51 protein-coding genes and 1 pseudogene (1 of these 52 cut by a window edge) are annotated in these 57,671 nt (G+C 71.0%); 35 read left to right on the top strand and 17 right to left on the bottom strand.

The genetic code is table 11. The features are described from left to right. Positions 1-400: 400 nt before the first annotated feature. From ACFY3I_RS00510 to ACFY3I_RS00485, 6 genes are all read left to right on the top strand, one after another. Positions 401-1,090: a ferritin-like domain-containing protein gene (locus ACFY3I_RS00510; protein WP_390858692.1), complete on the top strand. Its 690-nt coding sequence runs from the start codon at positions 401-403 to the stop codon at positions 1,088-1,090. Continuing rightward, entirely contained in the window at positions 1,087-1,875 is a 789-nt protein-coding gene (locus ACFY3I_RS00505) for a ferritin-like domain-containing protein (RefSeq protein WP_390858691.1), read from the top strand. The genes ACFY3I_RS00510 and ACFY3I_RS00505 overlap by 4 nt, the downstream gene beginning before the upstream one ends. A 250-nt stretch (positions 1,876-2,125) precedes the next feature. After that, on the top strand, positions 2,126-2,467 hold the full coding sequence (locus tag ACFY3I_RS00500; protein ID WP_390858690.1) for a cupredoxin domain-containing protein: 342 nt from the start codon (positions 2,126-2,128) through the stop codon (positions 2,465-2,467). 177 nt (positions 2,468-2,644) lie between these two features. After that, positions 2,645-2,914, top strand: a complete 270-nt coding sequence (locus ACFY3I_RS00495; protein WP_390858689.1) for a chaplin — start codon at positions 2,645-2,647, stop codon at positions 2,912-2,914. A 228-nt stretch (positions 2,915-3,142) separates the two neighbouring features. Then, the gene (locus tag ACFY3I_RS00490; protein ID WP_390858688.1) at positions 3,143-4,750 is read left to right on the top strand and encodes a sulfite oxidase; all 1,608 of its coding nucleotides are present in this window, start codon (positions 3,143-3,145) and stop codon (positions 4,748-4,750) included. A 94-nt stretch (positions 4,751-4,844) separates the two neighbouring features. After that, a complete protein-coding gene (locus ACFY3I_RS00485; RefSeq protein WP_390858687.1) occupies positions 4,845-5,507 on the top strand; it encodes a fasciclin domain-containing protein in 663 nt (220 codons plus the stop codon). A 544-nt stretch (positions 5,508-6,051) separates the two neighbouring features. Here ACFY3I_RS00485 and ACFY3I_RS00480 read toward each other — a convergent pair. Next, positions 6,052-7,887: a glycoside hydrolase family 15 protein gene (locus ACFY3I_RS00480; RefSeq protein WP_390858686.1), complete on the bottom strand. Its 1,836-nt coding sequence runs from the start codon at positions 7,885-7,887 to the stop codon at positions 6,052-6,054. Between the two features lie 574 nt (positions 7,888-8,461). Between ACFY3I_RS00480 and ACFY3I_RS00475 the strand changes: the two genes are divergently transcribed. After that, positions 8,462-8,950, top strand: coding sequence for a methyltransferase domain-containing protein (locus tag ACFY3I_RS00475; RefSeq protein WP_390858685.1), 489 nt, complete (start codon positions 8,462-8,464; stop codon positions 8,948-8,950). Here ACFY3I_RS00475 and ACFY3I_RS00470 read toward each other — a convergent pair. Further along, the gene (locus ACFY3I_RS00470) at positions 8,920-9,450 is read right to left on the bottom strand and encodes a hypothetical protein (protein WP_390858684.1); all 531 of its coding nucleotides are present in this window, start codon (positions 9,448-9,450) and stop codon (positions 8,920-8,922) included. The two genes, ACFY3I_RS00475 and ACFY3I_RS00470, sit on opposite strands and share 31 nt — an antisense overlap. Beyond that, entirely contained in the window at positions 9,447-10,847 is a 1,401-nt protein-coding gene (locus ACFY3I_RS00465; protein WP_390858683.1) for a molybdopterin-dependent oxidoreductase, read from the bottom strand. The genes ACFY3I_RS00470 and ACFY3I_RS00465 overlap by 4 nt, the downstream gene beginning before the upstream one ends. Positions 10,848-11,709: 862 nt before the next feature. On the opposite strand from ACFY3I_RS00465, the pseudogene ACFY3I_RS00460 reads away from it, so the two are divergent. Continuing rightward, positions 11,710-12,206: pseudogene (locus ACFY3I_RS00460) on the top strand (cation:proton antiporter); the annotation flags it as partial. Continuing rightward, the gene (locus ACFY3I_RS00455) at positions 12,203-13,507 is read left to right on the top strand and encodes an SLC13 family permease (RefSeq protein WP_390858682.1); all 1,305 of its coding nucleotides are present in this window, start codon (positions 12,203-12,205) and stop codon (positions 13,505-13,507) included. The pseudogene ACFY3I_RS00460 and the gene ACFY3I_RS00455, both read left to right, overlap by 4 nt. Before the next feature lie 20 nt (positions 13,508-13,527). Here ACFY3I_RS00455 and ACFY3I_RS00450 read toward each other — a convergent pair whose 3' ends face one another. Continuing rightward, positions 13,528-14,010, bottom strand: a complete 483-nt coding sequence (locus tag ACFY3I_RS00450) for a CBS domain-containing protein (RefSeq protein ID WP_390858681.1) — start codon at positions 14,008-14,010, stop codon at positions 13,528-13,530. A 195-nt stretch (positions 14,011-14,205) separates the two neighbouring features. Between ACFY3I_RS00450 and ACFY3I_RS00445 the strand changes: the two genes are divergently transcribed. Further along, a complete protein-coding gene (locus ACFY3I_RS00445; RefSeq protein ID WP_390858680.1) occupies positions 14,206-14,832 on the top strand; it encodes a TerD family protein in 627 nt (208 codons plus the stop codon). A gap of 9 nt (positions 14,833-14,841) precedes the next feature. Here the strand turns inward: ACFY3I_RS00445 and ACFY3I_RS00440 are convergent, their stop codons facing one another. Next, complete coding sequence (locus ACFY3I_RS00440) at positions 14,842-15,180, bottom strand: STAS domain-containing protein (protein WP_390858679.1); 339 nt, start codon at positions 15,178-15,180, stop codon at positions 14,842-14,844. Between the two features lie 631 nt (positions 15,181-15,811). Here ACFY3I_RS00440 and ACFY3I_RS00435 point away from each other — a divergent pair. Further along, positions 15,812-16,003: a hypothetical protein gene (locus ACFY3I_RS00435; protein ID WP_390858678.1), complete on the top strand. Its 192-nt coding sequence runs from the start codon at positions 15,812-15,814 to the stop codon at positions 16,001-16,003. A gap of 142 nt (positions 16,004-16,145) precedes the next feature. Here ACFY3I_RS00435 and ACFY3I_RS00430 read toward each other — a convergent pair whose 3' ends face one another. From ACFY3I_RS00430 to ACFY3I_RS00410, 5 genes are all read right to left on the bottom strand, one after another. After that, positions 16,146-16,571: a hypothetical protein gene (locus ACFY3I_RS00430; RefSeq protein WP_390858677.1), complete on the bottom strand. Its 426-nt coding sequence runs from the start codon at positions 16,569-16,571 to the stop codon at positions 16,146-16,148. 250 nt (positions 16,572-16,821) lie between these two features. Further along, positions 16,822-16,998, bottom strand: coding sequence for a hypothetical protein (locus tag ACFY3I_RS00425; protein WP_390858676.1), 177 nt, complete (start codon positions 16,996-16,998; stop codon positions 16,822-16,824). A gap of 916 nt (positions 16,999-17,914) precedes the next feature. Next, positions 17,915-18,640: an anti-sigma factor domain-containing protein gene (locus ACFY3I_RS00420; protein ID WP_390858675.1), complete on the bottom strand. Its 726-nt coding sequence runs from the start codon at positions 18,638-18,640 to the stop codon at positions 17,915-17,917. Beyond that, positions 18,637-19,206: a sigma-70 family RNA polymerase sigma factor gene (locus ACFY3I_RS00415; protein ID WP_390858674.1), complete on the bottom strand. Its 570-nt coding sequence runs from the start codon at positions 19,204-19,206 to the stop codon at positions 18,637-18,639. Before ACFY3I_RS00415 ends, ACFY3I_RS00420 begins: the two co-directional genes overlap by 4 nt. Positions 19,207-19,428: 222 nt before the next feature. Beyond that, a complete protein-coding gene (locus ACFY3I_RS00410; protein ID WP_390858673.1) occupies positions 19,429-19,860 on the bottom strand; it encodes an ATP-binding protein in 432 nt (143 codons plus the stop codon). 423 nt (positions 19,861-20,283) lie between these two features. On the opposite strand from ACFY3I_RS00410, the gene ACFY3I_RS00405 reads away from it, so the two are divergent. The 5 genes from ACFY3I_RS00405 (at position 20,284) to ACFY3I_RS00385 (ending at position 23,491) form a co-directional block, all read left to right on the top strand. After that, positions 20,284-20,583 carry a hypothetical protein gene (locus tag ACFY3I_RS00405; protein WP_390858672.1) on the top strand — a complete coding sequence of 100 codons (300 nt, stop codon included), beginning with the start codon at positions 20,284-20,286 and terminating at the stop codon, positions 20,581-20,583. Positions 20,584-21,138: 555 nt separating this feature from the next. Beyond that, positions 21,139-21,684 carry an SMI1/KNR4 family protein gene (locus ACFY3I_RS00400; protein ID WP_390858671.1) on the top strand — a complete coding sequence of 182 codons (546 nt, stop codon included), beginning with the start codon at positions 21,139-21,141 and terminating at the stop codon, positions 21,682-21,684. 378 nt (positions 21,685-22,062) lie between these two features. Next, entirely contained in the window at positions 22,063-22,482 is a 420-nt protein-coding gene (panD, locus tag ACFY3I_RS00395) for an aspartate 1-decarboxylase (RefSeq protein WP_390858670.1), read from the top strand. Between the two features lie 21 nt (positions 22,483-22,503). Next, positions 22,504-22,848: a GNAT family N-acetyltransferase gene (locus ACFY3I_RS00390; RefSeq protein WP_390858669.1), complete on the top strand. Its 345-nt coding sequence runs from the start codon at positions 22,504-22,506 to the stop codon at positions 22,846-22,848. A 10-nt stretch (positions 22,849-22,858) separates the two neighbouring features. Next, positions 22,859-23,491, top strand: a complete 633-nt coding sequence (locus ACFY3I_RS00385) for an aspartate/glutamate racemase family protein (RefSeq protein WP_390858668.1) — start codon at positions 22,859-22,861, stop codon at positions 23,489-23,491. A 728-nt stretch (positions 23,492-24,219) separates the two neighbouring features. Here ACFY3I_RS00385 and gndA read toward each other — a convergent pair. Further along, the gene (gene gndA / locus ACFY3I_RS00380; protein WP_390858667.1) at positions 24,220-25,659 is read right to left on the bottom strand and encodes an NADP-dependent phosphogluconate dehydrogenase; all 1,440 of its coding nucleotides are present in this window, start codon (positions 25,657-25,659) and stop codon (positions 24,220-24,222) included. Positions 25,660-26,012: 353 nt separating this feature from the next. Between gndA and ACFY3I_RS00375 the strand changes: the two genes are divergently transcribed. After that, positions 26,013-27,203, top strand: coding sequence for a transglycosylase family protein (locus tag ACFY3I_RS00375; RefSeq protein ID WP_390858666.1), 1,191 nt, complete (start codon positions 26,013-26,015; stop codon positions 27,201-27,203). Here the strand turns inward: ACFY3I_RS00375 and ACFY3I_RS00370 are convergent. Beyond that, positions 27,193-28,584, bottom strand: coding sequence for a DMT family transporter (locus tag ACFY3I_RS00370; protein ID WP_390858665.1), 1,392 nt, complete (start codon positions 28,582-28,584; stop codon positions 27,193-27,195). The genes ACFY3I_RS00375 and ACFY3I_RS00370 overlap by 11 nt on opposite strands. A gap of 213 nt (positions 28,585-28,797) precedes the next feature. Between ACFY3I_RS00370 and ACFY3I_RS00365 the strand changes: the two genes are divergently transcribed. From ACFY3I_RS00365 to ACFY3I_RS00340, 6 genes are all read left to right on the top strand, one after another. Continuing rightward, positions 28,798-29,583, top strand: a complete 786-nt coding sequence (locus ACFY3I_RS00365) for a (2Fe-2S)-binding protein (RefSeq protein WP_390859400.1) — start codon at positions 28,798-28,800, stop codon at positions 29,581-29,583. Positions 29,584-29,621: 38 nt separating this feature from the next. Continuing rightward, positions 29,622-30,773: a glycogen synthase gene (gene glgA / locus ACFY3I_RS00360; RefSeq protein WP_390859399.1), complete on the top strand. Its 1,152-nt coding sequence runs from the start codon at positions 29,622-29,624 to the stop codon at positions 30,771-30,773. 115 nt (positions 30,774-30,888) lie between these two features. Continuing rightward, complete coding sequence (gene glgC / locus ACFY3I_RS00355; RefSeq protein ID WP_365286265.1) at positions 30,889-32,109, top strand: glucose-1-phosphate adenylyltransferase; 1,221 nt, start codon at positions 30,889-30,891, stop codon at positions 32,107-32,109. A gap of 175 nt (positions 32,110-32,284) precedes the next feature. Then, complete coding sequence (locus ACFY3I_RS00350) at positions 32,285-34,606, top strand: GH92 family glycosyl hydrolase (protein ID WP_390858664.1); 2,322 nt, start codon at positions 32,285-32,287, stop codon at positions 34,604-34,606. Positions 34,607-34,761: 155 nt separating this feature from the next. Next, the gene (locus ACFY3I_RS00345) at positions 34,762-36,087 is read left to right on the top strand and encodes a wax ester/triacylglycerol synthase family O-acyltransferase (protein WP_390859398.1); all 1,326 of its coding nucleotides are present in this window, start codon (positions 34,762-34,764) and stop codon (positions 36,085-36,087) included. Between the two features lie 103 nt (positions 36,088-36,190). After that, positions 36,191-37,684, top strand: a complete 1,494-nt coding sequence (locus ACFY3I_RS00340) for an SDR family NAD(P)-dependent oxidoreductase (RefSeq protein ID WP_390858663.1) — start codon at positions 36,191-36,193, stop codon at positions 37,682-37,684. Between the two features lie 147 nt (positions 37,685-37,831). Here the strand turns inward: ACFY3I_RS00340 and ACFY3I_RS00335 are convergent, their stop codons facing one another. Beyond that, complete coding sequence (locus ACFY3I_RS00335; protein WP_390858662.1) at positions 37,832-38,590, bottom strand: SDR family oxidoreductase; 759 nt, start codon at positions 38,588-38,590, stop codon at positions 37,832-37,834. Between the two features lie 25 nt (positions 38,591-38,615). After that, positions 38,616-38,993: a hypothetical protein gene (locus ACFY3I_RS00330; RefSeq protein WP_390858661.1), complete on the bottom strand. Its 378-nt coding sequence runs from the start codon at positions 38,991-38,993 to the stop codon at positions 38,616-38,618. 496 nt (positions 38,994-39,489) lie between these two features. On the opposite strand from ACFY3I_RS00330, the gene ACFY3I_RS00325 reads away from it, so the two are divergent. After that, positions 39,490-39,663, top strand: coding sequence for a hypothetical protein (locus tag ACFY3I_RS00325; RefSeq protein ID WP_365286255.1), 174 nt, complete (start codon positions 39,490-39,492; stop codon positions 39,661-39,663). A 54-nt stretch (positions 39,664-39,717) separates the two neighbouring features. Next, positions 39,718-40,200, top strand: a complete 483-nt coding sequence (locus ACFY3I_RS00320; protein WP_390858660.1) for a GNAT family N-acetyltransferase — start codon at positions 39,718-39,720, stop codon at positions 40,198-40,200. Positions 40,201-40,207: 7 nt separating this feature from the next. Here ACFY3I_RS00320 and ACFY3I_RS00315 read toward each other — a convergent pair whose 3' ends face one another. After that, on the bottom strand, positions 40,208-41,551 hold the full coding sequence (locus ACFY3I_RS00315; RefSeq protein ID WP_390858659.1) for an amidase: 1,344 nt from the start codon (positions 41,549-41,551) through the stop codon (positions 40,208-40,210). 264 nt (positions 41,552-41,815) lie between these two features. On the opposite strand from ACFY3I_RS00315, the gene ACFY3I_RS00310 reads away from it, so the two are divergent. Further along, positions 41,816-44,191, top strand: coding sequence for an alpha-L-fucosidase (locus ACFY3I_RS00310; protein ID WP_390859397.1), 2,376 nt, complete (start codon positions 41,816-41,818; stop codon positions 44,189-44,191). Positions 44,192-44,240: 49 nt separating this feature from the next. Here ACFY3I_RS00310 and ACFY3I_RS00305 read toward each other — a convergent pair whose 3' ends face one another. Continuing rightward, positions 44,241-45,251 (bottom strand): LacI family DNA-binding transcriptional regulator, encoded by a 1,011-nt coding sequence (locus tag ACFY3I_RS00305; protein WP_365286381.1) that lies wholly within the window; start codon positions 45,249-45,251, stop codon positions 44,241-44,243. A gap of 262 nt (positions 45,252-45,513) precedes the next feature. On the opposite strand from ACFY3I_RS00305, the gene ACFY3I_RS00300 reads away from it, so the two are divergent. The 5 genes from ACFY3I_RS00300 (at position 45,514) to ACFY3I_RS00280 (ending at position 52,984) form a co-directional block, all read left to right on the top strand. Beyond that, entirely contained in the window at positions 45,514-46,806 is a 1,293-nt protein-coding gene (locus ACFY3I_RS00300; RefSeq protein WP_390858658.1) for an ABC transporter substrate-binding protein, read from the top strand. Positions 46,807-46,816: 10 nt separating this feature from the next. Next, a complete protein-coding gene (locus ACFY3I_RS00295; protein ID WP_390858657.1) occupies positions 46,817-47,704 on the top strand; it encodes a carbohydrate ABC transporter permease in 888 nt (295 codons plus the stop codon). Then, the gene (locus ACFY3I_RS00290; protein WP_390858656.1) at positions 47,701-48,567 is read left to right on the top strand and encodes a carbohydrate ABC transporter permease; all 867 of its coding nucleotides are present in this window, start codon (positions 47,701-47,703) and stop codon (positions 48,565-48,567) included. Before ACFY3I_RS00295 ends, ACFY3I_RS00290 begins: the two co-directional genes overlap by 4 nt. A 25-nt stretch (positions 48,568-48,592) precedes the next feature. Next, positions 48,593-49,840 carry a glycosyl hydrolase gene (locus ACFY3I_RS00285; RefSeq protein ID WP_390858655.1) on the top strand — a complete coding sequence of 416 codons (1,248 nt, stop codon included), beginning with the start codon at positions 48,593-48,595 and terminating at the stop codon, positions 49,838-49,840. 129 nt (positions 49,841-49,969) lie between these two features. Further along, positions 49,970-52,984, top strand: coding sequence for an alpha-mannosidase (locus ACFY3I_RS00280; RefSeq protein ID WP_390858654.1), 3,015 nt, complete (start codon positions 49,970-49,972; stop codon positions 52,982-52,984). A gap of 54 nt (positions 52,985-53,038) precedes the next feature. On the opposite strand, the gene ACFY3I_RS00275 is transcribed toward ACFY3I_RS00280, so the two are convergent. After that, complete coding sequence (locus tag ACFY3I_RS00275; RefSeq protein ID WP_365286379.1) at positions 53,039-53,740, bottom strand: FadR/GntR family transcriptional regulator; 702 nt, start codon at positions 53,738-53,740, stop codon at positions 53,039-53,041. 178 nt (positions 53,741-53,918) lie between these two features. On the opposite strand from ACFY3I_RS00275, the gene ACFY3I_RS00270 reads away from it, so the two are divergent. The 4 genes in view from ACFY3I_RS00270 to ACFY3I_RS00255 are tightly spaced (at most 41 nt apart) and all read left to right on the top strand, a layout consistent with a single transcriptional unit that may run on beyond the window. Then, a complete protein-coding gene (locus ACFY3I_RS00270; RefSeq protein ID WP_390858653.1) occupies positions 53,919-54,989 on the top strand; it encodes a sugar ABC transporter substrate-binding protein in 1,071 nt (356 codons plus the stop codon). Then, the gene (locus ACFY3I_RS00265) at positions 54,986-56,518 is read left to right on the top strand and encodes a sugar ABC transporter ATP-binding protein (RefSeq protein WP_390858652.1); all 1,533 of its coding nucleotides are present in this window, start codon (positions 54,986-54,988) and stop codon (positions 56,516-56,518) included. The genes ACFY3I_RS00270 and ACFY3I_RS00265 overlap by 4 nt, the downstream gene beginning before the upstream one ends. Further along, positions 56,511-57,545 carry an ABC transporter permease gene (locus ACFY3I_RS00260; RefSeq protein ID WP_365286236.1) on the top strand — a complete coding sequence of 345 codons (1,035 nt, stop codon included), beginning with the start codon at positions 56,511-56,513 and terminating at the stop codon, positions 57,543-57,545. The genes ACFY3I_RS00265 and ACFY3I_RS00260 overlap by 8 nt, the downstream gene beginning before the upstream one ends. 41 nt (positions 57,546-57,586) lie before the next feature. Beyond that, on the top strand, positions 57,587-57,671 hold the 5' portion of the coding sequence (locus tag ACFY3I_RS00255) for an L-fuconate dehydratase (RefSeq protein ID WP_390858651.1). 1,295 nt of this gene lie beyond the right edge of the window; the window shows 85 of its 1,380 coding nt (coding positions 1-85); its start codon is at positions 57,587-57,589; its stop codon lies off the right edge, out of view.

Genomic DNA, 57,671 nt, shown 5'->3' with positions numbered 1-57,671 from the left:
GCCTCCGGCGTACAAGTCGGCCTTCCCGGCCGGCTCCCCCTGATGCGAGACCACCCGCCCCTCCGGATTGGTCGCGTATCCGCCCCTGCGCCGCGCAGGGCCAGGACCGAGCCGTCGTCAATGGCCCCATCGCCCGCCCGTCATCCCGTCAGGCGCAGCGCGGATGCCGCACACCGGTGTCCTGACCGCACGACGGTCGTCGACGGCCCCGTCACCGGATCGAGGAGCCTGGGCGAGCTGCCAAGAAGTGGAGACAGGAGTCAGGCGGGAGACATATCGTCACTCTTCAGGGTGAAGCATGCCGAACCCGCCAATCTGTCCGGCGGCCTGCTCCGGATCCCCCACTGAAAGGCGCCCGTGATCGAGCGTGGACGCCGTGACAGACGAGGAATGGGGCGTGATGGGCGTAAACCGAATCGATGAACGGCTGTTGAGGCAGCTGACCGAGGAGTCGCAGGACCTCAACAGCAGTGCCGTGGGTTTGGCCGGAACAGAATTCGGCCAGTTGGACGGGCGGACCTCGCGCAACGACATCATGGCGTTGCAGACGGCGGCGTCGCTGGAGAACCTGGCCGTCGACGTGTACCGCACGGCAGCGGGCCTGCCCTTCATCCGGCACGGCAACAAAACGGTGGCCGCCTTCATCGGCACCACCATCAGCCAGCACTCCGCGCACGCACGCGCGTTCAACGCGGCGGTCACACGGGCGGGCGGGCGGGCACAGCACTCGCCCGACCCCAGGTACGCCGCCGTCGTCCGGCAGGCACTGCCCAAGATCAAGGGTCCTGCCGATGTGGTCGCGCTGGCGATCACTCTGGAGGACGTCGCCGCGCAGACGTACACCAAGAACACCGGGCAGGTACGCGACGCCCGGCTGCGGACACTGTTCGCCTCGATCGCGCCGGTCGAAGCCCAGCACCGGGCGGTCCTGCTGGCCGTACAAGCGCTTCTCAAAGCCGGGAAGCCGCAGTTGGTCGCCCTGCCGACCCGCATCTCCGCGCTGCCCGCGGCAGCGGGCACGATCGGGTTCCCGAGCGCCTTCTACCCCGTCAAGAACGCATCTCCGATCACTGAGGGAGCCGTCAGGTGACCATCACCGAGCAGAGCTGGGAGCTGGGAATCAGCGAGGAGCAACTCGTGCGCCTCACCAGCGAAATGGAGGAAGCACACCAGGAGTCCATGCCCGCGATGCGCGCAGGCGTCGATGCGCTCACCGCGGAGGTGCGGGCCAATGACGTCGACCGCCGCCGTTTCCTCGCGGGCGCCGGAGCCGCCGTCGCCGTAGCGTCGGTTGCGGTCGCGGCGGGCGCCGGGGCAAGGCCCGCCTTCGCCGCCGAGGGGGCGTCCGCGCCGGCCGCGAAGGGCAGCCCCTACACCGGAGACCTGCGGGTCGTCGCTCTCGCCGTGGCCTTGGAGCACCAGGCGGTCGGAGCGTACGACTCGGCCCTGAAAGCGGCCCGGGCGGGCAGGCTCGGCGCGGTGCCCCCCGCAGTGGGCGCCTTCGCGACGGTAGCGATGAAACAGCACGCTGAGCATGCCAGGGCGTGGAACGCGGCGCTGACCGGCGCTGGGCGCCCCGCGGTGCAAGGAGTGCCGCTGTCCAACCAGCCCGCCACACTCAAAGCGCTCGGCCGGGCCAGGAACGTCGGCGAGGTCGCACGGCTCGCTCTCTCGCTGGAGGACCAGGCCGCACAGACCTATCTCTTCGCAGCCGGCCACGTCAGCAGCCACGCGGGGATCACTACCGCGGCGAGCATCGCCCCGGTCGAGGCCATGCACGCCGCCATCCTGCACTTCGTGCTCGGCCAGTATCCGGTCCCGGACGCGTTTCTTCAGACGGACCGCGCGGCGAAACCCGCACTGCTGACCGTGTGACATCTCGGCTGACCGGCCGCACCACTGCCTGATGCTCCGGTCATGGACGCCTGCCCGCCCGGCGGCCCGTGCTTCACGAAACTCGCGCTCTCGCCCATGAGCCTGACGCGACGAGCCGCCGGCGCGGGTGACCGCTGGACCGCGCAGATTCCGACTCAGCCGTCAAGCGAGCGCGACCGCCCGCCCCGCGCATCCCGAAAGGTCCACCATGCCTGTCTCCCGCTCCACCGAGTTCGCACCCTGGACAGCGATGACTCGTACCGCTCTGGCCGTACTGGTTCTCTCGGCGGCCTGCATGGCACCCACGAACGCATATTCGGCGTCGGCTTCGCGGGCGGGGACAGCCCGCATCGTGATCGAGGACTTCGGGTTCAGCCCGGACCCACTGAAGGTGACTGCCGGCGCAGTCGTCACCGTCGTCAACAAGGACACCGACCCCCACACGGTGACCGCGAGCGGCTCCGCCAGTTTCGACACCGGACGCATCGCCCCGGGCGGCACCACGCGCTTCACCGCGCCCCGTACTCACGGTGGCCACCCCTACCGGTGCGACTTCCACCAGTTCATGTCCGGTACCCTCACCGTCCGCTGACCGGCGATGAACTGCGCAGGCGCGACGGGTACGCCGCTGCGCGGTGCAGCCGATCGGGTGATCCGGGCCGTCTTGACCAGTCCGCGCCCACGGGGGCAGCGGATTGGGGATGTCCGGTCGCGAAATGCGGCCGGTCGGCGGCGGCTGCCGTCGCAACGCGGAAATCGGGAAGCGAACATGACGTATCTGCGATCTCAGGTGATGCGGAGCGCGGGTCCGGTCGCTGCCGCGGGCGCGGTGGTGCTCGGTGGCGCGGCGGTCGCGTCAGCCGACATCGGCGCGCAGGACGCGGCGGTCGGTTCGCCGGGCGTGCTGTCCGGCAACGTGGTTCAGATTCCGATCAACATCCCGGTCAACGCCTGCGGCAACACCGTGGACGTGATCGGCCTGCTGAACCCGGCCTTCGGCAACGTCTGCGTCAACGCGGGGGCACGCGCGGGTATGTGACCCCTCAGGCGTCACCGCAGCGGGCCTGTCCGCGGGCGTTTGGGCTGCTGGCCTGGCAGGCTCGGGCAGGCTGTCGCCCCGAACCCCGGTGCAGCAGAGACGGCGATGTCCGTCGGCGTGCAACCGGGTAATCCGTTGCGGAATGCATGGTGGATTGGTCCGAGATCTCTTTTCACCTGATCAGGGTCCAGGACCAATCCGGCCGCCGGGCAGAACCGGATTCCCTGCGTGAGGAACGAAGAGAAGGATCAGCGAGTACGGCCGGGTTGGCCCCGTCTGGCGCTGGGTGCGCTGAGCGGTGCGCTGGCCGGCTTCGCGGCGCTGTCGGTGGCCGAACTGGTCGCGGCGGCGGTGCGTCCGCAGTCCAGTCCGGTCATCGCGGTGGGCGGCGCGTCCATCGACGCGACGCCCGCTCCGGTCAAGGACTGGGCCATCCGTCACTTCGGCACCAACGACAAGCTCGTACTGCAGCTCGGCATCCTTGCCGTGCTCGCCGTGCTGGCCCTGGTGCTGGGTGCGCTGGCGGTGCGGTTCCGGCGGGTCGGAGCCGCCGGGGTTCTTCTCTTCGGGGTCGTCGGTGCAGCGGCCGCGGTCGCCCGCCCAGACTCGACCAGCCTCACCGACGCACTGCCATCCGTCGCCGGAGCCGTCGCAGGGGCTCTGCTTCTGTACTTCCTGGTGGGCCGCTTGACGGCGCCCCGCCTGGTGACCGAGGAAGCGGGAGCCGGGCAGCCGGCGTCCGAGGGATGGGACCGGCGGGGATTCGTCCTCGCGGCCGCGTCTGCCGCGGCGGCCTCGGCCGCGGCGGGCGCGGTCGGCCGGTCACTGAACGCCTCTCAGGGCAAGAACGCGATCGCCTCACGTGACAACGTCGTGCTGCCGACGCCCGGGTCGCCGGCGCGACCGGTACCGAAGAGGGCCGGACTGCGGATCGACGGGATCAGCCCCTTCGTCACCCCCAACAAGGACTTCTACCGGGTGGACACCGCGCTGGTGGTGCCCAAGGTGGACGCCACCACTTGGCGGCTGCGCATCCACGGCAAGGGTGTGCCCCGCCCGGCCAGTTACTCCTACGACGACCTGCTCCACAGGGAGCTGATCGAGCGGGACATCACTTTGACCTGCGTCTCCAATGAGGTCGGTGGTCCGTATGCGGGCAACGCCCGCTGGACCGGTGTGCGGCTGGCCGATCTGCTGGACGAGTGTGGTGTGAAGCCTCCGTCCCGAGGCGGCCGGTCGGACCAGTTGGTGTCCCGATCGGTGGATGGCATGACGATCGGCAGCCCGGTCGAGGACGTCATGGACGGCCGGGACGCGATGCTCGCGCTCGGTATGAACGGAGAGCCGCTTCCCTTCGAACACGGCTTCCCGGTCCGGATGGTCGTGCCGGGCTTGTATGGCTTCGTCTCTGCCTGCAAGTGGATCCAGGACATCGAGCTCACCACCTTCGATTCCTACGACCCGTACTGGGTCAAGCGCGGCTGGGCCCGCAGAGCTCCGATCAAGACCGAGTCCCGTATCGACACGCCCAAGCCGTTCGCCCGGCCCACGGCCGGCACGGTGATGGTCGCCGGCGTCGCCTGGGCCCAGCACCGCGGCATCGACAAGGTCGAAGTCCGTATCGACGACGGCCCGTGGCAGGAAGCCCACCTGGCCGGCGAGGACACCCGCGACACCTGGCGCCAGTGGTCGCTTCCCTGGCGGGCCACCAAGGGCGGCCACACGCTCACAGTCCGTGCCACCGACCGCACCGGCACCGTGCAGACCGACAGACGCACCCGCACGATCCCCGACGGCGCCGCCGGATGGCACTCCGTCGTCGTGACCGTCGACTGACCCCCTGACCAAGGGCCCTGTGCCCTTTGCGAACCACCTTTCCGAAGCACCCCCCGGACGCAGCGGTCCGCTGCGCGTCGAACAGGAGAACATGATGAACGCCCGTATCCGCCGCTCCGCCGGTCTCCTCGCCGCTGCTGCCGTGCTGCCCCTGGCCCTGACTGCCTGCTCCAGCGGCAGCAGCGACTCGAGCAAGTCCGACTCGTCCGACAAGGCGTCGGCTCCGGCCGCCAAGAGCAGCGACGACATGGGCGGCTCGGGCAGCAGCGCGAGCAGCATGGACCAACCCTTCGGCCCGGCTTGTTCGGCCGTGCCGCAGAACGGTGCCGGCTCCTTCGACGGCATGGCCAAGGATCCGGTGGCCACCGCCGCCTCCAACAACCCGGCCCTGTCCACACTCGTGACGGCGGTGAAGAAGGCCGGCCTGGTCGACACCCTCAACAGCGCCCAGAACATCACCGTGTTCGCGCCGACCAACGACGCCTTCGCGAAGATCCCGAAGGCGACCCTGGACAAGGTCCTCAACGACAAGGCGATGCTGACGAACATCCTCACCTACCACGTCGTCGGCCAGAAGCTGGCCCCGAAGGACCTGGCGAACGGCTCCTTCGACACGCTGGAGAAGTCCAAGGTGACCACCTCGGGCTCGGGCCAGTCCTACAGGGTCAACGGCTCCGCCAAGGTGGTCTGCGGCAACGTCAAGACCGCCAACGCCAACGTCTACATCATCGACACCGTCCTGATGCCGAAGAGCTGACACCTCCGCGGGCCGAGGACGCGCACCCCGTCCGGTTGCCATGACGGGAGCGACCGGCCGACGCGCGTCCTTCGAGCCGGGGCATCCGCCGGCGCCCGACCGGCAGGGCCTGCCGGATGCCCCTTCCGGAGGGCTGGTCCGCGGACCGCAACGCCTGCAGACCAGCCCTCCGCCGTTCACATTCGTCCGTCCGGGGGCGGAGCGGTGCATTCCGCGCTTCTGGTGTGCCGGCCGGCCGCTGTTGACGGGGTGGTGCGGAGCCGGACAACTCCTGCCGGGCGGCCCCGCCGACAGTGCCACTGTGGGAGCAGACCGCCGGGGGCGGTGGAGGATCGGTGAGGAGTCCGCCTTCGCAGGCGGCGCGGGTGCTCTTCGAAGGATGAGGGCCGGCTTGACGAGGTTGCGGGGGGTGGACAGGCCCCTCGTGGGGGACGGGTCCTTCGAGCCTCGACGGCCGCCGAGAGGGTGCCGAGGTGAGGCTCCACCCCGGACTTGCGGCCCGCTGGAGCTGACCTGTGCGGAGGCGACCTCGCAAAGGCAGGTGCTAGGGGAAGGTGTCTCGGGCCGGATGGGATGCGGTTTGCGCGTCTCGGATGGCGCGGGCCGCGTTGATGAGGCCGATGTGGCTGAAGGCTTGCGGAAAGTTCCCGAGGGCTTCGCCGGTGCGGGTGTCCACTTCTTCGGGGAGGAGGCCGACGTCGTTGGCGTGGCTGAGTGCGTTTTCGAAGACGTGGAGGGCGCGTGTGGTCTGGCCGGTCCGGGCGAGGGCCTGGGCGAGCCAGAAGGTGCAGAGCAGGAAGGTGCCCTCGTCGTTGTCGATGTCGTCCTGGAGGTAGCGCCGTACCAGGCCCCGGGAATCCGTCAGGTCTCGTGCGATCGCCTCGACGGTGGAGCGTACGCGGGGGTCCGTTGCCGGGAGGAATCCGACGAGGGGCACCATCAGCGCGGAGGCATCGAGCTGCGGGCTGCCGAATGCCTGGGTGAACGCGTCGGTCCGGTGGTCGAATCCCTGGTTCTCGATGGCCTCGCGGATCTGTTCGCGAATACGCTGCCAGTCGGTGACGTGGTCTTGGGCGTTCAGGGCGGGGGCCAGGTCGATGGCGCGGTCCAGCGCGACCCAGCACATGAGTTTGGAGTGCAGGAAGTGGCGGGCCGGTCCGCGCCCCTCCCAGATGCCCTGGTCGGGGTCGGCCCAGTGGTGAGCTGCTGCTTCGGCGCACTGGCGCAGGAAGGAGCGGACGGCCGGGTCGAGTGGTACCTCGTGCGGCAGGGTCTGGTGGGCCGCGTCCAGCAGTTCCCCGTAGACATCGAGTTGGCACTGGCGCCATGCGTCGTTGCCGACGCGCACCGGGGCGCTGCCGCGCCAGCCGGACAGGTGCGGCAGCGCGCGCTCGCTCAGGTCTCGCTCTCCTCCGATGCCGTACATGACCTGGAGGTCGCCACCCCCGTCGAGTCGTGTGGCGGCGGCTTGGGCGAGGAAGGCGAAGAAGTCGACCTTCTCCTGCTTGCAGGCGGCGGTGGCCAGGGCCTGGAGGGTGAGGCTGGCGTCGCGCACCCAGGTGTAGCGGTAGTCCCAGTTACGGGTGCCACCGATACTCTCCGGCAGCGAGGTGGTCGGCGCCGCGACGATGGCTCCGCTCGGCACGTAGGTCAGCGCACGCAGCACGCGGCCGCTGTGGCGGACGTGTTCCTGCCAGGGGCCTGTGTAGGCGTCGTGGAGCGTGGACCAGGAACGCCAGCCGGCACCGGTGTCGCTCAGCCGGCGGCGGATGCGCCTTCCGGGCCACGGCTTGGGGTCCTGTCCCCACGCGGGCGTCGCGCTCAGCGCGAGGTCTAGGCGGTCCCCGGCTCGCAGGGTGGCTTCGCCGTGGGCCGTGGATCTCTCGACCCGCAGGGTGAGGCCGGTGGACAGCAGGAGGACATGCGCGCCGCCGCGTGCCATCAGACCGCCGCGCACCGGCGTCATGACGGGCTGGATCAGCCCGAACTCCGGGCGCGGGGCGTATTCGACGGCGATGTCCACCTGTCCCTGAGTGCAGGTGATCTGGCGCAGTAGCACTCCGGGCGAGGAGCCTCCCATGGCGTGGCCGCGTTCGCGCTTGCCCAGGGCGAGCGCGTCGAGCAGCACCGCCGTCCCGGTGGGCGTACGAAAGGTTGTCTCCAGGACGAGGGTGTGGGGAAGGTAGCGGCGGCTCGCCTCGGTCGCCCCGACGGGGTGGATCGACCAGTGGCCCGCGTCCTGGTCCAGCAGCCGTGCGAAGACCGCCGGACCGTCGAAACGCGGGAGGCACAGCCAGTCCACGGAACCGGCGCCACTGATCAGTGCCGCTGACCGGCAGTCCGCGAGTACGGCGTAGTCACCGATGGCCCGATCACTCACGTATGCGCTTCCCTTCAGCGGCTCAGCCCCGCGGCTACGGGGGCGCCGACGCCGCCGGCGGCTGTGGCGGTGGTCCGTACCTCATGATGGGCTCTCGGATCCGCCCGTCGGCGCGTGACACGAGCCGGGGCCCGTCCCGTGTCATTGCCACCACGCGGCACCGGGGCGGCCCGCGTCGCCTTTCGACGGCCCGGCTGTGGCATCACCGCCTTCGCTGAGAGGGAGGTGCTGGGCGTCGTACGCCCTTTGCTGTCAGCCGGTCGCAGTACACCCGGGGCCCGGGTGAATCCCCGGCGCATGAGATTCGTCCAGGATGTGAAGGAGCGGCACGACTCGTTGTTCGGGGGCGCCGGCAACGACCGGTCTGAACGTACAAGGAGCGTCTATGAGCACCGCCGGTTCAGAGGAGGCGAGCCCTCAGGAGCCCTGGGGCAGCGGTCCTTATGCGGAGGCGGTCGGGGCGCGGGAGGGTGATCTGTCGCTGCGTGACGGGGAGGGCTGGTGCATGTATCTGGAGGTCGGGCGGTGGTCTCGGGGTGCGGATACCGGGGACCGGTCGGTTGTGGAGCGGTGCGTGGGTCGTGTGCTGGACATCGGCTGCGGGGCCGGGCGGCTCGTCGAAGCCGTGATTCTGCGTGGGCACAAGGCGCTCGGGATCGACGTGTGTCCCACGGCCGTGGTCGCCACGGTGTGCCGGGGCGGCGCCGCGCGCAGCGGATCGGTGTTCGATCCGCTGCCGGAGGAGGGCAGGTGGGACACGGCGCTGCTCATCGACGGGAACATCGGCATCGGCGGTGACGCCCGCCTGCTCCTGCGCCGGGTTCGGGAACTCGTGCATGATCAGGGGCTGCTGATCGTCGAGACCTCACCCGCCGAGGTGGACGAGCGTCGCCGTGTCCGCATCCACATCGGGCAGCGGCCTGCGAGCCCCGTCTTTCCCTGGGCCGTCGTCGGCACCCACGCCCTGATTCGGCACGCCCGGCTGTCGGGCTGGACGGCCGCTGAACGGTGGACCACCACTTCGGCGGAGCGTCACTTCGTCGCCCTGCGCGCCCGCGCCTGATCCCGTCTCCTCCTGCGCTGCGGCCGCAGACGCAGCCAGGTCCGCACGATCAGGACGATGGCCGAGATGAGGAACAGGGCGGCGGTGACGAGGAGCCAGCGGGCCAGGAATCCGTCCGCGGACAGGCTGGTGTCGGCGGTGTACCGGCCGCCCTGGCGCAGGATCAGCGGCCACCACACCAGGAGCAGGACTCCCGCGACGAACGCCGGCACCCGCAGGTAGTTCACGCTCGGCCGGTCCGTGCCTGCGTCCGGATCCCGGCTTCCGCGGAGCATCCGCTGAGCGGCGCGGTCGGTCACGGAGTAGAAGGGCAGCAGAACCAGGTCGTGAAGAAGCGCGGCCCCGACGAACCAGATGACCACGCCCATGGTGTTCCCCGTCAGCAGCCGGATGCCGGCGTAGACGGCGAGGGCGAAAGAGCAGAGAACGAGCAGCAGATGAAGAGGCGAAGCCCCGTAACGGCTGCGGAAGGTCACGGCGGGGCCGCTCGCCGGGCTCACGCGGGCTCTCCGAAGGTCAGACGGGTGACCCACTTGGTGTTGTGCACCCCTGGGGCACCCGGGATGATCACACGAGCCGGATAGCCGTGGTCGGGCGACAGCTCCGCTCCGTTGACCTTCAACGCGAGCAAGGACCGCTGATCGCGGACCTGGTTGGTGGCCAGCACCACCGAGGAGAACGCTCCGCCGCGCTGAACCGACTCGACCAGTACCGGCGGGGTTCGGGTGCCGAGTCCGACGAGGGCGGCGAGATCCGCGAGGCGGATGCCGCTCCAGTGCTGGTCGGGGGTGGACCAGCCCTCGACGCAGGCGATCGGCAGCGCCGAGTGGCTCTGGGGCATCGCGAGGAGCGCGTCGTGGGTCAGGACGACCTGCCGTGCACCGCCGCGGACGGTCAGCCGCCAGGCGGGGCCGATGTCACCGGGACGGATCCCGACCGAGGCGGCGGTCTTGTTGATCTGGAAGCCGTTGGGCCCCGTGCCGGGGTCCCGGCCGTGCGGGGCGAGCAGGGCGGTCCTGCGCCACCAGCCGCCGATGCTCTGTCCGGCCGTCACCGCCAGCAGGGCGAGCGACCCCGCTCCGACCATGGCGACCGCGCCCCGACGGGAGATCGTCGGGGCTGCCGGATTCGGTGATACGAGCCCCGCTGCCTCCTCCGACTCAGGGGCAGGCTGGACCCCGCGGCCTGCCCGCACCGCGCGCACCGCGCGGGGAAACCGGAAGGCGACATGGACGATGAAGGCACCGATGAACACCCATGCGGCGTAGAAGTGCAGGGGGTAGAACGACCCGGGAAAGATGTAGTTCAGCTGGATGTTCAGAATCCCGGTGGCGAAGGTGAAACCGGCGCCGCCCACCAGGAGGAGCAGCGACAGTCGCTCAAGGGCGTGAGCGGCCGAGCGGACGGGCGGCCATTCGAACAGTTTCGGGATGACCGACCACAGTTTCGCCAGGAGCACCGGCACCAGCACCACACCGAGAACGGTGTGCGTGCCCTGTGTCAGCCTGTAGAGCCAGTACGGCGACGTCGGCCAGGTGAACAGGTAGAAGCCCAGCCAGCCCTTGTCCGGCGTCGGGTCGTTGCGCGGGGCCAGGTCCGGGTTGTAGGCCGCGTAGGACAACAGCCCGGTCACGAACAGGACCGTGACCCCGACCAGCAGGACCAGCCCGAACACCCCGGTCAGCCACGGCCCTCGCAACGGACTGCGCCAGAATGCCGGACGCGCCGGTCCCGGGGGCGGACCCGCGGACCGGGCCCGGTCCGCGACGGCACGCAGCCGGTCGAGCAGCCTCGCGCTTGGTGGGGGCGGCGGAGCAACGGCCGGCGGCCGCGAGGATCCGTCGTCCGGCCGGTCCGGCCTGCCGTCGCTCGCCTCCATCCAAGACACCTCCGTCACGCAAACATGAATAAATGCCGACAAAACACTGAGAAGAACATGCCGTACCAAGCACTTGGACCACTCCCGCGACACGCCGCCGTCTGTTCCGGCCGCGCCACCCACCGGCTCTGCTGATGCCCGGCCGCGAGCAGGGCGAGGGAGAAGAAGGCGAGGCCGATCGAGTGCCACGTCATGGGCGTGAGGACGCTTGTGGTCGGGGAGCGCCCAAGCGGCGTTCGTATAGCTGGGCCCTTCTCGCCCTCTACACCGTCGCTCCCTCGACACGATCCCGCGCCTTGCCGAGGCCCCGTCTGATCATCTTGGTGGCTACGGCCGCTGCGGGTGTCCTTGCCGCAGAGGGCTGCACGTACGCGGCTTTGGTCCGGGCCGGGCCACGGATGTCACCCCGTGACCGGCGAGCCGTGCCTGTGGCGCCTCGCCGTCCCGCTCATCGTCCGGTGGAGGCTGACCGCCCTCCTCCTCTGGCTGCCGGGCAGGGCGCTCGACCAGCCCGCCTCGCTCGCGCAGTGCGTCGGCTCTTCCGTCCTTCTCGTCGCCCTGGAGAGACTTACGCCTGGCTCCGGCGACGCGGGACGGCCAGCCGGATCCGCGGAAGTGCGCGTATGCGTTCTGTCAAAGACGCATCAAGAACAGGTAGGGTGCCCAGTGGTGTGCCGGGAAGCCTGGTCGGCGAACAGAGGTGTTCTCTCTTCCGATCGAGGTGTGACCGGTGGCACTCGTCGCCGTCTTCGGGGTGGCGCTACTGATCGCGGTGCTGCTGTCCGGGCTCGCCGCCCGGGTCGTGCTGTCCACCTCCCTCCCCTTCCTCGTCGGCGGGGCGCTGGTCGGTGACGGTTTCCTCGTGCTGATCCACATCACGGGTGCCGTGCTCGTCTCCGTCTCCCCGGAGGTGAAGGAGGCATTCGAGCCGCTGGGCGAGGCGCTGTCGGAGCCGGCGAAGTTCGCCGCACCGCTGGTGTTCGGGGCGCTGCTGACGCCGGGACTGTTCGGGGACCTGCCGTGGCAGGGATACGTGGCGGTGGCGCTGGCGATCGTGCTGATCCGCCCGGCTTCGCTGCCGATCTCGCTGACCGGCACCCGGTTCGGGTGGCGGGAGAAGCTCACCGCGCCTGGTCCGGGCCCAAGGGCTTCGCCGCGGTGGTGTACGGGCTGCTGTTGCTCCAGTCCGGCATCCCGCACGCCGAGGAGGCGTACACGTTGATCGCGGTGTGCATCGCCTTCTCGATCGTGGCGCACTCCAGCACCGACGTGCCCATCGCGCACATGTTCGACGTCGAGGACCTGGTGGGCATCCCCGACGACGAGCCCGACCACGCAGACCCGTCGGCCGCAATGGAGAGAAAGACCGCCGTATGAGTGATTGGCAGAGCTGGGCGGCCGTGGCCGTCTTCGTGGGCGCGTACGTACTGATCATCAGCGAGCGCGTCCACCGGACGGCCGCGGCTCTCGGCGGCGCCGGACTGATGCTCGTGATCAACGCGACGGACGACAAGGCGGCGTTCTACTCCGAGCACACCGGCATCGACTGGAACGTGATCTTCCTGCTGCTCGGGATGATGGCGATCGTCGGCGTGCTCCGGCAGACCGGCCTGTTCGAGTACCTGGCGATCTGGTCGGTCAAGCGGGCCCGGGGCCGACCGTTCCGGGTGATGGCGATGCTGATCCTCATCACGTCGGCGGCGTCCGCGCTCCTCGACAACGTCACCACCGTGTTGCTGGTCGCCCCGGTCACCCTGCTGGTGTGCGAGCGTCTCGCGCTGCCCGCCGCGCCGTTCCTGATCGCCGAGGTGTTCGCCTCCAACATCGGCGGCACCGCGACGCTGGTCGGCGACCCGCCCAACATCATCATCGCCAGCCGGGCCGGACTGACCTTCAACGACTTCCTGGTCCATCTGGCCCCGATCGCCGCGGTCCTGACGGTGGTGCTGCTGGCGCTGTGCCGGGTGATGTTCCGCAAGGCGTTCGTGTACGACGAGGAGCGCGCCGAGCAGGTCATGACACTGACGGAACGTGAGGCGATCCGGGATCCACGGCTGCTGTGGCAGGGGCTGGCCGTCCTCGCGCTCGTCGTCGCCGGCTTCGTCCTGCACCCGGTGCTGCACTACGAGCCGAGCGTGGTCGCCCTGCTCGGCGCCGGTCTGCTGGTCGCCGTGTCGAAGGTGGACACCCGGGACGTCCTGGCCGAGGTGGAGTGGCCCACCCTCGCCTTCTTCGCCGGCCTGTTCGTGATGGTCGGCGCCCTGATCGAGACCGGAGTGATCGGAGACCTGTCCCGGGCCCTCGCGGACGCCACCGGCGGGCGCGAACTCGGCGCCACGCTCACCCTGCTCGGCGGCTCGGCGGTGCTGTCCGGCGTCGTCGACAACATCCCCTACGTGGCCACCATGGCGCCGATCACCGCCGACCTGGTCAAGGACATGGGCGGCGCGGCAGACGGCCACCACGTGCTGTGGTGGGCCCTGGCCCTGGGCGCCGACCTGGGCGGCAACGCCACCGCGATCGGTGCCAGCGCCAACGTCGTCGTCCTCGGCATCGCCGAACGCAACCGGCAGCCCATCTCTTTCTGGCAGTTCACCAAGTACGGCCTCGTCGTCACGGCCGTGACCGTGGCGATCAGCGCCCTGTACCTGTGGCTGCGCTACTTCGCCCTGGCCTGAGCCCGTGCCGGTGAGGCCGTTCAGGCACGCGGCGTACTCGCCGTGCCCGCCTTGCCCAGGAGCTCGTGCAGCAGGTGCGAGGCGGTGACCACCCCGAGCAGATGGGTGCCGGCCTTGTCCTTCGTGGCCACGGCGACCAGGGGGCTGCGCACCCGCGCCATCAGTGCGGCGACCTCCAGCGCGGTGTCGTCCGGGTCGGCGATCGGCGGCGCGGCGACGGAGCCGGACAGGCAGTCGCCGACGCGGCGCCCGGCCAACGCCTGGCAGAGCCGGTCGGCGTGCTGCTCGTCCACCACCGCCGCCAGGGAGGGATCCTCGACGACATACGCCGGGACCAGCACCTTGACCATCTGCGAGGCCGGCAGGATCGCCTTCGGCTCCCCGCGCTCGTCCAGCACGAGCAGCGCCGGCAGCTTCTGCTCGGCCATCAGCCGTGCCGCCTCCAGAGCGTCGCTGTCGACGCTCACCGACTCGTACTCCACCGCCAGGTCACGTGCGCGCACGGCCGGCTCCCGTCTTCCCGAAACGTTCCTGTGCCCAGATTCGTACCCGGCCCGCCCGGCGCGCCAGCTCATCGGGCAGAAACATACGCAACCCGAACACCCTCACGGGGGTCCGACGTCCCGCCTCTCCGGACCGGTCGGCGAGAAGCGCGTCAAGGGAGCATCAATTCGCTGGTCACAGGCCATACTTCACGGGTGGGGGACCGACCGGGCCCTCAGCGGTCCGGTGCGGGGAGGCGACATCCGGTGAGCAGCGTCGGCGAGGGGCTCGGCAAGGTCGAGGTACGGCTGAAATGGGACCCGAGTCCTTTCGGGGAGCCGCCCCGGCACCTCGACATCGTCGCCGCGACCTACTCGGCGGACGATCTCCACGGGCGGCCTGCGTACGTCGTCCACTACGACAGCCGGTCACCCGACGGCACGATCAACATGACCCGGCACAGCCAGACCGGCCAGGGCTTCGGTTACGTCGAGGTGATGGTGCTGGAGTTCGACCGCCTCGCGGCCGCCTACGGGCGGGTCGTGGTGGGGGTGGTCATCCACCAGGACGGCGGACGCCGGACCTTCGGTGACATCCACAACGCCGGGGTGCTGGTCGTCCAGCGCTACATCGAACTGCTCGCGGACGACTTCACGCAGGTCGCCGATTCCACCGCCACCACCGTGGCCGAGTTCGTCCGAGACGGCTCCGGCGTGTGGGAGATGCACGCGATGGTCCGGGGATCCGACAGCGACCCGATGCCGTTCACCCTGGAGATGGGCGGCAGGCCCTGGCCCTCCCGTGGCCACGCTCCGGAGGAACGTCCAGCCGGGACGGTGTGAAGGCGCCGATCAGGATTCGCCTTGCTGGATCGTCAGCACGCGGGTGAGGCCGACCTGGTCCAGGATCGACCGGGCCCGTTCGTCGGCGTGCGTGACGACCGGCCGGGTGCCGGGGGTGCGAGCGGCACGGGCCGCGACGAACATCGCTGTACAGCCGTCCGGACTGAGATACGTCATCGCGCCGAGATCGATCTCCAGGATCTGCGGTCCCGCGCCGATCAGCCGGGCCAGGCGCCTGCCGATCGCCTTGGTGCTGCGGGCGTCGAGCTCACCGTGCAGTCGGACGACCTCACGCGCTGACGTGCCGCGTCCGACGGGCCGTCGGAAACGCGAGCGGAAGAGGTGCATCGGTGGCTCCGGGGCAGCGGAAGGCGTCTGCCGGCCGTCTTCCCGGCACACCTGCTCCGAACCGAATCGGGGATGAAGGCTGAGCGCCCGTTCTCGACCGCGTGGCGCGCCGAGCGCCACCGCAGTACGCATCCGGGAGGGTGATGCGCCCGCGGGAGCATGCGCCGTCTCGACCCGGCCTCCCACACCGCTACCGGATACCGTCGCCCAGGCACTTCCGACCGGGACCGGTCATTACGCTCTTCCGGCTCAGTGGCCGTGTCACCCGGTTTTTCAGTCTCCGGGGCTGTCGGCACGTGCCGGATCCGCTTTGCCTGACCTTCGTCCAACGCCATCACGTGCCGCCTTCGCGATCGGTGAGCCGGCGTTCGAGATCGCGCAGTCGCCGAGAGGAGATCGGACCTGGCATGGCGTCAGGGGTTCGGCCGGCCGACGCGGGCCACCGGGGCCGCCGCGAACACGGATACCGGTCAGGGTCCCGCCCGGATGGGACTCGAAGGAGGAGGTGCCGTGCACGGGCATGGGAGCGCCCGATGCGCCCATGCCCAGCAGCCTCGGCGGATCGTCCCCGTTCATCGGCAGGCCCCCGGCTCAGTTCTGCAGTGCGGATGCCCAGGGTCCACTCGGCCCCGTGACGCCAGTCCATGGCATACCCGGCGACCCGGTCGGGTGGCAGCGGGAGCACCTGTCGCTCTGTCCCGTCGATTGCCGGGCGCCCAGCCACTGCCGGATCGTCACGGTCTTCTCCTCGGTGACCTGGTCGTTGTCGGAGACGCGGACGGTCGCCTTCATGGTCCGGGTCCCGGCCGGTTCGCACCGGTGAACGGCTGACCTGGACCTCGCCGCGCCCGACAAGAGTGTTCGTACCGGTGTCGTACGGGTTCAGGGTAAGGGCGCCGGCACGGGCGGCGGGCGGCACGTGCAGGTCCGCCTGTCGCCAGTGGCGTCAGGACATCGCGTCTGTGTCAGCGGTGGACCGGGCGATGCCCGAACAGGTGCCATCGCCCGTGATTCCCGTCGCCCTGGCGTGCGTCGCCGAGGGCCTGATCGCTCCCGTCTGCTCCGGCCGCGTGCTGGACGATCAGATCGTCGCGGTCTTTGCTGATGGCTGCCGTCCTACGCCGGGATTCATCGAGTCCGCGACGTGCGGCACGGCCGCGACGTGCGGTGCGGCCGTAGCCGGTCAGCAACAGGCCCAGCCCGATCATGGCGGCTGCCCCGACGACAACGCCGGACAGGAACAGCGTGCCTGTGGAACCAGTGACGTGGTAGCCGAACACCGTGAAGCCCTGTGAAGCAAGCTCATGACCGCTGCCGGTGTTGCCGAGCACACCGGCTATACCCACGACCACTGCGGCCACGAGGATGATGAGGCCAATAATGACGAACATGGCACCCTCCAAATTTCCTATGCCGTATCTACGGCGAATGTCTCGAACGGATGGCGTCCAGTTGGGGCTTCCTGTGAAAGCCCTCCTGAGGTGGTACCGAGCGATCTGGCGCGTCCGGCAGGGCGGATCGCCCTCGCCCCGTGGCGCCAGACCGGGATGCAAAGTGTCTTTGTCATCAGCCGCCTCCAGCAGTGCACAGCACCCGGGGGAAGCCGGGGTGGCACTGACCTCGGCAAGATCACCGGTCTGGTCACTGCGACCAGGCAGGAAAGCCGCCGTGGCCCACTCCGAGATCGAATCCGCCGCTGAGGCCGGCACGTCGTAAGCCCGTCGAAGGACCGAAGAAGATGTCCATGACCCGGCCGATGGCCTTTTCTGCAGGGGTGACCACTGGTTTCTCGGCGATCTCGCCGGCTCGCATGTACACGGTCCCGACTGTCGCCCTCCTGAGTCCCCAAGGTGTCCACCGAGGGTGATGACTCAACCCCCAGCGACTCCGAGCCCGAGCGAGACGACGGGAGCAGCGACGGACACCAAGACCGCGGGAGCGACGACGAGCCAGGTCCACCATTTCAGCTGTGAACATCCTTTGTTCCAACGCATCCCAAGTACCCCTTTAGCGGCATTTCCACCTAGAGGATGGGCGCCGCATGGGCCGTGCGGTAGACCGTTGCGAGGCGGATGAGCCCGTCGCCGGTGCGCTGCTCCCAGCGCCCGAGCCGTTCGTTCCCGGTGGCAGGGCGCAAGACATGGCACGCCAATGTGGCATCAGGTCTGGCGCGGCGGTCACGGCGCCCCTGCTTCGTCGGAGTGATGGCGGAGGGGCCCCGCAGGGCGGGTAGGACAGCCGACACTGTGATCCGGCGGGCAACAGCGTCGGACGACGCCCCTGTGGCCGCGAGCGGGTGACTGCCTCGGTCATCTTGCAGAGGAGTCCCCGCCATCGTTGTTCCAACTGGTTCGAGGCGGGAAAACACGGTGGCCAGGAGCGCTGAGCCGAGCCGTCCACAACCGGAGGAGCCCGCCGCCTGTGGGGCCGCCGGCCGTGTCGAACTCGGGTACCGGGTTCCGGTGCATGCCCACGTCGGTGCCGGGCCGGAGTGGGCACTGAGCCCATTGCCGCTGTATTCGGCTCGCCGGCCGTCGGCGTTTCTCCGCCGGTGCACGCTCGGACACGGTCACGGCGATCGATGCTGACCGCCTTGGAAGCGCTGGGGGCCGTCCCGGCGGAGCTCGGAGCCGGAAGTGGCGCCGTCGAGACCGCAACGGGACGCGCCTAATGCGTCGGCTCCCTGTCCGCGTCACGCACCGTCTTTCACTGGGGTGACGGATGGAGGGGGGCGTCACAGCTCGACGACGGCAAGAGGCGGGCTGGTCGGCCGGCGTGAGCCGCCCGCGGGCTCGGCGGTGATACCGACCGCCGTCGCACGACCGAGGGCGCCCAACAGCACGCGGGCCTGCTGTCCGCCCGATCCGGCGAGCAGTCCCGCCGGCCGGTACACACCGTTGTCGGCGTACCACAGCTGGTACACCTTCTCCTGGCCGAGAGCCGGGAGACCCGACGCGATGAAGGCCGTCTTTTCTTCCTGTCGGGAGACGATCACGCTGGCTTGGGCGCCGTTGCTCAGCGCACCGCTTCGTAGCGTGGCGTCAGGAGCCGTGAGCACTTCGGTCAGCGCGGCGGTGCGCTGCTGCTCGCGGAGCGCCGTGTGCTCCGCGTTCTGCGTTTCCTGACGTTGCCACCAGGCAGTCGTGCCACCCGCGGCGGCTGCCGCGACACATGCGGCGAGTGCCCAGGGCAGCAGCCGGTGCCCACGCCGTGCCGGAGCGGGGGGTGTCTCCTGGTACGTGTGGTGGATCTCTTCGAGGACGCGAGAGCGCGACGGGTCGTACGGGGGGAGCGCGCCGGCCTCGGCGAGCCCGACGACCGCATCCATGAGCTGTTCGGCTTCTCCTCGACAGGCGGCACAGGTAGCCAGATGGTTTTCGAATGCGGCCCGTTCGCCGGGTGGAAGGGCGTCGAGCACGTAGGCGCCCACGGCTTCGTGGAGGTCGGGTTCGGGCTTCATTCCCCGGCCTCCAGGCACTTGCGCAGACGGTGCAGACCGGTGCGCATCCTGGTTTTCACGGTGCCTGCCGGTTTGCACAAGGCCCGGGCGACTTCCTCGTAGGTGAGACCTTCGTAGTAGGCCAGCACCAGTGGGACTCTCAGTTCGCGGCCGAGGGCCGCCAGGCAGCGATACAGCCTGAGTTGCTCGTCGCGGCCTTCCACCAGCTCGGCCACCATGTCGAAGGGGCGCTCGATGTTGCACAGGGCTGCCTTGCGCTCACGCTCGGAGGCCGCTTGCGCGGAACGCACCCGGTCCACCGCCCGATGATGCGCCAAGGCGAACACCCACGTCTTGGCCGACGCACGCTCGGGGTGGAAACGGGCCGCGGTCCGCCAGACTTCGATCATGACCTCCTGTGCGACCTCCTCAGCCTGGGACGCGTCGCGGACCACACGCAGGGCCAGCCCCCGCACCGAGCCGGACAAGCCGTCGTACAGCTTGGCGAACGCCTCCTCGCTGCCGTGCGCGGTCTCGGTCAGGTACCTGTCGAGCCGCTCGTCGGCAGCGGACCTGTGCCTGGGCATCCGTGTCGGTCCTCTCCCGCCGTCGCGTCTTCCGCCCCGACTTTCGCCTTCAGCCTGGTCTCCTGACTGCCTCCCCGCACCCGCTGGACACGGGAATGCCGGAGAGTCCGTCCGTTCGGCCCTGTATCCGATAGGTCCTTGCCTGTCAGAAAGGGAGCCGGGCACGTCGGCGGGGGTGCGGTCTTCCGCAGCAGGATCGGGTCACGAGCATGGTCTGGCAGGTCACCTGGTCACGCTGTTGCCGTCACTGACGCAAAGATCTGCCCACACCATGTGCCCCTCTCGTGTCGGTCGCTCGCCCCATCGGCTGGACAGGGCATCGACCAGGTACAGGCCCCGGCCGGACTCTTCAAGCGTGTAAGACGGGTGCCTCCACCTGGCCCGCTGCTTCCTGCTGTCGAAACTCGGACCTGTGTCCATGACCTCCACCCTCAAGGCGGGGCGCCGACGGAACTGGCGTCGGAGCGCGCATTGGACGTGCACGGGTGGACGGCCGTGGCGAAGGGCATTCGACAGCAGCTCACTGACGACCACGGTGGCGTCGTCCGCGAGTTCCTCCATCTGCCAGCGCGCCAGACAGGTGCGAAGGTTTTCACGCAGCACAGCGGTGGAGTCGGCCGAGGCGCAGCGGAGTCGGTAGGAATCGAGATTCATGGCGAACACCTTCAAGGGGCTTGAAGGGAATTCGTTACGGACAGCCCTGCGGATGCCGTTTCGAGTCGGCAGTGGGGCAGGACGCAGGTCCTGTGACGGCCGCCGGGGCGTGACCGTGTCCGTATGAGGATTCGGCTCAGGCAGCTGTGTGCCTGGTCCTGCGGGCGATGAGACCGCTCCTGCGCCCCGGACGATGTCGGCGTCAGTCCCCTCACGCATACAGTTCGCGAACGCCGCCGCGTGTGCTCCCAGTTCCCGTGGAGAGGGGAGGCCGACCCTGGCGCGGAGGGCGCAGGCCCTGTGTGAACGACGGCGAAGGTGACGCGGCGACAACGATAAAATCGCAAAGCGGGTCAAACCGTGACGTCTCCGGTTCCGAATCACAGACATGGATTCCCTGAGATTCGGAAGGAGATGTACGCGATGCGTCCACTGACGTTGAAGAGGCTGGCCGTCCTGGCGGCAACGGGTGCGATGCTGGCCGGTGGCGCCGCCATCGGCACGGCGGGCACTGCCGTGGCATCCACACCCGCCTCCGCGCCCGCCTCACTCAGCCAGCAGCACAGCGATCGAGGCGGGGGCCATCACGATGGCTACCGGAATGATCACTGGCGTGGCGACCGGCAGCACAACTGGTACCACGACGGGTACGGCTACTCCCACCACCGCTGGCATGACGGCTGGTGGAGCAACGGTTGCTGGCACTCCGGATACTGGTACTGATCCGGCATACCGTCGAGTACTCGCGAGGGCGGCCACCGTCATCAGAGGTGGCGGCCCTCGCCGTGAGAGCGCACTGATGTCGGTCGGCGCCGGTCTTTGACGTGCTCCTTCAGGCAGCAGGAGGAACGGAGCGCGGTGCCCGCGGAGGGCCCAATGCGCCGTCACAACCTGACGAGCGCTTCTCGGACCAGGGGACCTCATATCGACTTCGGCCGTGCCAATTCTGTTCGGGACTTGCGTGAAGTGTGACCGTTTCGGAGACGGAGACGGAAACGGCAATACGTCAGGTACAGGTGATGCGGGCCGCGTGTCAGGCGCGGCGCGGAGACATTGCCTGGACGTGAATCGGATGGACCGGGCGCTTCGCCGGTCGTGCGGTAAATCGGATCCGCTCGATGCCCAGAATACGGCGCGAGCTGTGTTGAGCGGGCGGGCCCGCGCCCGAGTGTGGAACTTCACGTAATTCCCCAATGGCTGCGTCAACTTCCCCACTCAAACGTACGAACCAGACGCCCTCGCAACGACTCTGTCAGCCTCTTCTGTCAGCATGCTGCCGTGACAACCACATCACCCGATCAACGCCCTGACGAGGCCATCCTGGAGTTCCTGCGCTCCCCATTCGAGCCGGAGTGGCGCGAGCCGGCGCTCGGAGACGATGCCGTCTCGGTGTGGGAATCCGAGAACAGGGTCGTCCTCCCGGAGCCGTACCGGAGCCTGGTTGCCGAGATCGCCAACGGCTCATCGCTTGGGCCACCGGAAGACGGCGGCCTCCTGCCCCTCGGCTGGCTCCCTCCGGACTGGCCCGACCTGGGCGACCGGGATCCGGCCGCCCTGTTCCCGCTCCAGGGCACCTGGGCCTGGGAAGGCGAACCCCTCGCCGAAGACCACCACGAGCGTGTCGCCGCCGTCTACAACCACGGTTCTGTCGTGCTGGGCACCGACGACGGACTTTCCTACTGGGTCCTCGTCGTGACCGGTCCCCAACGAGGCAAGGTCTGGCTCGTCACCGACGTCGGCGCGTACCCGTATCCCATGCCGAATGCGCTCGGCTTCCTGGCGTGGGTGCAGCGCTGGCACGCCGGCCACGGCTGGTGGGACTGACCGCAACCTGCACGGAGCCCGGCGCACCGCAAGGGAGCCGGGCTCGAACGCTTGAGTGGGGAAGCTGACGCTGCCGTTGGGGAAATACGTGACCGGATCCCCAGTGTCGGGCTGTCAGCGGCCGATCCGGGCCGACGCCCACGGGATGCTCCGGCCGGTGGTCGCCGCCAGTTCCGCATGGTGGCGCCTTGGACGGCGCGCTCGCGCAGCCAGAGGGTGATGTCTGCCTGATGAGGCGTCAGGCAAGCCGGCATCCACTCAGCGTCAGGCCCGCACGATTTTCCTAGAGGTCTTCGAGCTGAAGACATGCCGGTATACAGTGAGGGACGCCCCTGACCTGCAAGAAGCTGGCGGGGAGCCGTCTTCCAGGAGTCCAAAGTGCTGCGTACTCTATTCAAGTCCAAGATCCACCGGGCCACGGTCACCCAGGCCGACCTGCACTACGTGGGATCGGTGACCATCGACTCCGACCTCCTCGACGCCGCCGACCTGCTACCCGGCGAGCTGGTCCACATCGTCGACATCACCAACGGTGCCCGGCTGGAGACGTACGTCATCGAGGGCGAGCGGGGTTCCGGCGTCGTCGGGATCAACGGGGCGGCCGCCCACCTCGTCCACCCCGGGGACCTGGTGATCATCATCAGTTACGCTCAGGTCACCGACGCCGAGGCACGTACGCTTCGGCCGCGGGTCGTGCACGTGGACCACGACAACCGCGTCGTGGCCCTCGGCGCCGACCCGTCCGAGCCGGTACCCGGCTCTGACCAGGAGCGCAGCCCGCAGGCCGTGTCGGCCTGACCGGCGGACCAGGAGGGCGACATGAGCGACATCGAGATCCGCGACGACCGGGCGGCGGGCCGCCTGGAGGCGGTCGCCGGCGACGAAGTCGTCGGCCACGTCGAGTACTTCGTGCTGGAGTCGCCCTCCCGGGCCCTGGTGCCGGTCCACACCATCGTGGAACCGGAGCACGAGGGCAGGGGTATCGCCGGCTCCCTCGCCCGTGAGCTGTACGCGATCGCCGAGCGCGAGGGCACCCCGGTGGCCCCGCTCTGCCCGTACGTCGTCAGGTGGGCCGAGCGTCACCCCGAGACTGCTCCGGCCGCCGACCCCGAGCTGCTGCGCGCGGCGAAGGAGTGGCTGGTCGCCCACCCCGGCCGGTTCTGAGGAACCACGGGTGCTCGCTCTCCTCCACACGTCGCCGCTGCACATCCCCGTCTTCGACGCCCTGCGCGACGAGGACCACCCGGGCCTGGAGCTACGGCACCTCGTGGCGCCGGAACTCCTGGCCCGAGCCCGCAGGGAGGGCCCCGAGGCGGTGGCACCACAGGTCACGGCGGCGCTGGAGGATGCGGCGGCGGACGGCGTACGGGCCGTGCTCTGCACCTGCTCGACGATCGGCGAGGTGGCGGAACGGGCCGCCGGCGGGGTCGGTGTCCCGATCGTCCGGGGCGACCGCCCGATGGCGGCGGAAGCAGTCACGGCGGGCTCCCGCGTCACGGTCCTGGCGACGGTCGAGAGCACCCTGGCCCCGACCCTCGCCCTGATCGAGGACGAGGCCCGTCGTGCGGGCCGTCCGGTCCGCGCCCGCGCCCAGGTCGTGGCGGACGCCTGGACCCGCTTCGAGGCCGGTGACGTCGAGGGATGCGCTCGCCTGGTGGCAGCCGCCGCGGACGCCGTGACCGACGCCGACGTGATCGTCCTCGCCCAGGCGTCGATGACCTCGGCGCAGCGGCTGACGACCACGACCGTGCCGGTCCTCTCCAGCCCCCGCCCCGGCCTCGCGGCGGCGGCGCGGGCGGCCGGGTGAGTGCGGGAGCCCCGTTCGGGTACGTGGGGAGTACACCCCAGAGGTGAAGTCGAGCCACTGGCCGGAGGACACCATGACGAACCCACAGCCCACCCCGGTACCCCCTGCCCCGCAGCCTCCGGACCCCTACCCCTCCCCGGTCCCCACCCCCGAACCACCCCCGGCCCCGGCCCCCGTCCCCACCCCGACCCCGCCGGTCCCCACACCACCCCCCGTCCCGCCGAACCCGGACCCCACCCCCACCCCGGAACCAGGCCCACCCCTCACCTGACCCCACACCCAGAAAACCCCCCAACACCGCGCACCCACCGACCCAGGGGCGCGGGGAACCGCGCAAACCCCGAGCGAACCCGCACCCACCCACCGGCCTCAGCGCCCACCCACCCCGGGGGCGCGGGGAACCGCGCAACCCCCGAGCGAACCCGCACCCACCCACAGGCCTCAGCGCCCACCCACCCCGGGGGCGCGGGGAACTGCGCAACCCCCGAACGGACCCGCACTCACCCACGCGCCTCAGCGCCCACCCACCCCGGGGGCGCGGGGAACTGCGCAACCCCCGAACGGACCCGCACTCACCCACGCGCCTCAGCGCCCACCCACCCCAGGGGCGCGGGGAACTGCGCAAACCCCCCAGCGGACCCGCACCCACCCACCGGCCCCGGCCACCCCGCAGGGGGACGCGGGGAACTGCGCAACCCACAGCTCACCCGCGCCCACCAGCCGTTTCCCTACGCGTCGACCTCGCTGCGGTCCCCGCCCCACAGCGTGTGGAACGCGCCCTCCCGGTCCACCCTCCGGTACGTGTGCGCCCCGAAGAAGTCCCGCTGCCCCTGCGTGAGCGCCGCCGGCAGCCGCTCGGCGCGCAGCGCGTCGTAGTACGCCAGCGCCGCCGAGAAACCGGGCACCGCGACACCCTCGCGCGTCGCCGCGATGACGACCTCGCGCCAGTCGTCCTGCGCCCCGGCGATCTCCCGCGCGAACGTCTCGTCGGACAGCAGGCTCGGCAGGTCCGCCCGCGCGTCGTACGCCGCCCGGATCCGGTCCAGGAAAGCCGCCCGGATGATGCAGCCGCCGCGCCAGATCGAGGACACCGCGCCGAGGTCGACGTCCCAGCCGTACTCGTCGCTGCCCGCCTGGATCTCGTGGAAGCCCTGCGTGTAGGACACGATCTTCGACGCGTACAGCGCCTGCTCCACCCGGTCGGCGAACGCGGCCGCCTCCGCCTCGGGCAGCGGCGTCGGCTTCGGGCCGGCCAGATCCCGGGAGGCGGCCCGCAGACCGGCGTGACCGGACAGCGACCGCGCGAAGACCGCCTCGGCGATCCCCGACACCGGTACACCCAGGTCGAGCGCGATCTGGACGGTCCAGCGGCCGGTGCCCTTCTGCTCGGCCTGGTCCACCACCACGTCCACGAACGGCTTGCCGGTCGCCGCGTCCACGTGCGCCAGCACTTCCGCGGTGATCTCGATCAGGTACGAGTCGAGCCGGCCCGTGTTCCAGGTCCGGAAGACGTCCGCGATCTGCGCGGGGGAGTACCCGGCGACGTCCCGCAGCAGTTGGTAGGCCTCACCGATCAGCTGCATGTCGGCGTACTCGATGCCGTTGTGGACCATCTTCACGAAGTGCCCGGCGCCGTCGGGACCGATGTGCGTGACGCACGGCGCGCCGTCGGCCGCCTTCGCCGAGATCTTCTCCAGCATCGGGCCCAGCGAGTCGTACGACTCCTTCGGCCCGCCCGGCATGATGCTCGGCCCGTGCAGCGCGCCCTCCTCGCCGCCGGACACGCCCATGCCGACGAAGTGGATGCCCTGCTCGCGCAGCGCCTTCTCCCGGCGCCTGGTGTCCGCGAAGTGCGCGTTGCCTCCGTCGATGATCATGTCGCCGGGCTCCAGGAGCGGCGCGAACTCCTCGATCACCGCGTCCGTCGGGTCACCGGCCTTGACCATGATGACCAGTCGGCGGGGCCGCTCCAGGGCCGCCACGAACTCCTTGGCGGTCTCGGCCGCGATGAAGTCGCCCTCGTCCCCGAAGTTCTCCACCAGCTCGCGTGTCTTGGACACCGTGCGGTTGTGCAACGCCACCGTGTAGCCGTTGCGCGCGAAGTTCCGGGCGAGGTTGCGGCCCATGACCGCGAGACCCGTGACGCCGATCTGCGCCGAAGTGCTCATACCGCCTGCTCCTCAAAGATCAAGTCGATCCCGTAGAACGTGCAAGGGATGCTGCCGCCGCTCATGCCCGCCAGTATTGCCCAAAGGCCATCCTGACCCGCCGTTCGACCGGCCGCACTTGCAGATACGGACCACAGCCGCCGACGCCTCAGTAGCCTCGCGGGACACTTCGCGGGCCCGTCACCCGGCGCCTCGCGCTGACCGCCACTCAAGTCGCCTCCGGCCCGGCCCGGTTCTCCGCGTGACGGCAGGGCCGCCGGGTGCGAGAGGCGGCTGATTGCTGTCTTGTCATGGCCTGTTCGCGGCACTTACTTTTGGCCTTCCTGACGCGCGTGGCGAGGGGGCTCTCAGACATGGCCGAACGCGGACGGCACCGCCGGTACCAGCCGAACAGGATCAACCGCGCCTCGCTCACCGTCACGGCGGGCGGCGCCGGGCTGGCGCTTCCGCTGGCCGCGGCCGGGAGCGCGGACGCGGCCTCCGTGTCCACCTGGGACAAGGTCGCCGCCTGCGAGTCCAGTGGCGACTGGCACATCAACACCGGCAACGGCTATTACGGCGGGCTCCAGTTCACCCAGTCCACCTGGGAGGCCTACGGCGGCACCCGGTACGCGCCGCGCGCCGACCTCGCCACCAGGGACCAGCAGATAGCCGTGGCCGAGAAGGTCCTGGGCGGGCAGGGTCCGGGAGCCTGGCCGGTCTGCTCGGTCCAGGCCGGTCTCAGCCGGGGCGGCGCCACGCCGGAGGTGCACACCGAGAGCGCCGCCACCCGCCAGGCCACCCGCCCGGCCAAGAGTTCGGTACGGGACGTACAGCCGCAGACCACACCGCAGTCCCGGGCCGGCAAGGCCGAGATGTACACCGTGGTGCACGGCGACACGCTCTCCGGGATCGCCGAGGAGCAGGACGTCACCGGCGGCTGGCACCGGCTGTACGCGGCCAACCGTGCGACGGTCGGCTCCGACCCCGACCTGATCCTGCCCGGCCAGCGGCTGACCCTGACCGGTCACGGAAGCGGCCCCTCGGCGAAGAAGGCGCCGGCCAGGACGTCGAGGCCGGCCCGGACGAGGACCAAGCCCGCGACCAGGCCCAAGACCAAGCCGGAGGCCGGGACCGAGAAGTCCTCCTCGCACAGCGGCCATTCCCTGGTCGCCCCGGTCGACGCGGCCATCGGTACGCCGTACCACGCGTCGGGCTCGCACTGGTCGAAGGGCTACCACACGGGCGTCGACTTCCTGGCTCCGACCGGCACCACCGTCAAGGCGGTCGAGACCGGGGAGGTCGCCACGGCCGGCTGGGGCGGCTCGTACGGCTATCAGGTGGTCATCCGGCACGCCGACGGCCGCTACACGCAGTACGGCCACCTTTCGGCCATCTCCGTGCGGGCCGGACAGCACGTGTCCACGGGGCAGCGGATCGGCCGTTCGGGGTCCACCGGGAACGCCACGGGCCCGCATCTGCACTTCGAGGTGCGGACGGGGCCCGGTTTCGGCTCGGACATCGACCCGGTCGCCTATCTCCGGGCCGGCGGAGTCAGAATCTGACCCGCGTCCGGCGACGGTCGGCCGCGGGGGCCGGCACGTGGCCGACGGCGGGCAGCACCACGTCCGGCACGGAGGAGGTGCGCTGCCGGGGCATCTCGGGCAGCGCCGGGAGCGCGTCGGCCTCCGCCGCGGGCCCACCGGAGCCCACGCCGCCGCCGTCGTCGTCCGGGATCCGGATTCCGACCGCGTCCGGCCCCACCTCGTCCGGACCGACTTCATCCGGCCCGGCGCAGTGCGCCCCGGCCGCCGAGAGACCGGCGAACGCCGAGTCCATCGCGAAGGCCGCGAGCGGCGGGAGACCCGCGTCCACCGTGAGTGCCGTGTCCACCGCGGGCGCCGTCTCCGGCGGTCCGGCCGCCGCGAGGCCCGCCCGCGCAGGGGCCACCTCCGCCGCGTGGGCGTCCACGAGATCCGCGACGGTCGTACGGGCGCCCACGGCGTCCTTCGTCGTACGGGCCCCCGCCGGACCCGCCTCGGCCAGTTCCACCAGCGCCTCGAGCAGCGGCTCGGGTGACGTCTCGGGCTCCGGGGCGGTGCCCACGGGGTGCGGCGTGCTCTCGATGCGTTCGGTCGTGAGCAGGATCAGGCCGCCCATCGCCACCACACCGCAGGCCGGCGCCAGCAGGGTGCCGGTCGTGCCGTAGCGGAAGCTCTCGTCGAACATCGTGATGCCGACCGCCGCGGCCAGCACCGGGTTGACCACCGTCAGGGTGGCCAACGGCGCGGCCAGGCCGCCGCCGCGGTACGCGGTCTGCGAGATCATCACGCCGGCGACGGCGTAGACCCCGATCACCGCCAGCCAGAGCAGGTCGGACACGGCGATCCCGCCGTCCCAGTCGATCGCCACGACCTTGGTGAAGACCGAGGACATGCCGAAGGCGATGCCGGACGCGACGGCGAGCAGCACGCTGCGCACCGCCGGGTGCCGGTGCGCGGCCCGGCCCGCGGCCATCAGCGCGACGATCGCACCGCCGGTCACGACCGCGACCCCGGTCCGGCCGGCCGCGTCCAGGCTGTGCGAGTCGGAGGTGCCCACCAGGGAGAGCAGACCGGCCAGTCCGACGGTGGCCATGATCGCGCCCCGCCAGGCCGTCGACCCGGCCCTGCGGCCCACGAGCAGGGCCGCCATGGGCAGCGCGAACACGATGGTGAGCGCGCCCAGAGGCTGGACCAGGCTGAGCGGGCCGTAGGCCAGCGCCACGACGTGCAGCAGGCCGCCGAGGCCGTTCAGCGCCATCGCTCCCCACCAGCTGGGCCGGCGCACCGGCGCGTACTGCTCGTCGGGGGAGGAGACGGCGACCTGCTCCTGCACGATCGCTCCGCCCGCGTAGGCGACGGCGGAGACGAAGGACAGCACCACGGACAACGCGAGGGAACTCATGCGGGGCTCCTCAGCGTCTGGCGGATCCGCCGGGCGGTCCCGCACGGTGAACGGTCGGCTTCCATGAGCAACACTCTGCCCGCCCGATCGCCTCCCGTCGTCGTACCTGAGCACCCAATGGCTCGTACTGCCGATGGAGTAGGGGAGGTCTCTGATCATCCCCAGGGTGGGCGACGGCGGGTGGAGAACCCCGACGCCGGTGTAGGGGGAAGCCTGGTACTACTGCTCTTCGTGGACCTCGACCCCGATCTCGCCGCGCTCCGCCCGCTCGGCGGCTTCTTCGTGCTGCGCACCCTCCGATCGGCGGCCGGAGACACGGAGGCGGCAAGGATCAAGGAACTGTCAAGCCTCGGAAAAGCCTATAAAAAAGACACGTCGGATGTTTATCGAGATGTCCTTACTTTCCGTGTCGGGCTGGTGGCCGACCGTCTCCGCACCCGTGAGCCCCGGGTCGCCGCCTCCATCGCCCAGCAGGGACTGGCCGCCCGGCTCTGGTCGGTCACCCTCGGCTGCGCCGTCCGCTACGGCCGCCTCCCCGACCTGGATCCCCGGCTGCTGCGCTGGGACGCCGGTGCGGGCGCCCCGGACGACCTTTGGCTGACCGAGGTCCGCGCGCTGCCCGGGGGCGCGGGACCGGACACGCTCGCGGACGCCGTCGTAGGGGGGCACCTCGAACCTCTCGCGGCGGCCCTGCGGGACCGCTACGGCGTCGCCGCCGGCCTGCTGTGGGGCAACGCCGGCTCCGCGCTGGCCGGCGCCGGCCGCGAACTGGAGCGGTGGGCCCTTGCCGGCGGCCGTACCGAGGCCGTGGGCCGGACCCGCGCCCTCGTCGACGCGCTCTTCGCGCACCCCCTGCTGAGTACCACGGGCGTCCGTACCGGCCCGGCCTACCGGCGGCGCAGCTGCTGCCTCTACTACCGGGTGCCGGGCGGCGGGGTCTGCGGTGACTGTTGTTTCACACAACCACCGTGCTCTTCCGCGGGCGCCCCATCTGGGTGACCATGGAACAACCGGCCGTGGAGATCAGGGGGTTGCGGGTGCGAGTGGGACTGCTGACCCGGGAGTACCCTCCGGACGTCTACGGCGGCGCGGGTGTTCATGTGGAGTTCCTCGCCCGGGAGTTGCGGCCCCTGGTCGACCTGGAGGTGCACTGCTGGGGCGAGGGCCGCGGGGTCGGCGTCGTCCGGCACCGCCCCTGGTCCGCGCTCGACACCGCCAACGACGCGTTGCGCACCTTCTCCGTGGACCTCGCCATGGCCGCCGGCCTGGAAGGCCGCGAACTCGTGCACTCGCACACCTGGTACGCCAACCTGGCCGGGCACGTGGCCAAGATGCTGTACGGCGTCCCGCACGTGGTGACCGCGCACTCGCTGGAGCCGCTGCGCCCCTGGAAGGCCGAGCAACTCGGCGGCGGATACGCCCTGTCGAGCTGGGCGGAGCGCAGCGCGGTCGAGGCCGCCGACGCGGTGGTCGCGGTCTCCGGTGCGATGCGCGCGGACATCCTGGACTGCTACCCCGCCCTGGACCCGGCGAAGGTCCACGTCGTGCACAACGGCATCGACACCGCCCTGTACCGGCCGGACCACGGCACCGACGTCCTCGCCAGGACCGGCATCGACGCGAGCCGGCCCTACGTGCTGTTCGTCGGCCGCATCACCCGCCAGAAGGGCGTGCCCCATCTGCTGCGCGCCGTACGGGACATCGACCCCGGGGTGCAGGTGGTGCTGTGCGCCGGAGCGCCCGACACCCCCGAGATCGACCGGGAGTTCCGCGAACTCTTCGAGGAGCTGCGCCGGGTCCGTGAGGGCGTGCACTGGATCCCGCAGATGCTGCCGCGCCCGGACGTCATCCAACTCCTCACCCATGCGGCGGTGTTCGTCTGCCCCTCGGTCTACGAGCCGCTCGGCATCGTCAATCTGGAGGCGATGGCCTGCGGCACGCCCGTGGTGGCGTCCCGGGTCGGTGGGATCCCGGAGGTCGTCGAGGACGGCAGAACCGGGCTGCTGGTCGATCTGGACGACGACTTCGAGGCGGGCCTGGCCCGGGCACTGGACGCGGTCGCCGGCGACCGGGAGACGGCCCGGCGGATGGGCGAGGCCGGACGGGAACGCGCCGTGGGGGAGTTCGGCTGGGACGCCGTGGCACGGCGCACGGTCCGGCTCTACGAGGAGATCCTCAAGCCGTCGTAGAGGAGATCCTCAAACAGTCGTAACTGGCAGGCCGCTTGTTCGACGCGATCCGGGTACAGGCTTAGCGGGAGTGCTCCGAGGGCAGGCATGGAGCACCAGGGTGAGGGGAGCGGCCATGCGTCGTGGTGGGCCTTCGGTACTCGGGATCGTGCTCGCGGGCGGGGAAGGCAAGCGCCTGATGCCCCTGACCGCCGACCGCGCCAAACCAGCTGTCACGTTCGGCGGGACGTACCGTCTCGTCGACTTCGTGCTGTCCAACCTCGTCAACGCGGACGTGCTGCGCATCTGCGTGCTGACCCAGTACAAGTCCCACTCGCTGGACCGGCACATCACCACCACCTGGCGGATGTCCAGTCTGCTCGGCAACTACGTCACCCCGGTCCCGGCCCAGCAGCGGCTCGGCCCGCGCTGGTACCTGGGCAGCGCCGACGCCATCCTCCAGTCGCTCAACCTCGTCCACGACGAACAGCCCGAGTACGTCGCGGTGTTCGGCGCCGACCACGTCTACCGGATGGACCCCCGGCAGATGCTGCAGCAGCACATCGACAGCGGAGCCGGGGTCACGGTTGCGGGCATCCGCGTCCCGCGCGCGGAGTCCTCGTCGTTCGGTGTGATCACCCCGCGCACGGACGGGCAGACGATCGACACCTTCCTGGAGAAGCCCGCCGACCCGCCGGGGCTGCCGGACGCGCCCGACACGGTCCTCGCCTCCATGGGCAACTACATCTTCACCACCAAGGCCCTCGTCGAGTCCCTGCACCGGGACGCCGAGGACGACGACTCCGTGCACGACATGGGCGGTTCGATACTGCCGCAGCTCACCGCCCGCGGCGAGGCGCACCTCTACGACTTCGGCACCAACCACATCCCCGGCGAGACCAGCCGCGACCGCGGCTACTGGCGGGACGTCGGAACCGTCGACGCGTACTACGACGCCCACATGGACCTGATCGCCGAGCGGCCCGCGTTCAACCTGTTCAACCGCAGCTGGCCCATCTACACGCACTCCAACCAGCTCTCCCCGGCCCGGTTCAACGCCGGCGGCATGGCGAGCGAGTCCATCATCAGCGCCGGCTGCCTGATCCGCGGCCAGGTCACCCGGTCCGTGCTGTCGCCCGGCGTGCGTGTCGACCCGGGTGCGGTGGTCCAGGGGTCGATCCTGCACGACAACGTGGTGGTGGGCCGGGGCGCCGTGGTGCGCGGCGCGGTCCTCGACAAGAACGTCGAGGTGCCGCCCGGCGCCACCATCGGCGTCAACCCGGACCGGGACGCGGAGCTGTACACGGTCTCCAAGGGCGGGGTGATCGCCCTCGGCAAGGGGCAGCTGGTCTCGTAACCCCTTCGGCTTCACCCGGGCCCGGCGCCGTCCCCGCGCCGGGCCCGGTTCGTTGTCCGGCCCGGGACGGCCGGCGCGCGACGCGCTGCACGTGAAAAGCCCTATGTGCCGGGCTTTGCGGCCTTTCCCCCTCACGATGCAGGCAACGACGTCGAACCTTCGGAGGTCTTCCGACATGAGAGGGACCCGGCGCACACGGCTGTGCCTGGCCGGGGTGCTGACAGCGTCCGCGCTGCTCAGCGCCCCCGGCGCAGGGGCCGCCGAGCCGACCGACGGCCACCTCACCGACCTGGTGAACCCCTTCATCGGGACCCAGGACGAGGGCAACACCTTCCCCGGCGCGGCCGTGCCCTTCGGCATGGTGCAGCTCTCCCCGGACACCGGGCACAGCACCGGCTACGACTACGCGCAGCACCGGATCCGCGGCTTCTCCCTGGTCCACCTCTCGGGCGTCGGCTGCCGCATCGGCGGCGACCTGCCGGTCCTGCCCACCACCGGGGACGTCACGCGGACGGACTACGCCGCGTACGCGGCCGGGTTCGACCACGCCGACGAGGCGGCGAGCCCCGGCTACTACCGCGTCGCCCTGGACTCCGGCGTCCGTGCCGAGCTGACCGCGACCGCCCGCACCGGCGTCCAGCGCTACACCTTCCCGGCCACCGACAAGGCCAACGTGCTGATCAACGCGGGCCAGGCGCTGCACAAGCCGGCCGGCAGCCAGGTCGAGATCCTCGACGACCACACCGTCCGCACGAAGATCACCGGCCACGGCTTCTGCCGGGAGACCGCCCCCTACACGGTGTACACGGTCACCCGCTTCAACCGCCCCTTCACCGCCCACGGCACCTGGGACGGCGCAGCGGTCACCCCCGGTGCCCGCACCGGGGCCGACGGCGCCTACGTCCGCTTCGACACCACCCGGAACCGTAGCGTCGAGGCGACCACGGCGCTGTCGTACGTCGACGCGAACGGCGCCGAGGTCAATCTGCGCGCCGAGGGCGGCCGTTCCTTCGACACGGTACGACGGCAGGCCCGGGACGCCTGGGAGCGGCGGCTCGCCGGCATCCGGGTCCAGGGCGGCTCCACGACCCTGCGCCGCACGTTCTACTCGTCCCTGTACCGCGCCTTCCTCGCGCCCAACGTCGGAGAGGACGCGGACGGCCGCTACACCGGCTGGGACCGCCGGATCCACCGCTCGGCGGGCTTCACCTACTACCAGAACTGGTCGCTCTGGGACACCTACCGCACCCAGGCCCAGTTGCTCGCCCTGCTCGCGCCCCGCGAGGCCCGGGACATGGCGCTGTCGGTGCTGAAGGTCGACGAGGACGGCGGCTGGCTGCCCAAGTGGGGCTACGGCCCGGTCGAGACGAACATCATGACCGGCGACCCGGTCACCCCGTTCCTGACCACCGCCTACCAGGCGGGCCTGCTCAGGGGGCACGAGGAGCGGGCCTACCGGGCGCTGCGGCGGAACGCCGACGGCGTGCCCCCGGCCGCCAACCCGGGCGTCGGCCGCGAGGCCAACGCCGAGTACCTCACGGGCGGTTTCGCGCCCTACGTCAAGGGCCGCCCGCACACCAAGGTCGGCGACTCGGACTACGACCACGGCGCCTCGGTCACCCTCGAGTACGCGCTGTCCGACGCGATGCTCGCCCAGATGGCCCGTGACCTCGGCCACGGCGCGGACGCCGCGCGCTACGCCACCCGGGCGCAGAACTACCGGAACGTGTTCGACCCCTCCACCGGCTTCTTCCGCGCCCGGGACGCCTCCGGCGCCTTCACCGGCGACCCCGACCCGGCCCGCGGCATCGGCTTCCACGAGGGCACCGCCTGGCAGTACCAGTGGCTCGTCCCGCAGGACCTGCCCGGGGTGATCTCCCTGATCGGCGGCAAGGAAGCCGCCAACCGGCGGCTCGACTCCTTCTTCGCCTACGACAGGCTGCTCGCCGACCCGGCGGGGACCGCCCGCGAGGTGTGGGTGCACGGCAACGCCTACGACTACTACCGGGCGGCCGTCTACAACCCGATGAACGAGCCCGACCTGATCGCCCCGTACACCTACCTGTCCACCGGCCGGCCCTGGCAGACCACCGACGTGGTGCACGCGGCGCTCACCCTCTTCACCGACGGGCCGTCCGGGATGACCGGCAACGACGACCTCGGCACCATGTCCGCCTGGAACGTGCTGTCGTCGATCGGCCTCTTCCCCGTCCAGCCGGGATACGGCACGTGGGGTCTGTCGACGCCGGTCTTCGACCGGGTCCAGCTCCGCCTGGACCGCCGCTACTGGCCGAACGGCGGGTTCACGGTGACCGCACCGGGCACCTCGGCCGCCGACCGGTACGTCCAGACCGCCCGGGTCGACGGATCGGAGTACGGCCGGACCTATCTGACGAACGGTTCACTGCGCACTCTGCGCTCGCTGGCGTTCACGGTCGGCCCGCGCCCGTCAGAGTGGGGTACGTCACCCCAGGCGGCGCCACCGGCGCTGAGGTGACCTCAGGTTTCCCATGAGTCCCGCCTCTTTCGGGGGAGGCGGGACTTAATCTGCTGTTAACTGTGTGTAGCGTGATCGTACTTGACCGTAATCAGGTGTCGGCGTTTGACTGCTGATTCCCCCTCCGTCGACGCGAGGCACCCTTCTTGATGACTGTGACCGCTGACCTCCTGGCCCCCCTCGATCTGGCGTTCTGGAACATCGAGTCCGACCGGCACCCGATGCACCTCGGTGCGCTGGGCGTCTTCTCGGCGCACTCGCCGACCGCCGGCGCCCACGCGGCCGACCTGCTCGCGGCCCGGGCCGCCGCCGTGCCCGGACTGCGCATGCGCATCAGGGACGTCTGGCAGCCGCACGGCTTCGGCGGCGCCGCCCGTGAGCCCGCACCGGACTTCGATCCCCTCGACCACGTGCGGCTGCACGCCCCGACCGACGACTTCCACGCCGCCGCCGGCCGGCTGATGCAACGCCCGCTGGAGCGCGGGCGGCCGCCGTGGGAGGCGCACGTGCTGCCCGGCGAGGACGGCGTGTCCTTCGCGGTGCTGTTCAAGTTCCACCACGCCCTGGCCGACGGGCTGCGCGCCCTCAAGCTGGCCGCCGGCGTCATGGACCCGCTCGACCTGCCCGAGCGCGCGCCCCGCCCCATCGAGGCGCCGCCCGCGCGGCTCGCGCTGCCGGACGTGCGCCGGGTGCCGGAGCTGGTGCGCGGCGCGCTCTCGGACGTGGGCCGGGCCCTGGACATCGGTGCCTCCGTCGCGCTGTCCGCGCTCGGGGTGAGCTCGTCGGCCGCGCTGCGCTCCGAGCCCTCCGGCACCCGCAGCATCGCCGGCGTGGACCTGGACATCGACGACGTGCACCGGGTCCGCAAGGCCGTCGGCGGCACCGTCAACGACGTCCTCATCGCGGTCATCGCCGGCGCGCTGCGCCGCTGGCTTGAGGAGCGGGGCGTGTCCACCGAGGGCGTCGCCCCGCGTGCCCTGATCCCGGTCTCCAGGCGCCGCCCGCGCACCGTCACCCCACAGGGCAACCGGCTCTCCGGTTACCTGATACGGCTTCCGGTCGACAACCCCGACCCGCTCGCCCGCCTCGACCGCGTCCGCACGGCGATGGTCCGCAACAAGGACGCCGGCCCCAACCGGGGCGCCGGTGCCGTCGCGCTGCTCGCCGACCACGTGCCCGCCCTCGGGCACCGGATCGGCGGACCGCTCGTCGGCCAGGCGGCCCGGCTGTGGTTCGACATCCTGGTCACCAGCGTCCCGCTGCCCGGCATCGGGCTGCGCCTGGGCGGACAGCCACTGACGGCCGTCTACCCGCTGGCCCCGCTGGCGCCCGGTCAGTCCCTGGCGGTCGCCATCTCCACCTACCGCAACCAGGTGCACTACGGCCTCGTCGCGGACGCGGCCGCCGTCCCCGACCTCGACGTGCTCGCCCGCGCGGTGACCGACGAGGTCGACTCGCTGATCTCGGTCTGCGATCCATGATGCGGTCGGGTTTGGAGGAAGGGCCGGGCGATCCGTAAAATCCCCTTTTCGAAAGCGGGCGCGAGTCGGAGCGCCGCTGGTGGATCAGGGAAACGGCAGCGCGATGACGGTGACACAGGACGGCCCGACGGCCGAGGACCAGGTGGTCTACGGCCCGGGCATCGACCCGGAGCGGCTCGCCGTCTGCCTCAGCGTGCTAGACGAGCTGGACGGGCTCGAGGTCGACCACCCGGACGCCATCGCGGTGCGCCGGGCCACGGCCGGTGTCTACCGCACGGTCAAGCAGCGCCGCCGCCAGGAGCGCCGGGCAGCCAAGACCGCGCACGACAAGTCGGTCACCGAGTCCACCGCGACCGGCTCCGCCCAGCGCATCGACGACGAGACCGAGGGCCTGCTGCCCTCCTCGCGGACCGAGGAGGGCAGGATCGCCGGGATACTCCAGCGCCCGCGCTCCTGCTACACCTGCAAGAGCCGCTACGTCGAGGTCGACTACTTCTACCACCAGCTCTGCCCGGACTGCGCGGCCCTGAACCGGGCCAAGCGGGACGTCCGCGCCGACCTGACCGGCAAGCGCGCCCTGCTCACCGGCGGCCGTGCCAAGATCGGCATGTACATCGCGCTGCGGCTGCTGCGGGACGGCGCGCACACCACGATCACCACCCGGTTCCCGAAGGACGCCATCCGCCGCTTCAAGGCGATGGAGGACTCCGCGGACTGGCTGCACCGCCTGGAGGTCGTCGGCATCGACCTGCGCGACCCGGCCCAGGCGGTCGCCCTCGCGGAGCAGGTCGCCGCCGCGGGTCCGCTCGACATCCTGATCAACAACGCCACCCAGACGGTACGGCGGCTGCCCTCGGCCTACGCGGCCCTGGTCGAGGGGGAGAGCGCCCCGCTGCCCGCCGGTGAGCTCCCCGCCCACCAGGTCATCGGCGCCTTCAACTCGGGTGCCGTGGACGGCCTCGCCGCGCTTCCGCTCGGCACCAGCGGACTCGACGCCCAGCAGGTCGCCGACCTGGCGCTGGTCGCGGGCAACGCGAGCGTCGCCCGGCACCTCGACGGCACCGCCATCGACGCGGGCGGTCTCGTCCCGGACGTGGTCGACTCCAACACCTGGGTGCAGACCATCGACCAGATCTCCCCGGTCGAGCTCCTGGAGACCCAGCTCTGCAACTACACCTCGCCGTTCATCCTGATCAGCGCGCTGCGGCCGGCCATGGCCGCGGCCGCGAAGCGGGCGGCGCGCGGACGGGCGTACGTCGTGAACGTCTCGGCGATGGAGGGTGTCTTCGGCCGCGGCTACAAGGGCGCCGGGCACCCGAACACCAACGCGGCCAAGGCTGCCATGAACATGGTCACACGGACCAGCGCGGTGGAGATGTTCGAGACCGACTCCATCCTCATGACCTCCGTGGACACCGGCTGGATCACCGACGAGCGCCCGCACTACGACAAGCTGCGCCTGGCCGAGGCCGGCTTCCACGCACCCCTCGACCTGGTCGACGGCGCGGCCCGCGTCTACGACCCGGTGGTGCGCGGCGAGCAGGGCGAGGACGTGTACGGGGTCTTCCTGAAGGACTACGAGCCCGGCAAGTGGTAGATCCCGCCTGATCGTCACCGGCTCCCCGCGGCGAGGCCGCGAGGGGCCGGGTCGTGGCGGGGCGGGCGTCCGGGGGACTTCTCCGCGCGGTTCCTCCCCCAGCCTCAGGCCGGAGGGCCGGGGTGCCGGGGTGCCCCGGCAACCCCCTCACCTGGGGACACGCGCCGCCCGTACCCGGGTGCCGCCGTCGACCACCAGGTCCGCTCCGGTCACCCACCCCGCGGCGTCCGAGCACAGCCACAGCACGGCCCCGGCCACGTCCGCAGGCTCCCCGATCCGCCCGAGCGGGAGGCCGGCGGCGATCTCCGCCTCCCTCGGTTCCCACATGAACCGGGCCATCTCCGTGCGCACGAGCCCGGGCGACACCGAGTTCACCCGCACCCCGGGTGCCAGTTCCCCCGCCAGCTGCCGGGTCAGATGCAGCAGCGCCGCCTTGCTGGTGCCGTACGCGCCCACGTCCGGGCCGACATGCGCGGCGCCCTCCGTGCAGATGTTGACCACCGAGCCGCCGTGCTCGCGCATCCAGCCCCGCCACGCGCACTGCGTCAGCCGCAGCGGTCCCTCGACGTTGACCGTGAACGCGTCCCGCCACACGCCGAGATCGGCGTCCATGAGCGGTCCGTAGGGGCGATTGGTCGCCGCGTTGTTGACCAGGATGTCGAGACGGCCGAACTCGTCGAGCGCCAGCCGGGTCAGCTCCCGGGCGTGCTCCGGCTCGGCGACGCTGCCGGCCAGCCCGGTCCCGCCCAGCTCCGCGGCCGTACGCCGGACCTCGTCCGCGTCCCGCGCGCTCACGCACACCAGCGCCCCGGCCGCCGTGAGCGCCTCGGCGACCGCCCGCCCGATCCCACGCGTGCCGCCGGTGACGACGGCCGCCCTGCCCCTGAGCCCGTACGACGACGTCATCGCCGTACCGTCTCATGACGAACCGTCAGTCAACAGCCCCGAGGCGGGAGTTGCGCGTGGCGACCAGTTCCAGGACGGTCCGCCAGTCCTCCAGGACGCCGGCGTCGAACCCCGCGGCGCGGCTCTCCTCGTCGGCCTGCCGGAGTCGCAGCACGTCGTCGTCGGCGGGGGCGCCGTCCCCGCGCACCAGGCGGTACACCCGCTCGCCGAGCAGGTGCCGTACCGCGCGCGCGGCGCCGTCGGCGGGACCCAGCAGTTCCTCGATGCCGTGCACCAGGCCCGCGACCTGGAGTTCCTTGTCGGCGGGGCGGCTGCGGCGCAGCAGGGCCGCGGTACGCAGCGCGCGCTGGTGCCGGCAGCCGTACAGCAGATCCATCAGCTCCTCGACGCTGCGCAGCTCCATGCGTCAGTCCTTCCGCGAGACAGCCGTTGTCCTGGGCCATCGGATCATGCCGAGTTTTCGACCCGGCCAACGCAACCTGAACTGCACAGCCTGTGAGAGAGCGAGGCCGTGCTATTCGTGTATTCGTGCAAGTGTTCGGAAGTCTGCTCGTGCGGGTGGAGCGCAAACAGGGCAGAATGTTACAAAAGTATGTATTAAGGGGCGCCTGTGGTGTGCTCCGACTCGCGATAGTTACACCTTGTTTGCACTCCCTATCGAGCGGGGCTGCGCTCATTTGGTTAATCTGTAGTGGACGGGCAGCAACAAGGGGTCCCACCCACACCCACGGTCCGTCCCGGGAAAGCCGGTCGACAACGGCCTGCTCTCTTCCGAGGTACCGGCGCCACCGCGTCCGAACTTGCCTTCCACACAGACCCGAGCGGGCGCCGGGCGCCGAGCACCGGAACGCAGACCGTCCGGTACGCCCCGAGGGTGACCGACTCATAAGGAGTGCGCGGTGACACCGGAGAAGACGAACATCGAGCAGCGCCCCAAGGAACGCACGGAGCGCTCGGGCCGCCGGCCCGGACAACTCGGCAGCCTCGACGTGTGGGCGCGGTCCGCCCCGATCCGGCTGGCGGGCTACGAGGACGACCTTGCCGAGCCCCACATCCTGCCGAGTGTGGACTGACCACCGGCTGGTGATCCGCGATCGCCGACGCATGGGCGTGCGGGACTCACGCCCATGCTGATCAGAGCAGCAACCGCGGCCGACTGGCCGCAGATCTGGCCCTTCTGGCACCGGATCGTCGCCGCCGCCGAGACGTACGGCTGGGACCCCGACACCTCCGAGGAGGCGGCCCGCGCCCTGTGGATGAGTCCCGCGAAACGTGTGTACGTCGCCGAGGACCCCACCGGAACCGTCGTGGGCTCGGCCTACCTCACCGCCAACTACGGCGGTCCCGCCGCGGGCGTCGCCAACGCCGGCTTCATGGTCGACCCCGACCGGAGCGGCCAGGGCGTCGGGCGGGCCCTCGCCGGGCACGTCCTGGCCGAGGCCCGGGCGCACGGCTACCGGGCCATGGTCTTCAACGCCGTCGTCGAGACCAACCCCGCGGTCGCCCTGTGGGCCTCCCTCGGTTTCACGATCCTCGGCACGGTCCCGGCGGCCTTCGACCACCCCCGGCACGGGGCGGTCGGCCTGCACATCATGTACCGCGCCCTGTGAGGGCCCCCTACTCGACGGGTGCCGTCCGCCGCCAGGGCCGCAGGGTCTCCAGGGTCCGGGCCACCGACAGCAGGACCGCCTCCGAGCCCGGCCGCCCCACCAGCTGGACGGCGCACGGCGCGCCGGAGGGCAGCTCGCCGAGCGGCACCGACATCGCCGGCCAGCCGGTGAGGTTCCACGCCGGGGTCAACGGCGAGTAGTTGGAGCCGGCCAGCGCGTTGCGCAGCCAGCCGCGCTCGTGCCAGGCGGCGGCCTCCGGGGCGCGGCGCGCCAGCGCCGGGGTGAGCAGCACGTCGTACTCGGCGAAGAACGGGGTGAGCCGGTCGCGCAGCCGGTCCCGGGAGTCGCTCACCCGGACCCCGCTCAGGAACCGGCGGCCGATCGCCGCGTGCACCCGGGTCCGCCGGGTCAGCAGCGCCGGATCGAGGTCGGCCGCGTCCACGGCCGTCCCCGCGGTCCAGTGCCGGAGCGCGGTGAGGCCGATCGACGCCGGGTACGGCGGCTCGGCCCGCCGCACCCGGTGTCCGGCGCCTTCGAGCAGCCCGGCCGCCTGTGCCACCGCGTTCGTATACGGCCTGCTCACCGCCGTCCCGACCAGCGGACTGCGCCGTGAGACGGCGATCTTCAGGCCGGTGGCCGCCGTGCTCCGCGCGAACTCCTTTCCGGCCAGGACCGAGAGCACCAGCCGGGCGTCCTCGACGGTGGTGGCCAGCGGCCCGTTCTCCGACATGCCGAACCAGTCGCCGTGGCCGATCCCGGCCGGCACCACTCCGAAGCCCGGCTTGATCGTGACCAGCCCGCAGTTGGCCGCAGGAATGCGCAACGAGCCCATGCCGTCGTTGCCGAGGGCGATCGGCGCCAGCGCGGCGGCGACCGCGGCCGCGCTGCCGCCCGAGGAACCGCCCGCGCTGCGCCGCGTGTCCCACGGGTTGCGGGCGATGCCGTGGATCCCGTCGGTGGTACCGAAGACGCAGAGTTCCGGCACGTTCGTCAGCCCCACGACCACCGCGCCCGCCGCCCGCATCCTGGCCACGGTGGCGTGGTCGGTGTCGGCGGGCGTGTCCGGCGTCGCCGCCGACCCGTCCAGGTGTGCCTCGCCGCGCACCGCCAGATTGTCCTTGACGGCCAACGGCACGCCCGCCAGCGGGAGTCCGGCCAGGTCGGCGCGGGACGCGACCTCGTCGGCCTCGGCGAGCGCCGCCTCGGCCCGGACCTTGCGGAACGCGCCGATCCGCCCGTCGAGCCGCGCGATCCGCTCCAGGTGCTCTGCCACCACCTGACGGGGAGTGACCCGGCCCTCGCGTACGGCGGCGGCGATGTCTGCGGCGGTCCGGCCGGCCCAGTTGGTCACGGGCGCTCCTCAGGGTGCGGGAAACAGGCTTACTCGTCGGTACGGAACGGCACTCTGCCGCGCGGCGGGCGCCGCGTCGAGAGCATCCGCGCCGGGTCCGCCGACGGAGTGGGCCGTCATGTGCCGCGGGCCGCCCGCCGATGTCCGCCCGGCCCCTACGGGTCATCCGACCACTGTCTCAACTCACGCTCCCGCACACCCCATTGACAGGATTCTGGGCCCGCTCAATCATCAGACATCCGATGAATGGAGCCGCGCATGAGCATGTCTCCCCTTCCAAGACGCCAGGTTCTGGGCACCGCCGCGGGTGCCGTCACGGCGGCCGCCCTGCCGCTCGCCGCGACCACCCCGGCCCATGCCGCCGAAGCGGCCGGTCCACGTCCCGGCACGCCCGCCGCGGCGGACGCAGCCACGCCGTGGGCTCCCGTGCCCGCCGCGGTCCCCGTGCCCCTCGACGCCCTCTACGACAACGACGGCATCGACACCGCCGACGCCCCGGGCGGTGACTTCGACGGCTCCGGCTACACCTTCCCCGGCGAGGAACTCCCGGCCGGCCGGGTCGAGGTCGACGGCGTCCCCTTCGACTTCCCCGCCGCCGCGGCGGGCGCCGGGAACAACGTTGTCGCGCTCGGCCAGCGCGTCGACCTCCCCGAGGGCCACTACCTGTCGGCCGTCTTCCTCACCGCAGGCAGCTACGGAAACGCCGCCGGCCGGGCCACCGTCCACTACGCCGACGGCACGACCACCACCGCCGGTCTGAGCGGCGGCGACTGGTACGCCGTCGGCGGCTCCCTGGCGGCGCCGTACCGCTACCTGCCCGGCGGCGGCAAGGACCAGCACGGCGTCGGCATCGGCACCTCGGAGGTGTGGATCGACCCGCGGCGCGAGGCCGTCGGCATCACCCTGCCGGTCACCAACCCGGCCGAGGCCGGCAGGACCGCCCTGCACGTCTTCGCGCTCTCCCTCCAGCCCGTCGCCCAGGGGCGCGCGCTGGCCCTGCGCGACGCCCGCTCGACCGCCTCCCTGCTGGACGCCACCGGGGCCCAGAGCGTCGAGGCCACCGTCGTCAACGCGGGCACCGTCGCCGTCCTGGCCCGCGACGCGGTGTCCGTCCGCGTCGACGTCCCCGGCGCCCGTACCGTGGAGCCCGCCCGCATCCGCCGCCTGGACCCCGGTGAACAGGCCCGGGTGCGGATCGGCATCCGCGGCCGCGCCGGCACCGCGCCCGGCACCGTGCGGGACGGCACGGTCAGCGTCCACGGACGCGGCACACAAGTGGTCGCCAGCCGCCGCCCGTTGACGCTGGGCACCGCCGACTACCAGCCCACCGAGGGATCGTTGGCCGGTCACCGGGCTCCGTACTGGTTCAACGAGGCCAAGTTCGGCATCTTCATCCACTGGGGCGTGTACTCGGTGCCCGCGTGGGCGCCGGTCGGGGTGCAGTACGCCGAGTGGTACTGGGACCAGATGCAGGACCCGGGAAACCCCACCTACGCCTACCACCGGGACACCTACGGCGAGGACTTCGCCTACGACGACTTCATCCCGCGGTTCACCGCCGAGAAGTTCGACCCGCGGGCGTGGGTGGAGCTGTTCCGGGACGCGGGTGCCCAGTACCACGTGCTGACCTCCAAGCACCACGAGGGCTTCGCCCTGTGGGACACCAAGGTCTCCGACCGCAACTCCGTGCGCATGGGGCCGAGGCGGGACCTGGTCGGGGAGCTGTTCCAGGCCTCCCGCCGGTACACGCCCGAACTCCACCGCGGCCTGTACTTCTCCATGCCCGAGTGGTTCAACCCCGACAGCCCCTGGATGGGGCACGCCCCGCGCAACCCGTACACGCTGGAGCCGCTGCCGTACACCGGATACACCTCCGGCAAGGACTACGTGCGCGACCTCCAGGCCCCGCAGATGCTCGAACTGATCCACGGCTACGACCCGGAGATCATCTGGTGCGACATCGGCGGCGACAACGACAGCGTCCACGTCCTCGCCGAGTACTTCAACCACGCCAAGAACCGGGCCCGTCCCGTCGACGTGACCGTCAACGACCGCTCGGGCATCGGCTTCCACGACTTCACCACGCCCGAGTACGCGACGTACGCCGACACGGTCGTCGCCAAGTGGGAGGCCAGCCGCGGTCTGGACCCGCGCAGCTACGGCTACAACCGGGCCACCCCGGACGACGCCTACATGAGCACCGAGGAGGTGGTGCACACCCTGGTCGACATCGTCTCCAAGAACGGCAACTTCCTGCTCGACATCGGTCCGCGCGCCGACGGCACCATCCCGGAGATCATGCAGACCCGGCTGCGGGAGACCGGCGCCTGGCTCGCGGTCAACGGCGAGGCGATCTACGGCACCACCTACTGGTCGCGCACCGCCCAGCTCGGCGAGGACCTCCGGTTCACCGTCCGCCCCGACGAGGCCTTCTACATCCACTCCCTGACCCGGCCCGGCGCCAGGCTCACCGTCGAGGCGCCGATACCGGTCCGGGCCGGCGACAAGGTGACCATGCTCGGTCACCACCGGCCGCTGACCTGGACCGTCTCGGGCGGAGCCCTGGTGATCGACGTACCCGAAGCGGCCCGGCGGGCGGGACGGCACGCCTGGGTCTTCAAGGTGGAGTGGCAGCGCTGAGGCGGCGACCGCACCGGCGGCGTTCGCGGCGCTCCCGCCGGTCACAGCACTAGGAACGGGCCGCGGGTGCCGTGCTGCCCCGTACCGTGAGCCGGGGCACCGGCACCCGCACCGCCCGGGCCGCACCGCCGTCCAGCAGGGCCGTGAGTTCACGCGCGGCCACCCGGCCGAACTCGGCGCTGTCCCGGGACAGCGCCGACAGCCACGGCTTGACCATGCGGCACAGGGCCGAGTCCTCCCAGGAGACCACCGAGACGTCGGCCGGGACCGAGCGGCCGAGTTCGGCGGCGGCCGCGACCCCGGCCACCGCCATCACGTCGTTGTCGTAGATCAGGGCCGTCGGCGGCTCGGCCGCCCGCAGGACCCGGCGGGTGACGGCCGCGCCCTCGGCGTCGGAGTAGTCGGTGGTGACCGAGCGGACCTCGGACAGGCCCCGGCCGTCCGCTTCGGCGCGCAGCGTGCGGATCCGCCGCTGGGTGTGGGCGAGGCCGGGCAAGCCCGCGATGTGCACGATCCTGCGGTGGCCCAGCGCCGTCAGCTCGTCGACCACGGACGCCATAGCGGCCGCGTCGTCCGCCCACACCGTCGACAGACCGGGATGGCGTTCGTCGGGGGCACCGCCGATCACCACGGCGGGCAGGCCGAGTTCGTCCAGCAGGCCGGGGCGGGGATCCTCGGCGCGCGGGTCCACCACCAGGATGCCGTCCACGCGGTGCTCCGCCCACCAGCGGCGGTACACCGCGCACTCGTCGGCCACGTCCTCCGCCATCTGGAAGAGCAGGCCGAGATGGCGTTCGGCGAGCACCTCCTGGATGCCGGAGACCAGTTGGAGGAAGAAGGAGTCCACGCCCAGCGAGTGCGCGGGACGGGCCAGGACGAAGCCGACCGTGGCCGCGCCCTCCCCGGACAGGGCGCGGGCGGCCGTGCTGGGCCGCCAGCCGAGTTCCTCGGCGACCCGGTGCACCCGGGCCCTGGTGGTCTCCGAGACCCCCGGGCGGTCGTTGAGCGCGAAGGAGACCGCGCTCTCGGAGACCCCGGACCTGCGCGCGATGTCCTTCATCGTCGGCCGGCGCGCGGGGCGGGGCTTCTCCGCCAACTCGTCTCCTCGATCGGTGGGGGCGGCGATCTGCTAATGCGCTTGAGTTCGAACACCCTAAAGCGCATTAGCGATCGCCCGCAATACCCTCACAACACCCGACTGAGCAGGGGTTTTGAGCCACTAATGACTTTAGCTCCGCCGAATCCATTGACGCGTCGCCAAATCGGCGTGCAAGGTCTGGCCCGGCACCTTCGGCCGCCCCGCTGCAAAGGAGCAACGGACCATGCGCATCTCCCGCAGAGCCCTCGCCATCGCCGCTGCCGCCGTCCTAGCCCTGCCGCTGAGCGCCTGCGGTTCCGGGGCGGACGGCGGCGGTTCCACCGACGCCTCCGGCAAGGTCGAGGGCGACATCACCTTCCAGACCTGGAACCTGCGCGCGAACTTCAAGCCCTACTTCGAGGGCCTGGTCGCGGACTTCGAGAAGAAGTACCCGGACACCCACGTGAAGTGGATCGACCAGCCCGCCGAGGGCTACGCCGACAAGATCAGCGCGGACGCGGCCGGCGGCACCCTGCCCGACGTCGTCAACGTCTCCCCGGACCTCGTCGCCCCGCTGGCCAAGGCGGGCCTCGCGCTCGACCTCGACAAGGCCGCGGCCAAGTACAGGTCCGAGTACCTGGACGGGGCCTGGGCCGGCCACCGGATACCGGGGATGAGCGGCACGTACGCCTTCCCCTGGTACCTCAACACCGGGCCGCTCTTCTACAACAAGGCGCTGTTCCAGCAGGCCGGCCTCGACCCCGCGCAGCCGCCGAAGACCTACGACGACCTCTTCGCCGACGCCCTGACGATGGCGCACAAGAGCGACGGCAAGGTCGCCACCCTCGCCAACGTCCCCACCATCGAGGACTTCGGACGCTACGGCGTCGAGCTGATGGACGAGAAGGGCACCCGGTTCGCCTTCAACGACGCCAAGGGGGTCGACATGCTCACCAAGTACAAGGAGCTGTACGACGCCAAGGCGCTCGACCCGCAGGCGCTCACCGCCACCCCGGAGTCCTCGGGCAAGAAGTTCCTCACCGAGGCCGTCGCCATGAACCCCGGCAGCGCCCTCGACCTCGACAACTTCAAGAAGCAGGCGCCGAACCTGTACAAGAACATCGGCATCACCGACCAGATCACCAGCACCGGACACGCCAACATGTACGTGATGGGCGTGATGGTCAACTCCCGGACCAGGCACACCGCCGCCTCCGTCGCCTTCGCGCACTTCGTGACCGACGCCCAGAACCAGATGACCTTCGCCAAGCAGGTCGCCATCTTCCCCAGCACCGCCGGCTCCCTGGACGACCCGTACTTCACCAAGGAGGACGGCACCGACGAGACCCGGGTGCGGATCGCCGCCGCCAAGTCCCTGAAGACGGCCGTCAACTACACGCCGGTGCTGTTCAGCGACCAGATGAAGACCGCCCTGCGCAACGAGGTGGCCAAGGCCCTCCAGGGCAAGGAGAGCCCCAAGGCGGCTCTGGACAACGCTGTCAAGGCCTGCGACCAGCTGCTCCGGCAGCAGGGCTGAGGGGCGGGCCGTGGCCGGCGTGTCCCGCGTGCGGCGTCAGCTGCCCACCAGTCCCTGGCTGTTCGCCGCTCCCGGGCTGCTGGTCGTCGGCGCCTTCGTGCTCTACCCGTTCGTCTCCACGGTGGTCAACTCCTTCACCGACCGCCGCACCCTGATCCCCGGCCGGTTCGTCGGCCTCGCCAACTTCCAAGAGCTGATCCACGACGACATGTTCTGGACCGGCCTGCGCAACAGCACCCTCTACGTCGTCGTGGTCGTGCCCGCCCTCGTCCTGCTGCCGCTGCTGCTCGCGCTGCTGGTGCAGAAGAACATCCCGGGCATCACCTTCTTCCGGTCCGCCTTCTACACCCCGGTCGTCGCCTCGATCGTCGTGGTCGGGCTCGTCTGGGTCTGGCTGCTCGACGAACGCGGCCTGGTCAACTCGCTGCTGGAGACGGTCGGGATCGGCCGGATCGGCTTCCTCAGCGACCAGTGGCTGCTCCTGCTGAGCGCGATGGCGGTCACGGTCTGGAAGGGCCTCGGCTACTACATGATCATCTATCTCGCGGCGCTGGCCAACGTCCCACGCGAACTGCACGAGGCCGCCGCCGTGGACGGCGCGGGTCCGGTGCGCCGCTTCCTCTCCGTCACCGTGCCCGCCGTGCGCTCCACGATGGTGCTGGTGGCCGCACTCTCCTCGGTCGCCGCCTTCAAGGTGTTCTCCGAGGTGTACCTGATGGCGGGTCCGGACGGCGGCCCGGCCGGCGAGGACACCACGCTGGTGATGCTCGTGCAGCGCACCGGCACCGGACTCACCGGCCGGGTGGGCTACGCATCGGCGCTCTCCGTGGTCGTCTTCGCCGTCACCGTCGCGCTGATGCTGCTCGTGCTGCGCGCCGACCGGAGGGACCGCCCGTGAACGCCACCCGGGGCCGCCTCACCGACGAGCACGGCCATCGCATCGGCGTCGGCGAACTGGTGCTGCGCTACCTCCTGTTGCTGCTCGTGCTGGCGGTCACCGTCGGGCCCTTCCTGTGGCAGCTGTCCACCTCGCTCAAGGGGCCGACCGAGAACATCTTCAGCTCGCCCCCGAGCTTCCTGCCCGAGCACCCCACCCTGCACAACTACCAGCGGGTCGCCGACACCATCCCCGTGTGGGACTACGCCCTCAACTCGCTGAAGGTGGCGAGCGCCAGCGTCGTCACCAACTGCGTCGGCTCCGCGCTCGCCGGGTACGCGCTGGCCCGGCTGCGCTACCGGGGCCGCCGCGCGGCCACCCTGGTCTTCGTCCTCGCGATGCTCGTGCCGGTGGAGGGGATCATCATCGCCCAGTTCACCACCATGCGGGAACTCGGCCTCAACAACACCCTGATCGGTGTCGTCCTGCCCGGCTCCATCGGCGCCCTGAACGTCCTGCTGATGCGCAACGCGTTCCTCAACCTGCCCTACGAGATCGAGGAGGCGGCCTACGTCGACGGCGCCGACGTCTGGCAGCGGTTCTGGCGGATCGCCCTGCCCTCGGTCAAGGGCACCGTCGCCGTCGTCGCGATCTTCGCCTTCATGGGCGCCTGGGACGACTTCCTCTGGCCCCTGATCGTGCTCAGCGACCCATCAAGGTTCACGCTCACCATCGGCCTCAACTACCTGCACGGCACCTTCGCCAACGACGAACGCCTCGTCGCCGCCGGCACCGTGATCGCCGTGGCCCCGCTCATCGCCCTGTTCGCCTGCCTGCAGCGGTACTTCTTCCGCGGGGTCGGCGAAGGCGCCGTCAAGGGCTGAACCCCCGTTCCCGCAAGGAGACCGCATGCCCCCGGCCGTGCGCTTCGGCGTCAACTACACCCCCAGCGAAGGTTGGTTCCACCACTGGCTCGACTTCGACCTGGACTCCGTACGCGCCGACCTCGACTCCATCGCCACCCTCGGACTCGACCACATCCGGGTCTTCCCGCTGTGGCCCTACTTCCAGCCCGACCGCACCCTGATCCGGCCGCGCGCGGTCGAGCAGCTGGTCGCGCTGGCCGACGCGGCCGCCGAACGCGGACTCGACGTCAACGTGGACGGCCTGCAGGGGCACTTGAGCAGCTTCGACTTCCTGCCGGCCTGGACCCGGACCTGGCACCGGCGCAACCTCTTCACCGACCCGGACGTCGTGGCGGGAGAGGCCGCCTACCTGCGCGCCCTCGCCGCGGCCCTCGCGGACCGGCCCAACTTCATCGGGATGACCATCGGCAACGAGGTCAACCAGTTCGCCGCGGGCCCGCATCCGGACCCCGACCGGGCCACCGAGGAGGAGGCCGGGCGCTGGCTGACCCGGCTGCTGGCCGCCTGCGCCGAGGCCGCCCCCGGCAAACTGCACCTGCACGCCTCCTACGACGCCGCCTGGTACCAGGACGACCAGCCCTTCACCCCCGCCCACTCGGCCCGGCTCGGCGACCTCACCGCCGTGCACTCCTGGGTGTTCGACGGCACCGCCCAGCGGCACGGCCGCAGCGCCCCGCAGACCGAGCAGCACGCCGCCTACCTGGTGGAGCTGAGCAAGGCCTGGGCCGAGGAACCGCACCGGCCGGTATGGCTCCAGGAGGTGGGCGCGCCCGCGCCGCTGATCCCCGCCGAGCACGCCGCCGCGTTCACCGAGGCGACCCTCACCGCCGTACTGGACTGCCCCGACCTGTGGGGCGTCACCTGGTGGTGCTCGCACGACGTCAGCCGCAGCCTCGCCGACTTCCCCGAACTCGAATACGGGCTCGGCCTGTTCACCAACGACCGCAAACCCAAGGACCTGGCCCACGTCCTCGCGGCCGCCGAGCCGACGACGCCAGGCACGCGCGGCACGGCACTCGTCGTGCCCTCCGACCGGGCCCGGCGCTCCCGGTCCGCGCCCGGCGGGCCCGTCTTCGACGCCTGGTTCCGGCTCGCCGCGGACGGCGCCCGCCCCACCACCGTCCTCGACACCCGCGCGCAGGACCGGGACCACCTCACCGCGCGCGGCATCACCGAGGTCGTCACTCCCGATCAGGTACTCCCCACCCCACCCGGAGGCACCCGCTCGTGAACCCCCGCACAGCCCCGAGGCGACGGCACGGTTCGAAGCGCGTGCGGTAGGGGAGCAGTAGACCTCGGCGGCCCCCGTGACCGTCACGCACACCTTCGGCAACCGGTAACGAACAAACGGAGCACCCGCATGCATGACGACCGCAGCTTGGTGGAAGCCCGCCTCAGGCGCGTCCTCGACGAGCGCATCCGCCCCGCCGTGTACCCCGAGTCCGTGCCGCTCGACGTCGCCGTGTGGCACGCGCCCGGCGAACCCGTCCCGGTCGCCGAGGGGCTCGCCGCCGAGCCCGGGCCGATCGAGGTCGGCGCGCGGTGGGGTGCTCCGTGGGGCACCAGCTGGTTCCGGGTGACCGGGACCGTCCCCGAGGAGTGGGCGGGCCGGACCGTGGAGGCCCTGCTCGACCTCGGCTTCGACGAGAACATGCCCGGCTTCCAGTGCGAGGGCCTGGTCTACCGGCCCGACGGCACCCCCGTGAAGGGCCTCAACCCCCGCAACCAGTGGGTCAGGATCGGCGCCCCGGTGGCGGGCGGCGAACAGGTGCGGCTGCACGTCGAGGCCGCCTCCAACCCCGTCATCCTCGACTACCACCCCTTCCGGCCCACCCGGCTGGGCGACAAGGACACCGCCGGACACGAGCCGCAGTACACACTCACCCGGATGGACCTCGCCGTCTTCGACGAGACCGTGTGGAACCTGGTGATCGACCTGGAGGTGCTCGGCGAGCTGATGGCCGAACTCCCGGCGGACGGCCCGCGCCGCTGGGAGATCCTGCGGGCGGTCGAGGCGGCCCTGGACGCGGTCGATCTCCAGGACGTCAACGGCACCGCGGAGTCCGCGCGTTCCCGGCTCGCCGGCGTCCTGTCCGTCCCCGCCGCGCCGTCCGCGCACCGGATCAGCGCGGTCGGCCACGCGCACATCGACTCGGCGTGGCTGTGGCCGCTGCGCGAGACGGTCCGCAAGGTGGCCCGCACCACCGCCAACATGACCGCCCTCATCGAGGACGAGCCCGACTTCGTGTTCGCCATGTCCCAGGCGCAGCAGTGGGCGTGGGTGAAGGACCACCGGCCCGAGGTGTGGGCGCGGGTCAAGAAGGCGGTCGCGGACGGCAGGTTCGTGCCGGCCGGCGGGATGTGGGTGGAGTCGGACACCAACATGCCGGGATCGGAGGCGATGGCCCGTCAGTTCGTGCACGGGAAACGCTTCTTCCTGGACGAGTTCGGCATCGAGAACGACGAGGCGTGGCTGCCGGACACCTTCGGCTTCGCCGCCGGGCTCCCGCAGATCATCCGGGCGGCGGGCGCCTCCCGGCTCCTCACCCAGAAGATCTCCTGGTCCCGGACGAACAAGTTCCCCCACCACACCTTCCAGTGGGAGGGCATCGACGGCACCCGGATCTTCACCCACTTCCCGCCCGTCGACACCTACAACTGCTCCATGAAGGGCAGCGAACTCGCCCACGCCACCCGCAACTTCAAGGACAAGGGCCGGGCCCGGCACTCGCTCGCCCCGACCGGCTGGGGCGACGGCGGGGGCGGCACGACCCGGGAGATGGTCGCGAAGGCGGCCCGGGTACGGGACCTGGAGGGCTCGCCCGCGGTCGTCTGGGAGACGCCTCGGGAGTTCTTCGAGAAGGCGGAGGCCGACTATCCGGACCCGCCCGTCTGGGTGGGCGAGCTCTACCTCGAACTGCACCGCGCCACCCTCACCAGCCAGGCGCAGACCAAGCAGGGCAACCGGCGCAGCGAACACCTCCTGAGGGAGGCCGAGCTGTGGGCGGCGACGGCCGCGGTGCGCACCGGATTCGTCTACCCCTACGAGGAGTTGGACCGGATCTGGAAGACGGTCCTGCTCCACCAGTTCCACGACATCCTGCCCGGTTCGTCGATCGCCTGGGTGCACCGCGAGGCCCGCGCCACCTACCGGCGGCTCGCCGCCGAACTCGACGCGATCATCGAGGCGGCCCAGCGCGCCCTGGCGGGCGAGGGCGACCGCCCGCTCCTGTTCAACGCGGCGCCGCACGCCCGCGACGGCGTGCCGGCCCTGGGCGCGGGCGCGGCGGCGCCGGCCGGCGAGGTGACGGTCTCGGAGCGCCCGGAGGGCGGCCGGACCCTCTCCAACGGTCTGCTCCGGATCGAGATCGACGCCCGGGGCCTGGTGGTGTCCGCGTACGACCTCGTCGTCGGCCGTGAGACCGTCGCCCCCGGCACGGCCGCCAACCTGCTCCAGCTCCACCCGGACTTCCCGAACATGTGGGACGCCTGGGACGTCGACGCGTTCTACCGCAACGCGGTCACGGACCTCACCGGCATCGACGAGCTGACGGCCGGCACGGACGGCCGCTCGGTCCGGATCACCCGGTCCTTCGGCTCCTCCCGCGTCACCCAGGTGCTGTCGCTGTCGCCGGGGGAGCGGCGCCTGGTGATCGACACGGAGGTGGACTGGCACGAGACGGAGAAGTTCCTGAAACTGGCCTTCCCGCTGGACCTGCACGCCGAACGCTACGCGTCGGAGACCCAGTTCGGCCACTTCCACCGGCCCACCCACACCAACACCTCATGGGAGGCGGCGAAGTTCGAGGCCTGCAACCACCGCTTCGTCCACCTGGAGGAGCCCGGCTGGGGCGTGGCGGTCGTCAACGACTCGACGTACGGACACGACGTGACCCGCGCGGTCCGCACGGACGGCGACCGGGGCACGACGACCACGGTCCGCGTCTCCCTGCTGCGCGCCCCGCGCTTCCCCGACCCCGAGACAGACCAGGGCGTGCACCGCTTCCGGCACGCACTGGTCCCGGGCGCGGGCATCGCGGACGCGGTGCGCGAGGGCTGGCGGATCAACCTGCCGGAGCGCCGGGTGACGGGCGGCCAGGAGGTGGCCCCGCTGGTCACCGTCGACGACGACGCGGTGGTCGTCACCGCCGTGAAGCTGGCGGACGACGGCAGCGGCGACGTGGTCGTCCGCTTCCACGAGGCCCACGGCGGCCGGGCCCACGCGACACTGACGGCGGACTTCGAGGTCGCGGGCGTCAGCGCGACGGACCTGCTGGAGCGGCCGTTGCCGGAGCGGGTGGAACTCGTGGGCGGCAGCGTGAAGCTGCGACTCCGTCCGTTCGAACTGAAGACGCTGCGCTTCACGCCCCTTTAGGGGCGCGAGGAACTGCGCGCCCAACCCCCACTCGGGCGCGCTCGCCGTACAGCGCTAATCCCCGAGCTGTGTGCGCAGCCACTCCTCCACCTCACCCACATGCGCCGCCGCCGCGGCCCTCGCCGCCTCCGGGTCACGGGCGACGAGGGCCCGGTGGATGGCGGCGTGCTCGCGCCGTGTCCGGGCGAACGCCCCCTCCTCCTCGTAGCCCCGCCACACCCGTGCCCGGAAGGTCCGCGACGACAGGCCCTCCAGGATCGCGGCCATCGTGTCGTTGCCGGCCGCCCCGGCGATCACGCGGTGGAACGCGAGGTCGTGCGCGAGGATCTCCTCGGGATCGTCCGTCGCGTTCATCGCCGTCAGGTGCTTCTCCACCTCGGCCAGCTGGTCCGCCGTGATCCGTGCGGCGGCCAGCGCGGTGGCCGTCGACTCCAGGACCCGCCGTACCTCCAGCAGCTCCACCAGCTGCGGCCCGCGGGACAGGTCGGCGACCACCCCGAACGTCTCCAGCAGGTCGCCCGCCTCCAGCTGGGTGACGTAGATGCCGGAGCCGTGCCGGGCCTCCAGCACGCCGAGGACGGTCAGGGCGCGGATCGCCTCCCGCATCGAGCTGCGGGACATGCCCAGTTGCGCGGCGAGGTCCCGTTCGGTCGGCAGTCGCTGGCCCGGCTCCAGGCGGCCCTCGCCGATCATCTCCTTGATCCGCTCGATGGCGCGCTGCGTCACCGTGCCCTTCTGAGGGGCCGCCTCGTCCACACCGCTCGCGTCCACGCCGTTCCTCCTGTCGCCGGTGCGCCGCAGTCTAATCAGCGATGTGGTCCGACCACTACGGCTTGATTCACGGAAAAACCGTGTTCGGAGGGTGTTGAAAGCGCCGAGTGGTCTGATAAGTATGCGGGCATCTGCTCGAACACGCTCGATGAGGAGCTGCCAGATGCCCGGCAGAACACTGAGGAAGCGGAACAGGTCCCGGATCATCGGCGCGACGGCCGTGGCCGTCGGCGCCTCGCTCGCGCTCGCCGCGTGCGGCAGCACGAAGGACACCGGCAGCGGCAGCGCCGGAGGCGGCGGAACCGGCAAGGTGGGGGTGATCCTGCCCCTGCTGACCTCGCCGTTCTGGCAGTCGTACAACGACTACGTACCCAAGATGGCGACGTCGGAGGGCGTCGAGGCGCTGAAGACGGTGAACTCCAACAGCGACCCGTCGCAGCAGATCACCGACATCAACAACGAGCTGAACCAGGGCGTGAAGGGGCTCGTCGTCGCCCCGCTGGACAGCGCGGCCATCGAGGCCGGACTCGACCAGGCCGAACGCAAGGGCGTGCCGGTGGTCGCCGTGGACGTGGCGCCCGACAAGGGCAAGGTCGCCATGGTGGTGCGCGCCGACAACGTGGCCTACGGCACCAAGGCCTGCGAGTACCTCGGCCAGCACGTCACCAGCGGCAAGGTCGTGCAGATCATGGGCGACCTCGCCTCGGTCAACGGCCGGGACCGCTCCGAGGCGTTCCGCACCTGCGTGAAGACGAAGTACCCGAAGCTCAAGGTGCTGGAGATCCCCGCCAAGTGGGAGTCCGACACCGCCGCCTCCAAGCTGGACACCCTGCTGAACGCCAACCCCGACATCAAGGGCATCTACATGCAGGCCGGCGGTGTCTACCTGGCGCCGACCCTGCAGACCCTGAAGTCCAAGGGCATGCTCAGGACGGCCGGGCAGAGCGGGCACATAGCGATCGTCTCCAACGACGGCATCCCGCAGGAGTTCGACGCCATCCGCAAGGGCGAGATCGACGCGACCGTCTCCCAGCCCGCCGACGCCTACGCCAAGTACGGCATGTACTACATCAAGGCGGCGATGGAGGGGAAGACGTTCAAGCCCGGTCCGACCGACCACGACTCCACGATCGTCAAGCTGCCCAGCGGCATCCTGGAGGACCAGCTGCCCGCGCCGCTCGTCACCAAGGACAACGTGGACGACCCGAAGCTGTGGGGCAACACGGTCAAATGAGCACGCCACTCGTAGAGGCCCGGGACATCGTCAAGCGGTACGGCCCCACCGTCGCCCTCGCCGACGGCCGGCTCACCGTGCTGCCCGGCGAGTCCCACGCCCTCGTCGGCCGCAACGGCGCCGGCAAGTCCACCCTGGTCACCGTCCTCACCGGCCTCCAGGCCCCGGACGAGGGCACGGTCCGCTTCGACGGCGAACCCGCGCCCCCGCTCACCGACCGGGACGCCTGGCGGAGCAAGGTCGCCTGCGTCTACCAGAAGCCGACCGTCGTACCGGAGCTGACGGTCGCCGAGAACCTGTTCATCAACCGGCAGCCGCTGCACCGGGGTCTCATCGGCTGGCGGCGGCTGCGGCGCGAGGCGGCCGAACTCCTCGACACCTGGGACGTCCGCGTCGACCCCGAGGCGCGGACCGCCGACCTCAAGGTCGAGGACCGCCAGATGGTCGAGATCGCGCGGGCGCTGAGCTTCGGCGCCCGGTTCATCGTGCTCGACGAGCCGACCGCCCAGCTCGACAACCGGGAGATCGAGCGGCTGTTCAGCCGGATGCGGGCGCTCCAGGACTCGGGCGTCACCTTCCTGTTCATCTCCCACCACCTCCAGGAGGTCTACGAGGTCTGCCAGACCGTCACCGTGCTGCGCGACGCCCGCTGGATCACCACCGCGCCCGTCGCCGATCTCCCGCGCCGGGCCCTGGTGGAGGCCATGGCGGGGGAGTCGATCGCCGAACAGGACCACGGCCGCGACGCGGTGGCGGACGGGTCGCCCGTGGTGCTGGACGCGCGCGGGCTGACCTCGCCGTCGTACCGGGACATCGACCTGACCGTGCGCCGGGGCGAGGTCGTGGGGATCGCCGGGTCCAGCGGCAGCGGCAAGATCGAGCTGGCCGAGTCCTTCGCCGGGCTGTACACGCCGACCGGGGGCTCCGCGCGACTCGACGGTGAGCCGCTGCCGTTCGGCGACGTGCGGGCCGCGCTGCAGGCCGGTGTCGGCTGCGTGCCGCGGGACCGGCACGGACAGGGGCTGGTCTTCGGGATGAGCATCGGCGACAACGCCACCATGAGCGTCCTGGACCGGCTCGGCCGCTTCGGGTTCGTCGCCCGCGACCGCAGGCGCCGCTTCGCCGAGGAGCTGATCGAACGCCTCGACATCCACGCCGAGGGACCCGAGCAGCCCGTCTCCGACCTGTCCGGCGGCAACGCGCAGAAGGTCGTCATGGCCCGCGCCCTGGCCTCCGACCCCCGGCTGCTCGTGCTCATCAACCCCACCGCGGGCGTCGACGTGAAGTCCAAGCAGTCGCTGCTCGCCCGCATGGACAACGCACGCGAGGACGGCACGGCGGTCCTGGTCGTCTCCGACGAACTCGACGACCTGCGCCGCTGCGACCGCGTCCTCGTCCTCTTCCACGGTCGCGTCGTCGCCGAGCACCCGGCCGGCTGGCGTGACCACGAGCTGATCGCCTCCATAGAAGGAGTGGACTCGATGCCCGCAGGAGCCGGCTCCCCGGCCGAAGGAGTGGACCATGGCTGACACGAAGGCCCCGTCGGCCTCGACGGCCGGTCCCCTGCGCGTCCCCGACGCCCGCGCCGCCAAGACCGTGCTGCTCCGCAGGGTCCGCGAACTCGCCCTCGTTCCAGCGCTGCTGGTGCTGCTGATCCTCGGTGCGATCGTCAACGACTCGTTCCTCACCGAGCGGAACCTGATCTCCATCCTGGGCGCCTCGGCGGCCCTGGCCATGGTGGTCCTCGCCGAGTCGCTGATCCTGATCACCGGAAAGATCGACCTGTCCCTGGAGTCGGTGGTCGGCATCGCGCCCGCCGTCGGCGCCCTGCTGGTGCTGCCGAGCGCGGAGTCCGGGTGGGGCACCGGATGGCCGGCCGGACTCGCGCTCCTCGCCGTCCTCGTCGTCGGCGGGGTGATCGGCGCCTTCAACGGGATCCTGGTGGTGAAGTTCAAGCTCAACGCCTTCATCGTCACCCTCGCCATGCTGATCGTCCTGCGCGGGCTGCTCGTCGGCGCCACCAAGGGCAAGACACTGTTCGGAATGCCCGACGCGTTCTTCTCCCTGGCCACCTCCACCTTCCTGCGGGTCCCGCTGTCGGTGTGGCTGGCCGCGGTCGCCTTCGGCGTGGCCGGACTGGTCCTGAGGTACCACCGGGTCGGCCGCGCCCTGTACGCCATCGGCGGCAACGCGGAGGCGGCCCGCGCGGCCGGTATCCGCGTCGACCGGGTGGTGCTCGGTGTCTCCGTCGTCGCGGGCGTCCTCGCCTCCGTCGGCGGGATCATGCAGACGGGCTACGTCGGCGCGATCAGCGCCAACCAGGGCAACAACATGATCTTCACGGTGATGGCGGCGGCGGTCATCGGCGGCATCAGCCTGGACGGCGGCAAGGGCACCATGTTCGGCGCCCTGACCGGCGTGCTCCTGCTGGGTGTCGTACAGAACCTGCTCACCCTGGCGCAGGTTCCCTCGTTCTGGATCCAGGCCATCTACGGCGGCATCATCCTCGTCGCCCTGATGATCGCCCGCGTCACCACGGGACGAGCGCAGGACTGAACGGCCCGCGTCCCGAACTCCCCCCGACGGAAAGGCAATCCGTGTCCCCGAGCCCCGGCCCCTCCGCTCGCGTCACCGCGGTCGACACCTACGACATCCGCTTCCCCACCTCGCGCGAGCTGGACG

Source organism: Streptomyces sp. NPDC001068 (assembly GCF_042897315.1).
Classification (GTDB): domain Bacteria; phylum Actinomycetota; class Actinomycetes; order Streptomycetales; family Streptomycetaceae; genus Streptomyces.
This window is presented reverse-complemented; position numbering and strand designations above follow the sequence as displayed.

What these genes read in the sequence shown, in the direction of transcription:
- ACFY3I_RS00410 (WP_390858673.1), bottom strand. Translation starts at nt 19,860, where the DNA reads ATGAATCTCGATTCCTACCGACTCCGCTGCGCCTCGGCCGACTCCACC.
- ACFY3I_RS00320 (WP_390858660.1), top strand. Translation starts at nt 39,718, where the DNA reads ATGCTGATCAGAGCAGCAACCGCGGCCGACTGGCCGCAGATCTGGCCC.
- glgC (WP_365286265.1), top strand. Translation starts at nt 30,889, where the DNA reads ATGCGTCGTGGTGGGCCTTCGGTACTCGGGATCGTGCTCGCGGGCGGG.
- ACFY3I_RS00370 (WP_390858665.1), bottom strand. Translation starts at nt 28,584, where the DNA reads ATGAGTTCCCTCGCGTTGTCCGTGGTGCTGTCCTTCGTCTCCGCCGTC.
- ACFY3I_RS00440 (WP_390858679.1), bottom strand. Translation starts at nt 15,180, where the DNA reads ATGCACCTCTTCCGCTCGCGTTTCCGACGGCCCGTCGGACGCGGCACG.
- ACFY3I_RS00340 (WP_390858663.1), top strand. Translation starts at nt 36,191, where the DNA reads ATGACGGTGACACAGGACGGCCCGACGGCCGAGGACCAGGTGGTCTAC.
- ACFY3I_RS00485 (WP_390858687.1), top strand. Translation starts at nt 4,845, where the DNA reads ATGAACGCCCGTATCCGCCGCTCCGCCGGTCTCCTCGCCGCTGCTGCC.
- ACFY3I_RS00270 (WP_390858653.1), top strand. Translation starts at nt 53,919, where the DNA reads ATGCCCGGCAGAACACTGAGGAAGCGGAACAGGTCCCGGATCATCGGC.
- ACFY3I_RS00455 (WP_390858682.1), top strand. Translation starts at nt 12,203, where the DNA reads ATGAGTGATTGGCAGAGCTGGGCGGCCGTGGCCGTCTTCGTGGGCGCG.
- ACFY3I_RS00265 (WP_390858652.1), top strand. Translation starts at nt 54,986, where the DNA reads ATGAGCACGCCACTCGTAGAGGCCCGGGACATCGTCAAGCGGTACGGC.
- ACFY3I_RS00510 (WP_390858692.1), top strand. Translation starts at nt 401, where the DNA reads ATGGGCGTAAACCGAATCGATGAACGGCTGTTGAGGCAGCTGACCGAG.
- ACFY3I_RS00405 (WP_390858672.1), top strand. Translation starts at nt 20,284, where the DNA reads ATGCGTCCACTGACGTTGAAGAGGCTGGCCGTCCTGGCGGCAACGGGT.
- ACFY3I_RS00280 (WP_390858654.1), top strand. Translation starts at nt 49,970, where the DNA reads ATGCATGACGACCGCAGCTTGGTGGAAGCCCGCCTCAGGCGCGTCCTC.
- ACFY3I_RS00285 (WP_390858655.1), top strand. Translation starts at nt 48,593, where the DNA reads ATGCCCCCGGCCGTGCGCTTCGGCGTCAACTACACCCCCAGCGAAGGT.
- ACFY3I_RS00310 (WP_390859397.1), top strand. Translation starts at nt 41,816, where the DNA reads ATGTCTCCCCTTCCAAGACGCCAGGTTCTGGGCACCGCCGCGGGTGCC.
- ACFY3I_RS00335 (WP_390858662.1), bottom strand. Translation starts at nt 38,590, where the DNA reads ATGACGTCGTCGTACGGGCTCAGGGGCAGGGCGGCCGTCGTCACCGGC.
- ACFY3I_RS00415 (WP_390858674.1), bottom strand. Translation starts at nt 19,206, where the DNA reads ATGCCCAGGCACAGGTCCGCTGCCGACGAGCGGCTCGACAGGTACCTG.
- ACFY3I_RS00430 (WP_390858677.1), bottom strand. Translation starts at nt 16,571, where the DNA reads ATGTTCGTCATTATTGGCCTCATCATCCTCGTGGCCGCAGTGGTCGTG.
- ACFY3I_RS00305 (WP_365286381.1), bottom strand. Translation starts at nt 45,251, where the DNA reads ATGAAGGACATCGCGCGCAGGTCCGGGGTCTCCGAGAGCGCGGTCTCC.
- ACFY3I_RS00420 (WP_390858675.1), bottom strand. Translation starts at nt 18,640, where the DNA reads ATGAAGCCCGAACCCGACCTCCACGAAGCCGTGGGCGCCTACGTGCTC.
- gndA (WP_390858667.1), bottom strand. Translation starts at nt 25,659, where the DNA reads ATGAGCACTTCGGCGCAGATCGGCGTCACGGGTCTCGCGGTCATGGGC.
- ACFY3I_RS00375 (WP_390858666.1), top strand. Translation starts at nt 26,013, where the DNA reads ATGGCCGAACGCGGACGGCACCGCCGGTACCAGCCGAACAGGATCAAC.
- ACFY3I_RS00350 (WP_390858664.1), top strand. Translation starts at nt 32,285, where the DNA reads ATGAGAGGGACCCGGCGCACACGGCTGTGCCTGGCCGGGGTGCTGACA.
- ACFY3I_RS00390 (WP_390858669.1), top strand. Translation starts at nt 22,504, where the DNA reads ATGAGCGACATCGAGATCCGCGACGACCGGGCGGCGGGCCGCCTGGAG.
- ACFY3I_RS00260 (WP_365286236.1), top strand. Translation starts at nt 56,511, where the DNA reads ATGGCTGACACGAAGGCCCCGTCGGCCTCGACGGCCGGTCCCCTGCGC.
- ACFY3I_RS00500 (WP_390858690.1), top strand. Translation starts at nt 2,126, where the DNA reads ATGACTCGTACCGCTCTGGCCGTACTGGTTCTCTCGGCGGCCTGCATG.
- ACFY3I_RS00300 (WP_390858658.1), top strand. Translation starts at nt 45,514, where the DNA reads ATGCGCATCTCCCGCAGAGCCCTCGCCATCGCCGCTGCCGCCGTCCTA.
- ACFY3I_RS00495 (WP_390858689.1), top strand. Translation starts at nt 2,645, where the DNA reads ATGACGTATCTGCGATCTCAGGTGATGCGGAGCGCGGGTCCGGTCGCT.
- ACFY3I_RS00330 (WP_390858661.1), bottom strand. Translation starts at nt 38,993, where the DNA reads ATGGAGCTGCGCAGCGTCGAGGAGCTGATGGATCTGCTGTACGGCTGC.